Origin of the sequence: Stenotrophomonas rhizophila (genome assembly GCF_020857975.1) — a bacterium.
Taxonomy (GTDB): domain Bacteria; phylum Pseudomonadota; class Gammaproteobacteria; order Xanthomonadales; family Xanthomonadaceae; genus Stenotrophomonas; species Stenotrophomonas rhizophila_C.
Window position 1 is genome coordinate 168,652 of the sequence record NZ_JACWUO010000001.1, and the last position, 55,962, is coordinate 224,613.

51 protein-coding genes and 1 riboswitch (2 of these 52 cut by a window edge) are annotated in these 55,962 nt (G+C 68.5%); of the genes, 23 read left to right on the top strand and 28 right to left on the bottom strand.

The genetic code is table 11. The features are described 5' to 3' along the window. Positions 1-872, bottom strand: partial view of an acyl-CoA dehydrogenase family protein gene (locus tag IC535_RS00770; protein WP_228884658.1) — the 5' portion only. Its footprint begins 292 nt before the window's first position; only the first 872 of its 1,164 coding nucleotides appear in the window; it begins with the start codon at positions 870-872; the stop codon falls past the left edge of the window. Positions 873-1,214: 342 nt separating this feature from the next. Here IC535_RS00770 and IC535_RS00775 point away from each other — a divergent pair, with 342 nt between their 5' ends. Beyond that, the gene (locus tag IC535_RS00775) at positions 1,215-2,891 is read left to right on the top strand and encodes an electron transfer flavoprotein-ubiquinone oxidoreductase (RefSeq protein ID WP_228884659.1); all 1,677 of its coding nucleotides are present in this window, start codon (positions 1,215-1,217) and stop codon (positions 2,889-2,891) included. A gap of 100 nt (positions 2,892-2,991) precedes the next feature. After that, positions 2,992-3,411: a c-type cytochrome gene (locus tag IC535_RS00780; RefSeq protein WP_228884660.1), complete on the top strand. Its 420-nt coding sequence runs from the start codon at positions 2,992-2,994 to the stop codon at positions 3,409-3,411. On the opposite strand, the gene IC535_RS00785 is transcribed toward IC535_RS00780, so the two are convergent. Further along, positions 3,397-6,993, bottom strand: coding sequence for an ATP-binding protein (locus IC535_RS00785; RefSeq protein WP_228884661.1), 3,597 nt, complete (start codon positions 6,991-6,993; stop codon positions 3,397-3,399). The genes IC535_RS00780 and IC535_RS00785 overlap by 15 nt on opposite strands. A 78-nt stretch (positions 6,994-7,071) precedes the next feature. Here IC535_RS00785 and IC535_RS00790 point away from each other — a divergent pair, with 78 nt between their 5' ends. The 7 genes from IC535_RS00790 to pnuC all read left to right on the top strand — a co-directional run bounded on the left by IC535_RS00790 (position 7,072) and on the right by pnuC (position 16,673). Then, positions 7,072-7,710: a response regulator transcription factor gene (locus IC535_RS00790; protein ID WP_228884662.1), complete on the top strand. Its 639-nt coding sequence runs from the start codon at positions 7,072-7,074 to the stop codon at positions 7,708-7,710. Positions 7,711-8,055: 345 nt separating this feature from the next. Continuing rightward, a complete protein-coding gene (locus IC535_RS00795; RefSeq protein WP_228884663.1) occupies positions 8,056-8,826 on the top strand; it encodes a hypothetical protein in 771 nt (256 codons plus the stop codon). A gap of 102 nt (positions 8,827-8,928) precedes the next feature. After that, a complete protein-coding gene (locus tag IC535_RS00800; protein WP_228884664.1) occupies positions 8,929-10,980 on the top strand; it encodes a peptidoglycan-binding protein in 2,052 nt (683 codons plus the stop codon). 1,033 nt (positions 10,981-12,013) lie between these two features. Next, the gene (locus tag IC535_RS00805; protein ID WP_228884665.1) at positions 12,014-12,436 is read left to right on the top strand and encodes a glycine zipper 2TM domain-containing protein; all 423 of its coding nucleotides are present in this window, start codon (positions 12,014-12,016) and stop codon (positions 12,434-12,436) included. A gap of 140 nt (positions 12,437-12,576) precedes the next feature. Next, positions 12,577-13,713, top strand: coding sequence for a phosphotransferase enzyme family protein (locus IC535_RS00810; RefSeq protein WP_228884666.1), 1,137 nt, complete (start codon positions 12,577-12,579; stop codon positions 13,711-13,713). 39 nt (positions 13,714-13,752) lie between these two features. After that, a riboswitch (TPP riboswitch) is annotated at positions 13,753-13,847 on the top strand. A 64-nt stretch (positions 13,848-13,911) separates the two neighbouring features. Further along, a complete protein-coding gene (locus tag IC535_RS00815; protein ID WP_228884667.1) occupies positions 13,912-16,083 on the top strand; it encodes a TonB-dependent receptor in 2,172 nt (723 codons plus the stop codon). Further along, the gene (pnuC, locus tag IC535_RS00820) at positions 16,080-16,673 is read left to right on the top strand and encodes a nicotinamide riboside transporter PnuC (protein WP_228884668.1); all 594 of its coding nucleotides are present in this window, start codon (positions 16,080-16,082) and stop codon (positions 16,671-16,673) included. The genes IC535_RS00815 and pnuC overlap by 4 nt, the downstream gene beginning before the upstream one ends. A gap of 22 nt (positions 16,674-16,695) precedes the next feature. Here the strand turns inward: pnuC and IC535_RS00825 are convergent, their stop codons facing one another. Continuing rightward, on the bottom strand, positions 16,696-18,774 hold the full coding sequence (locus IC535_RS00825; RefSeq protein WP_228884891.1) for a phosphocholine-specific phospholipase C: 2,079 nt from the start codon (positions 18,772-18,774) through the stop codon (positions 16,696-16,698). Between the two features lie 56 nt (positions 18,775-18,830). Beyond that, positions 18,831-21,191, bottom strand: coding sequence for a TonB-dependent receptor (locus IC535_RS00830; protein WP_228884669.1), 2,361 nt, complete (start codon positions 21,189-21,191; stop codon positions 18,831-18,833). A 247-nt stretch (positions 21,192-21,438) separates the two neighbouring features. Between IC535_RS00830 and IC535_RS00835 the strand changes: the two genes are divergently transcribed. Both IC535_RS00835 and IC535_RS00840 read left to right on the top strand, forming a co-directional pair. Then, positions 21,439-21,903, top strand: coding sequence for a helix-turn-helix transcriptional regulator (locus IC535_RS00835; protein ID WP_228884670.1), 465 nt, complete (start codon positions 21,439-21,441; stop codon positions 21,901-21,903). Next, positions 21,900-22,316 carry a VOC family protein gene (locus IC535_RS00840; protein WP_228884671.1) on the top strand — a complete coding sequence of 139 codons (417 nt, stop codon included), beginning with the start codon at positions 21,900-21,902 and terminating at the stop codon, positions 22,314-22,316. The genes IC535_RS00835 and IC535_RS00840 overlap by 4 nt, the downstream gene beginning before the upstream one ends. A gap of 40 nt (positions 22,317-22,356) precedes the next feature. Here IC535_RS00840 and IC535_RS00845 read toward each other — a convergent pair whose 3' ends face one another. The 5 genes from IC535_RS00845 to IC535_RS00865 form a co-directional block, all read right to left on the bottom strand. After that, a complete protein-coding gene (locus IC535_RS00845; RefSeq protein WP_228884672.1) occupies positions 22,357-25,434 on the bottom strand; it encodes an efflux RND transporter permease subunit in 3,078 nt (1,025 codons plus the stop codon). After that, a complete protein-coding gene (locus IC535_RS00850; protein ID WP_228884673.1) occupies positions 25,431-26,531 on the bottom strand; it encodes an efflux RND transporter periplasmic adaptor subunit in 1,101 nt (366 codons plus the stop codon). The genes IC535_RS00845 and IC535_RS00850 overlap by 4 nt, the downstream gene beginning before the upstream one ends. 49 nt (positions 26,532-26,580) lie before the next feature. Then, positions 26,581-27,213, bottom strand: coding sequence for a TetR/AcrR family transcriptional regulator C-terminal domain-containing protein (locus IC535_RS00855; RefSeq protein WP_228884674.1), 633 nt, complete (start codon positions 27,211-27,213; stop codon positions 26,581-26,583). 269 nt (positions 27,214-27,482) lie between these two features. Then, a complete protein-coding gene (locus IC535_RS00860) occupies positions 27,483-28,163 on the bottom strand; it encodes a L,D-transpeptidase (RefSeq protein WP_228884675.1) in 681 nt (226 codons plus the stop codon). A 158-nt stretch (positions 28,164-28,321) separates the two neighbouring features. Then, the gene (locus IC535_RS00865) at positions 28,322-28,591 is read right to left on the bottom strand and encodes a hypothetical protein (RefSeq protein ID WP_228884676.1); all 270 of its coding nucleotides are present in this window, start codon (positions 28,589-28,591) and stop codon (positions 28,322-28,324) included. 390 nt (positions 28,592-28,981) lie between these two features. Between IC535_RS00865 and IC535_RS00870 the strand changes: the two genes are divergently transcribed. Then, positions 28,982-29,503, top strand: a complete 522-nt coding sequence (locus IC535_RS00870) for a DUF6622 family protein (protein ID WP_267472886.1) — start codon at positions 28,982-28,984, stop codon at positions 29,501-29,503. A 7-nt stretch (positions 29,504-29,510) separates the two neighbouring features. On the opposite strand, the gene IC535_RS00875 is transcribed toward IC535_RS00870, so the two are convergent. Continuing rightward, complete coding sequence (locus IC535_RS00875; protein ID WP_228884678.1) at positions 29,511-30,431, bottom strand: LysR family transcriptional regulator; 921 nt, start codon at positions 30,429-30,431, stop codon at positions 29,511-29,513. A 99-nt stretch (positions 30,432-30,530) separates the two neighbouring features. Here IC535_RS00875 and IC535_RS00880 point away from each other — a divergent pair, with 99 nt between their 5' ends. The 4 genes from IC535_RS00880 to IC535_RS00895 all read left to right on the top strand — a co-directional run bounded on the left by IC535_RS00880 (position 30,531) and on the right by IC535_RS00895 (position 33,471). Beyond that, positions 30,531-30,860: a nuclear transport factor 2 family protein gene (locus IC535_RS00880; RefSeq protein ID WP_228884679.1), complete on the top strand. Its 330-nt coding sequence runs from the start codon at positions 30,531-30,533 to the stop codon at positions 30,858-30,860. Then, positions 30,857-31,639, top strand: a complete 783-nt coding sequence (locus IC535_RS00885; protein WP_228884680.1) for an SDR family oxidoreductase — start codon at positions 30,857-30,859, stop codon at positions 31,637-31,639. The genes IC535_RS00880 and IC535_RS00885 overlap by 4 nt, the downstream gene beginning before the upstream one ends. A gap of 250 nt (positions 31,640-31,889) precedes the next feature. Beyond that, positions 31,890-32,657, top strand: coding sequence for an alpha/beta fold hydrolase (locus IC535_RS00890; protein WP_228884681.1), 768 nt, complete (start codon positions 31,890-31,892; stop codon positions 32,655-32,657). A 241-nt stretch (positions 32,658-32,898) separates the two neighbouring features. Next, positions 32,899-33,471 carry an Ax21 family protein gene (locus IC535_RS00895; protein ID WP_228884682.1) on the top strand — a complete coding sequence of 191 codons (573 nt, stop codon included), beginning with the start codon at positions 32,899-32,901 and terminating at the stop codon, positions 33,469-33,471. A 252-nt stretch (positions 33,472-33,723) separates the two neighbouring features. Here the strand turns inward: IC535_RS00895 and IC535_RS00900 are convergent, their stop codons facing one another. From IC535_RS00900 to IC535_RS00920, 5 genes are all read right to left on the bottom strand, one after another. Beyond that, positions 33,724-34,749: an NAD(P)H-dependent glycerol-3-phosphate dehydrogenase gene (locus IC535_RS00900; RefSeq protein ID WP_228884683.1), complete on the bottom strand. Its 1,026-nt coding sequence runs from the start codon at positions 34,747-34,749 to the stop codon at positions 33,724-33,726. Between the two features lie 20 nt (positions 34,750-34,769). Beyond that, the gene (secB, locus tag IC535_RS00905; protein WP_228884684.1) at positions 34,770-35,285 is read right to left on the bottom strand and encodes a protein-export chaperone SecB; all 516 of its coding nucleotides are present in this window, start codon (positions 35,283-35,285) and stop codon (positions 34,770-34,772) included. A 103-nt stretch (positions 35,286-35,388) separates the two neighbouring features. Next, positions 35,389-35,826 carry a rhodanese-like domain-containing protein gene (locus IC535_RS00910; RefSeq protein ID WP_228884685.1) on the bottom strand — a complete coding sequence of 146 codons (438 nt, stop codon included), beginning with the start codon at positions 35,824-35,826 and terminating at the stop codon, positions 35,389-35,391. An 81-nt stretch (positions 35,827-35,907) separates the two neighbouring features. Next, complete coding sequence (locus IC535_RS00915) at positions 35,908-36,342, bottom strand: hypothetical protein (protein ID WP_228884686.1); 435 nt, start codon at positions 36,340-36,342, stop codon at positions 35,908-35,910. 31 nt (positions 36,343-36,373) lie between these two features. Then, the gene (locus IC535_RS00920; protein ID WP_228884687.1) at positions 36,374-36,844 is read right to left on the bottom strand and encodes a YiiD C-terminal domain-containing protein; all 471 of its coding nucleotides are present in this window, start codon (positions 36,842-36,844) and stop codon (positions 36,374-36,376) included. 43 nt (positions 36,845-36,887) lie between these two features. Here IC535_RS00920 and IC535_RS00925 point away from each other — a divergent pair, with 43 nt between their 5' ends. From IC535_RS00925 to IC535_RS00935, 3 genes are all read left to right on the top strand, one after another. Further along, on the top strand, positions 36,888-37,664 hold the full coding sequence (locus IC535_RS00925; RefSeq protein WP_228884688.1) for a uroporphyrinogen-III synthase: 777 nt from the start codon (positions 36,888-36,890) through the stop codon (positions 37,662-37,664). A 108-nt stretch (positions 37,665-37,772) separates the two neighbouring features. Beyond that, positions 37,773-38,756, top strand: coding sequence for a uroporphyrinogen-III C-methyltransferase (locus IC535_RS00930; protein ID WP_228884689.1), 984 nt, complete (start codon positions 37,773-37,775; stop codon positions 38,754-38,756). Then, entirely contained in the window at positions 38,753-40,075 is a 1,323-nt protein-coding gene (locus tag IC535_RS00935) for a heme biosynthesis protein HemY (RefSeq protein ID WP_228884690.1), read from the top strand. Before IC535_RS00930 ends, IC535_RS00935 begins: the two co-directional genes overlap by 4 nt. A 149-nt stretch (positions 40,076-40,224) precedes the next feature. Here the strand turns inward: IC535_RS00935 and IC535_RS00940 are convergent, their stop codons facing one another. Continuing rightward, positions 40,225-41,520 (bottom strand): acetyl-CoA C-acetyltransferase, encoded by a 1,296-nt coding sequence (locus IC535_RS00940; protein ID WP_228884691.1) that lies wholly within the window; start codon positions 41,518-41,520, stop codon positions 40,225-40,227. Between the two features lie 92 nt (positions 41,521-41,612). On the opposite strand from IC535_RS00940, the gene IC535_RS00945 reads away from it, so the two are divergent. Beyond that, positions 41,613-42,500 carry a hypothetical protein gene (locus tag IC535_RS00945; protein ID WP_228884692.1) on the top strand — a complete coding sequence of 296 codons (888 nt, stop codon included), beginning with the start codon at positions 41,613-41,615 and terminating at the stop codon, positions 42,498-42,500. Between the two features lie 225 nt (positions 42,501-42,725). Here IC535_RS00945 and IC535_RS00950 read toward each other — a convergent pair whose 3' ends face one another. The 12 genes from IC535_RS00950 to glnA all read right to left on the bottom strand — a co-directional run bounded on the left by IC535_RS00950 (position 42,726) and on the right by glnA (position 53,547). Continuing rightward, positions 42,726-43,361 (bottom strand): superoxide dismutase family protein, encoded by a 636-nt coding sequence (locus IC535_RS00950; RefSeq protein ID WP_228884693.1) that lies wholly within the window; start codon positions 43,359-43,361, stop codon positions 42,726-42,728. A gap of 53 nt (positions 43,362-43,414) precedes the next feature. Further along, entirely contained in the window at positions 43,415-43,981 is a 567-nt protein-coding gene (locus tag IC535_RS00955; protein WP_228884694.1) for a superoxide dismutase family protein, read from the bottom strand. Positions 43,982-44,073: 92 nt separating this feature from the next. Beyond that, positions 44,074-45,522 carry a nitrogen regulation protein NR(I) gene (gene ntrC, locus IC535_RS00960; RefSeq protein ID WP_228884695.1) on the bottom strand — a complete coding sequence of 483 codons (1,449 nt, stop codon included), beginning with the start codon at positions 45,520-45,522 and terminating at the stop codon, positions 44,074-44,076. Next, complete coding sequence (locus IC535_RS00965; RefSeq protein WP_228884696.1) at positions 45,512-46,585, bottom strand: two-component system sensor histidine kinase NtrB; 1,074 nt, start codon at positions 46,583-46,585, stop codon at positions 45,512-45,514. Before IC535_RS00965 ends, ntrC begins: the two co-directional genes overlap by 11 nt. A gap of 83 nt (positions 46,586-46,668) precedes the next feature. After that, the gene (locus IC535_RS00970; protein ID WP_228884697.1) at positions 46,669-47,142 is read right to left on the bottom strand and encodes a hypothetical protein; all 474 of its coding nucleotides are present in this window, start codon (positions 47,140-47,142) and stop codon (positions 46,669-46,671) included. 14 nt (positions 47,143-47,156) lie between these two features. After that, a complete protein-coding gene (locus IC535_RS00975; RefSeq protein WP_228884698.1) occupies positions 47,157-47,507 on the bottom strand; it encodes a VOC family protein in 351 nt (116 codons plus the stop codon). 22 nt (positions 47,508-47,529) lie between these two features. Further along, entirely contained in the window at positions 47,530-47,829 is a 300-nt protein-coding gene (locus IC535_RS00980; protein WP_228884699.1) for an immunity 53 family protein, read from the bottom strand. Between the two features lie 5 nt (positions 47,830-47,834). Further along, positions 47,835-48,998, bottom strand: coding sequence for a murein transglycosylase A (mltA, locus tag IC535_RS00985; protein ID WP_228884700.1), 1,164 nt, complete (start codon positions 48,996-48,998; stop codon positions 47,835-47,837). Positions 48,999-49,122: 124 nt separating this feature from the next. Beyond that, positions 49,123-49,878: an N-acetylmuramoyl-L-alanine amidase gene (locus IC535_RS00990; protein ID WP_228884701.1), complete on the bottom strand. Its 756-nt coding sequence runs from the start codon at positions 49,876-49,878 to the stop codon at positions 49,123-49,125. Positions 49,879-50,013: 135 nt separating this feature from the next. Continuing rightward, positions 50,014-51,444, bottom strand: coding sequence for an ammonium transporter (locus tag IC535_RS00995; protein ID WP_228884702.1), 1,431 nt, complete (start codon positions 51,442-51,444; stop codon positions 50,014-50,016). Between the two features lie 18 nt (positions 51,445-51,462). Further along, the gene (locus tag IC535_RS01000; RefSeq protein ID WP_026070924.1) at positions 51,463-51,801 is read right to left on the bottom strand and encodes a P-II family nitrogen regulator; all 339 of its coding nucleotides are present in this window, start codon (positions 51,799-51,801) and stop codon (positions 51,463-51,465) included. 336 nt (positions 51,802-52,137) lie between these two features. Beyond that, a complete protein-coding gene (gene glnA, locus IC535_RS01005; RefSeq protein WP_228884703.1) occupies positions 52,138-53,547 on the bottom strand; it encodes a type I glutamate--ammonia ligase in 1,410 nt (469 codons plus the stop codon). 224 nt (positions 53,548-53,771) lie between these two features. Here glnA and IC535_RS01010 point away from each other — a divergent pair, with 224 nt between their 5' ends. From IC535_RS01010 to IC535_RS01020, 3 genes are all read left to right on the top strand, one after another. After that, entirely contained in the window at positions 53,772-54,566 is a 795-nt protein-coding gene (locus tag IC535_RS01010) for an undecaprenyl-diphosphate phosphatase (protein ID WP_228884704.1), read from the top strand. 71 nt (positions 54,567-54,637) lie between these two features. Continuing rightward, positions 54,638-55,480 carry an META and DUF4377 domain-containing protein gene (locus IC535_RS01015; protein WP_228884705.1) on the top strand — a complete coding sequence of 281 codons (843 nt, stop codon included), beginning with the start codon at positions 54,638-54,640 and terminating at the stop codon, positions 55,478-55,480. Positions 55,481-55,581: 101 nt separating this feature from the next. Then, a protein-coding gene (locus tag IC535_RS01020) for an META domain-containing protein (RefSeq protein ID WP_228884706.1) crosses the window boundary here: on the top strand, positions 55,582-55,962 show its beginning. The gene runs 384 nt beyond the window's last position; the window shows 381 of its 765 coding nt (coding positions 1-381); it begins with the start codon at positions 55,582-55,584; its stop codon lies beyond the right edge, outside the window.

Genomic DNA, 55,962 nt, shown 5'->3' on the forward strand with positions numbered 1-55,962 from the left:
TCGGCCAGCTTGATCTGCGCACTCTGCGTGGCCGCCACCGGGCGACCGAACAGCACGCGCTGCTTGGTGTAGTTCAAGGCCTCGTCCAGGCAGGCCACCGCCGCGCCGATCGGCCCCCAGCTGATGCCGTAACGGGCCTGGTTGAGGCAGCCTAACGGGCCCTTCAGGCCCTGTACGTTGGGCAGGCGGTTGCGCTCGGGCACGCGCACGTTGTCGAAGAACAGCGCACCGGTCAGCGACGCGCGCAGGCTCATCTTGTGCTTGATCTCCTGGGTGGTGAAGCCGGCCATGCCCTTCTCCAGCACGAAGCCCTGGATGCCGTCCTCGGTATGCGCCCAGACGATGGCGATGTCGGCCACCGGTCCGCTGGTGATCCACATCTTGCTGCCGTTGACCACCCAGTCGCCGCCGTCGCGCACCGCGCGCGTCTTCATCGCCGCCGGGTCCGAACCGCCGTGCGCCTCGGTCAGGCCGAAGCAGCCGATCACCGTGCCGGCGGCCATGTCCGGCAACCAGCGCAGCCGCTGTTCTTCGCTGCCATAGGCGAAGATCGGGTACATGCACAGCGAGCTCTGCACGGACACGAAGCTGCGCAGGCCCGAATCGCCGCGCTCCAGCTCCTGGCAGATCAGTCCGTAGCTGACCGCATTGAGCCCGCCGCCGCCGTACTGCTCTGGCAGGCTGCAGCCCAGCAGGCCCAGGGCGGCGATCTCGGGGATCAGTTCATCCGGGAAGCGCCCCTGGTCGAACGCATCGCCGATGATCGGCAGCACGCGCTGGTCGGTGAAGCGTGCCACCGTGGCCTGCACGGCGCGCTCCTCCTCGCTGAGCAGGGAGCGGACATCGAACAGGTCGTAGGGATTGAGTGACATGGCTACCGGGGCATCGTGGCGTAGAACAGGCGCCCATTGTGGTGCCTGCCGCCCCGGCGGGCCAAGGCGGGCCGCAACACGACCTACAATGCCAGCCTTCATTCCGCCCTGGAGCGATGCCATGCAGATGCGTAGCGGCCTGAGCCGGCCCTGCAGCAGCGCGCCGACTTCGATGACGCACTGCAACATGGGTTGCCGGCAACCTCGACGACCTAGGCGGAAACGCCGCGTCCCGTTACCCTGATGCCCTGATCCAGCCGTTGCGCCGTGTGTTTCGCGCGCGATTCCCAGGCAACCGCCGCGGCCTTGGCCGGCGGCACTACCCAAGAGTTACGCACCCCCATGAGCGAACAAACCACCGCCCTGCCCCCGCGTGAAGCCATGGAATTTGACGTGGTGATCGTCGGCGCCGGCCCGGCCGGGCTGGCCACGGCGATCCGGCTGCGCCAGCGCGCCGTCGAAGCCGGCCGCGAGCTGTCGGTATGCGTGCTGGAGAAGGGCTCCGAGCCCGGCGCGCACATCCTGTCCGGCGCGATCATGGACACCCGCGCGCTGACCGAACTGTTCCCGGACTGGGCCGAACGCGGTGCCCCGCTCAGGCAGCAGGTCACCCGCGACGAGTTCCTGTTCCTCAGCCCGGACGGCGCGCGCAGCACGCCCAAGGCATTGCTGCCGGAGTGCTTCCACAATGAAGGCAACTACATCATCAGCCTGGGCGAGGTGACCCGCTGGCTGGCCCAGCAGGCCGAAGCCCTGGAAGTGGCGATCTTCCCCGGCTTTGCCGCAGCCGAAGTGCTGTACGACGACAACGGCGCGGTGATGGGCGTGGCCACCGGCGACATGGGCATCCGCAAGGATGGCGCGCACGGCCCCAACTTCGAGCGCGGCATGGAGCTGCATGCCAAGTACACGATCTTCGCCGAAGGCTCGCGCGGCCACCTGGGCCGCCAGCTGATCGCGCGCTACCAGCTCGACGCCGGCAAGGACCCGCAGGCCTACGGCATCGGCATCAAGGAACTGTGGCAGATCGACCCGGCCAGGCATGAGCCGGGCCTGGTGGTGCATACCGCCGGCTGGCCGATGGACAGCGACACCTATGGCGGTTCGTTCCTGTACCACGCCGACGGTGGCAAGGTCGCCGTCGGCTTCGTGGTGGGGCTGGACTACCGCAACCCGTGGCTGAGCCCGTTCGAGGAGTTCCAGCGGTTCAAGACCCACCCGGCGATCCGCAAGCACCTGGAAGGCGGCAAGCGCATCGCCTACGGCGCGCGCGCGATCACCGCCGGCGGCCTGTTCTCTTTGCCCAAGACGGTGTTCCCCGGTGGCGCGCTGGTCGGCTGCGAGGCCGGTTATCTCAACGCCAGCCGGATCAAGGGCAGCCACGCGGCGATCAAGACCGGCATGCTCGCCGCCGATGCGGCGTTCGACGCGCTGGCCGCCGACCGCCAGCGCGACGAACTCAGCGCCTACCCGGCCGCGTTCGAGGCCAGCTGGCTGCACGACGAGCTCAAGCTGTCCAAGAACTTCAAGCAATGGTTCAAGAAGGGCCGCACCGTGGCCACGCTGATGACCGGCATCGAGCAATGGCTACTGCCCAAGCTGGGCGTGCGCAACCCGCCGTGGACCCTGCGCCACAGCAAGCCGGACCATGAGTGCCTGGAACCGGCCGCGCAGCACGCCAGGATCGACTACCCCAAGCCGGACAACGTGCTGACCTTCGACCGTCTCAGTTCGGTGTTCCTGAGCAGCACCAACCATGAAGAAGACCAGCCCAGCCACCTGACCCTGAAGGACGCCGGCGTGCCGGTGCGGGTCAACCTGGCCGAATACGCCGGCCCCGAAGCGCGCTACTGCCCGGCCGGGGTGTACGAGTTCGTCGGTGCCGATGGCCACGAACAGCTGCAGATCAACGCGCAGAACTGCGTGCACTGCAAGACCTGCGACATCAAGGATCCCACCCAGAACATCGTCTGGGTGACCCCGCAGGGCGGTGGCGGCCCGAACTACCCGGCGATGTGATGCGATCGGCCTGCGGCCATTGGTCGCAGGCCGCCGCCAGGCCCGGCAGGGCCGGGCTGGCTATCATCGGCCGCTGTTGCCTGCCTTGCGGTTGCCTGCCATGCATCTCCCCCGCCTGTTCTGCCTGACCGTGGCCAGCCTGTGCCTGGCCGCCTGCGCACGCACACCGCAGACACCCGAGCAGGCGCACCAGCAGGAACTGCAGCGCGCCTTTGCGATCTGCGCCGGGTGCCACACGGTCAACCCGGGCGGCGTGCATCGCTTCGGTCCCAACCTGTATGGGGTGATCGGGCGGCGTGCCGGCAGCCTGGCCGACTATCCCTATTCGCCGGCCATGCGCCAGGCCACCATCAGCTGGAACGAACAGACCCTGGACGCCTTCCTGCGCGCGCCGGCCAGCGTGGTGCCGGGCACGCGCATGGTCAATGCCACCGCCGACCCGCAGCGCCGACGGCAGGTGATCGAGTACCTGCAGCAGGCCCGCCAGGCCACCACGGACGCCGCATCAGGCCTGCAGTGAATCCAGGTAGGTGCGCAGCAGCCCTTCGAACGCCTCGATGTCGGCGCTGCACACCGCCACCCCGTGCCGATCGGCCTGCTGCATCAGCGCACGCGCCTGCTCGGCCAGCTCGCCGGCGCCCAGCGTGCCCAGACCGCCGACGATGCGATGCAGTACCTGCACGGCGGCCTCGTTGTCGCCCTGCTCGCGCGCGGCATGGCCACGCTGCAGGTCTTCTTCGGTGGCCGTGCGCATGCTGTCGATCAACACCGTGGCCACGTGTTCGGAGCCGAAGCGGCGCACGATCGCCGCGCGCGTGGGCGCACTGCCGAGCGGGGCCGTCTCCGGTGGCGGAGCCTCCACCGCCACCGGCCCGGCGCCCGGCTGCGGCAGCCAGCGCAGCATCGCCTGGCGCAGCGTGGCCAGTGCCACCGGCTTGGCCAGCAGGTCGTCCATGCCGGCCTCGCGGCAGCGTTGCACGTCCTGCGGCAGCGCGCTGGCGGTCAGGGCGATCACCGGCAACCGCGGAGTGCCGCGCTGGCCATTGCGTTCGCGTTCGCGGATATGCCGGGTGAGCGTGTAGCCGTCCATCACCGGCATCCGGCAGTCGGTGATCACCAGGTCGAAATGGCCGTGTTCGAGCAGGGCCAACGCGGCCTGGCCGTCCTCGGCCAGTTCGTGCGACAGGCCCAGCTGCTGCAGGCGCCAACGCATCAAGGCCTGGTTGGTGGGATGGTCTTCGACCACCAGCACCCGCCGCTGCAACAGCGACGCCGGCAACGGCGGCACCTCGGCGGCCGGCCGCGGCGTGCCGTCGTGCTGTTGCTCGCCCGGCACCACCGGCAGCGGTAGCCGCACCACCACCTCGGTGCCCTGGCCGGGCACGCTGTGCATGTCCAGCTCGCCGCGCATCAGCCCGACCAGGCGCTGGCAGATGCTCAGGCCCAGGCCGGTGCCGCCGTACTGGCGGGTGATCGATGCATCGGCCTGGGCGAACGGCTTGAACAGGCGGTCGTACTGGTCGGCGGAGATGCCGATGCCGGTATCGGTCACGCTCAGGCGCAGCCGCTGCGCGCCTTCCTCGTTGAGCTCCACCGCCAGGGCGATGCCGACCGTGCCGTGGTCGGTGAACTTGATCGCATTGCTGAGCAGGTTGAACACGATCTGGCGCAGGCGCAGGCCGTCGGCCAGGTGCATCGGCGCCACCGCCTCGTCCACCTGCAGGCCCAGCGCCAGCCCCTTGGCCGAGGCCTGCGGCGACAGCAGCTGCTGCACGTTGTCGAGCAGGCCGCGCAGCGATACCGGCTCAAGCTCCAGCGGCAGCGCACCGGCCTCGATCCGCGAATAGTCCAGGATGCCATCGAGGATATGCCGCAGCATCTGCGCCGAATCCTCGATCACCCCGATGATGCGCCGCTGCTCGAGGTCCAGCGTGGTGTGCGACAGCATCTCCACCATGCCCAGCACCCCGCTCATCGGGGTGCGGATTTCATGGCTCATGGTCGCCAGGAATTCGGACTTGGCCGCCGTGGCGCGCTCGGCGGCGGACTTGGCCGTGGCCAGGGCCTCGGCCTGCGCGCGCGCCTGGGTCACATCCACCCAATAGCCGCTCCACAGCACCGTGCCGTCTTCGGCCGCATACGGCAGCGCGCGCGAACGCACCCAGCGTTCCTCGCCACGCGGGCAGGTGCGGAACTCCATGTCCAGCGCGCCCAGATCACGCGCGGCCTGCTCCAGGGTCTGCCGCACGCGTTCGCGGTCGCGCGGATCGATCCTGTCCCTCAACCGCGCCTCGTCGGCCATCGCCTCGGCCGCGCTCAGGCCGAACAGGGCATCCATGTCGCCGGTGATGTAAGGGAAGGAAAACACCCCTTCGCTGTCGCGCCGCGCCTGGTAGACGATCGCCGGCAGGTTGTTGGTCGCCTCCTGCAGGCGCTGCTCCAGCCGCCGCCGCATCGCCACCTCGCGGCGCAGCCGCCAGTGCCCCCAGCCATGCACCGCCAGCGCGCTCAGCAGCACCAGCGCCAACGGTACCGCCCAGCGCGCCGGCGCACGCCAATCCATCGGGCTGCGGTACTCGGCCGACAACCAGTCGCCGCGGATCGCCTCGTGTTCGCGCGCGGTCAGGTTGATCAGCAGGCGGTCGAAGGTGGTGGCCAGCGGCGCATATTCGCGCTTGACCGCCAGCGACAGGCGGTCGTTGAAGCCGGCCGGGGCGCTGACCATCAACTGCGCGGGATACCGTTCGCGCACGATCCGGTCGACCAGCGCCAGATTGCCGATATAGGCATCGGCATCACCGTTGGCCAGCCGCGCCAGGGCCTGCTCGGCGCCCCGCGCCGGCACGATGCGTGCGTTCGGCGCGTGCTGCAGGATGTAACCGCGCAGGCGTTCGGGATCGGACAACAGGATGCTGCGGTGGTCCAGGTCGGCCAGGTCCAGCACCATCGGGCTGCCACGGCCCACCACGATGACGTTGGGCACGGTGATGAAGGGCTGGCTGAACACCCAGCCCTGGCCCAGGTAGGTCGAATCGTTGGGGATGCCCAGCACCGCATCGACCTGGCCGCGACGCACCTGCTCGCGCACCTCGAACCAGTCATGCGCCGGCGCCCGCTGCAGCTGGGCACCGGCCATGCGCAGCTGGCGCAGGTAGTCGCCGGCCACGCCGCTGGGCTGGCCATCCTTGTCGACGAACGACAGCGGCGCCGCGCCGGGCGCAAAGCCCAACCGCAGCGGCGTGGCCAGCACGCGCTTTTCGGCATTGCCCAGGATCAGCCGCGACTGCGTGGACCAGTGCAGCGGGCGCAACCAACGCTGCGCCACCGCATCGCGCTGCGCCGGGGCCAGCGCCGCCAACGCGCTGTCCAATGCCTCGGCCAGCGGCTGCTTGGCGTTGGGCACGCCGAAATGCAGGCGCTCGGGGGGCAGGTCGCTGGGCCGCAGCAGCGCCACCTGTTGCAGCGCATGCTGCTCGATCATGGCGTTGGCGACCTGGGCGTTGCCGATGTAAACATCGGCCTGGCCGCGCGCCACCATCGTCAGCGCGGCCAGGGTATTGGCCGCGACCACCCGGCGCGCGCCGGGAAAGCGCGCGCGGACCTGGTCGCTGGTGACGAAATCCTGTTCGGTGACCACGCCCAACCCGTGCAGGTCCGGGTCGGTGGAGGGACGGGTATCGTCGGGCCGGCCGACCAGCGCCAGCGGCGCATCCACGTAGGGGCGGGTATAGACCATGCAGCGGCTACGGTCGGCGGTCAGGGTGATGTTCATCACCACATCGACCTCGCCACGGCAGGCCGCGTCGAGCACCTCGCTCCAGCTGCGGTACGTGCGCACCTTGACCTGCACGCCGAGCTGCCGGGTCAGCGCGTCCAGGTAGTCGTAGCCCAGCCCGCGCGGCCGGCCATCGCGCATCGACTCGAACGGCGGCCAGCCGCTGTCGTACAAGCCCAGGATGATGGTAGGGTGCCGGCCAAGCCATTCGCTCTGGCGAGGTGAAAGCGACGGCGTAGTGGCGGCCGGGCCGGCAAGGCAGGCAGGTGCGGCCAGTGCCATCGCCAAGCCCCACAGAACCAGCCAGCGGACAACCAGGGTACGCATGCTGTCTGATCCCCGTAGAATGTTGTTTCCCCCACGGCACGGCCCGAACGGCGGCTGCCTCACAGGCAATACTAGTCCATGACCCTGCGCATTATCATCGCCGATGACCACCCGGTCGTCCGGATCGGCACCAAAGCGGTGATCGAGACCAGCGGTGTCGGCCTGGTGGTGGCCGAAGCCAGTAGCGCCGATGAGCTGCTCACGGCATTGACCTCCCATCCCTGCGATGTGCTGGTGACCGACTATTCGATGCCCGGCAGCCACCAGGCTGACGGCTTTGCCATGATCGGGATGATCCGGCGCCGCTACCCGGACTTGCCGGTGCTGATGCTGAGCGTGTCCAACAACCTGGCGATCCTGCGCATGGTGGTGGCCACCGGCGTGCTCGGCCTGGTCGACAAGACCTCCTCGATGGAAGAGCTGCCGCTGGCGATCCAGACCGTGCAGCGCGGCCTGCCCTATGTCAGCCGCACCCTGAAGGAACGCATCGACGCGATCGGCACCAAGAACGTCGACGATATCGGCACCAAGCCGTTGTCCCCGCGCGAGGTCGAGGTGCTGCGCCTGCTCGGCAGCGGCCTGACCGTGAAGGAGATCGCGCTGCAGCTGCACAAGAGCGTGAGCACCATCAGCCGGCAGAAGGGCGATGCGATGCTCAAGCTGGGCCTGAAGGGCGACGCCGAGCTGTTCGACTACCTGCGCGACGGCGAGATCTGACCCCGGCCTTGGCCGCCCCCCCCCCCTGTGACAGCGCCACCGGATGTGCCATGATGGCGGCCGATGAGTTCCATGTGCGAGGTCGAAGGAATCGGCCGGCTCATCACCGCGCTTCCCCGTCACGGGTCGGAGCGTCCCCATGCGTCGGCCTTCCTGTCCGATGCCCGCAGAACCATGGAGAGGTGCATGACAATCCTTCCGGAAACCCGCTTGGGCCCTGCCCGCCCGCGCCTGCGCGCGGCGTTGGCCGGCCTGCTCGTGTCGGTGTTGGCCAGCGCATGCAGCCCTTCGACTTCGACCGCGTCACCACAGGGCGCGCCCGCGCCACGACAGGATGTTGCCCCGATGCAGAGCTCCCCTACTCCCGCCGCCGTCGCCACGCCGCCCGATGCCGGCAGCGTGCTGTACTTCATCTACCAGGTCGACGGCGATGGTGCCACCTCGTATGAAGTGGCCAATGGCAGCGTCGCCACGTTCTGGTTCGGCCATGCCTTCGAGCTGGCGGGAACCCGCTATTACACCGGTCTGGCCTGGAACACGCCGAACAAGTACGGCAAGCCCGGCGAAGACGATGCCGGCCCGGAAACCCAGGTCACCCTCACCGAAGCCACCTTCACCCTGACCGGCACCAACCCGGCCCGGCCGTGGGTGTTCAAGGGCATGGAGCGCGACATCGGCCACATCGGTGCCTACGGCAACCCGCCGGCCATCGACAGCAAGCGCAAGCCGATCGAGCACCGCACCCCGGCCGGCAAGCTGCTGCTGGCGGTGCCCAGCACCAGCGTCGATGCCGGCAGCAGCATCGACGGTTACGAGATCCTGCTGTTCAACCCGGACTACGCGCAGGACAACGACGACCGCGTATGGGCCTACCTGGGCTCGGTCACCACCGGCGAGGACAATGCCGCCGCCTGCGACGACGGCCAGGTGACGCCGTGCATCAGCAGCACCGGCCAGCTGGGCTTCACCGCCGTCGCCGGCAGCGACCTGCCCGCGATCAGCGTCACCTACACCGGTACCACCTTCGCCGGCCCGGACGCGACCCGCCCGCTGGGCGCGCAGGACACCACGCAGTACGGCTACGACGCCGCCGCCAAGGCGTACGTAAAGAAGTAAGCAGCACGCAAGACCTGTTGACCGACATGTTGATGACTCATGGATGAGTCCGGTTGGCGTAGCGCGGCAAAGGCCGCTCAATCCACCCCAGAGGAAGACGTCATGGCACAACGTGACTACAGTAAAAAGGAAGTTCTCGACATCATCGAGCAGGTCGCACAGCGCAAGGGCATCCCGAGCGAGGATTTCCTGCGCTTTGCCCATATCGAAACCGGCGGCCGCTTCGACGAGCGCGCCCACAACGCGCGCACCGATGCCAAGGGCCTGTTCCAGTTCCTGCCGTCCTCGGCACGGCAGTACGGCCTGGCCGGCCATGAGTACGACCCGACCCGCAACACCGAAGCGGCCGCGGACATGTTCCAGCGCAACCTGACGGACATGGAGCGGCGGCACGAGCGTACCGGGCATCCTTACCTGTCCGGCGAAGACAAGCCGAGCGGGCTGGACCTGTACCTGGCCCACCAGCAGGGCGCGGCCGGCTACGGCTCCATCCAGACCGCGATCGCCACCGGCACCTTCGGCGTGGTGCGCGACGGCCATGGCGACCGGATCGACATGCGCCCGCGGATCATGGGCCAGATCGGCGATGACGTGCAGGCACTGACCGGCCACACCCGTGCGGAAATGCGCACGATGAACGACCGCGACCTGGCCAGCAGCTTCGCCCAGTACTACGACCGCAAGTACGACGCGATCAGCATTCCGGAAAAGAACATCGCCGCCCATACCGAGACCCAGGCCCGCCCGGCACCGGTGCAGGCCCCGGCCGCGCCGACCCAGACCGTGACCCCGCCGGCCGCCACCCCCGGCGCTGCCGCCGTGGCCGCAGGTGCGGCCACCGTAGCCGCTACCGCCACCGCGGCGGCCGGCCCGGACAAGCCCGGCATCAGCCTGGATGCGGCCTACAAGGCCGGCGTGCAGTACGACGACGTCAAGTACGCGATCAACATTCCGTCCAGCCAGTACTACCGCGGCAACGGGGTGACCGGCAAGAACGTCGACCAGGGCTACATCGACTGCTCCGGCTGGGTCGGCACGCTGCAGAACAAGACCCAGGACGAGATCAACCGCAAGGCCGGCCACGACGTGTTCAGCGCCGCCGACCAGATCAAGCTGGGCTACGCCGGCTCGGGCACCATCGTGCACAACGCCTACAAGGAATCGGGCGTGCTGCTCGACCGTGCCGGCATCATGAAGCCCGGCGCGCTGCAGGAAGGCATGGTCATCGGCCTGGACACCGCGCAGACCAAGCACGAGCACTGGAAGGGCATCGACCACATCGTGATGGTGGTGCGCGACCCGAACACCGACAAGCTGCTGATCAGCCAGTCTTCGGGCAGCAAGGGCGTGCACACCATGCCGGTGGAGGACTACCTCAAGCAGGTCGAGAACCACCCGAACTGGAAGATCTACGCCTCCGACCCGTTGTCCAAGGGCCGCCACCTGCTGGAAAGCCAGAGCCTGGAACGCACCCAGGACCAGTCCGCGCCGGCCCAGGATGCGGCGGGCAAGCGCGGCCATGCGCAGCCCGAACAGGCCCAGGGCGGCGTGCACAAGCTCGGCGCGGACAACGAGCAGGTTCGCAAGACCCAGGAAAACCTGGGCTGGCTGGGCTATGTCGGCGCCGACGGCAAGCCGTTGACCGAAGATGGCAAGCTGGGCAAGAACACCGAAGCGGCCGTGCGCCAGTTCCAGCGCGACAACGGCCTGGACAGCGACGGTGTGATCGGCCCGAAGACCGCCAGCGCGATGCAGCAGGCCCGCGAGCGCCCGCTGCTGAGCGATGAGCGCCACCCGCAGAACCCGATGTTCAACCAGGCGGTGAAGGGCATGGAAGGCCTGCCGGCGGGTACGTTCAAGGACCGCCACGCACTGGAAGCCGCCGCGGCGGCACTGACCCAAGATGCCAAGGCCGCCGGCCTGTCGCGCATCGACTCGGTCGTGCAGAGCACCAATGGCGAACGCGTGTTCGCCGTGCAGGGGCAGATGAACGACCCGGCCATGCAGCGCGCGGCGGTGGACATGAAGGACGCCACCGAACGCAGCATCGCCCAGAGCAGCGGCGCGGTGCAGGGCCAGCCCAATGTGCTGCACCAGGCGCAGGACCAGCAGCAGGAACAGGTGCGCCAGACCCAGAAGGCGATGGGGCACTGAGTGGAGCGGGCATGGAAGCCTGCGAAGGGCCGCGCATTGCGCGGCCTTTTTTTGTTTCGCCTATTTGCGCGAACTCACCTGCGAGCTACAGCCTCAGATCAACGGCAGTGACCGACGAATGCGCTGATTGGGCTGGCGCGGGTGGGTTGGCGGGACACGCCGTGAACCCCGCTCCGCGGGCCGGCCCAGCCGCTGGCGGCTGTGCGTTCGGGCGAATGCGAGGCAGTGCCTCGCAAGCGATCCGCCCTCACCCTTGGGGGCTTGGCGAAAACATCCATGTTTTCGACAGTCCCGCCAACCCACCCGCGCCAACCCTCCACACATGGCTGGTGCGCATGGGAAAGCGTAGATCCGAGCCACGCTCGGACAGCGCGATGCCGAGACGATGCGTGTCCGACCATGGGTCGGACCTACCTGTGACGAGGTTGCCAGGAACTGGAGCAACGTCAGACCGTGGTCAGACAGCTGTTGCTGTTGCCCGTGATTTTGATATTGATCTACCTCCCCCTTGGAGCGAGCCGAGCATCGCAATCCCATGCGTCCATCAACGGGCGCGTTGCGACGCGTTCTTCACTACGGAAATTCGTTGTTACGGAGGCGCGGGCGTGTTTTTTGGTTACTTTCTTGCACGAGCACCAGCGCCGCAGGAGCGGCGCGGAACAGCGTAGCTGGCCCGTAGGGTGGCGCACAGGGATGTGCGCCATCAGAAAGTGACTCGGGGCACGAAACGCTTTTGAGTTTGTCCGCGAAGCGGAAACAGCAACGCCAATGCATCCAGACAATGGCCGGCTGTAGTCCCGCACATAGGCGAAGAACCTTTTTTGTTTCTTCACCCCATGCCGGCCGTAGCGGCCGGCCTTCGACGCGCTTTCAGCGCCGCTTCATCCGTCCTGCCGCTAGATGAATACGCACGCTGGGCAGCGGTTGGCGGCAATGTTCCGACAATGTTGCAGCCCCAGCGTGGTAGCCAAGGCCGGTAGGCGCAATGCGCCGCTCCTGCCGACCGTGGTAACACCTGACAGGAGAACCGATCATGCTCACCCTTTCCAGCTTCAGCATCCGCGGCCTGGCCATGGCCCTGGCCCTTACCGCCGGCCTGGCCACCGTCGGCGACGCCAGCGCGATGTCGAAGAAGGACAAGCGCACCGTGATCGGTGCGGTGGTCGGTGGCGTGGCCGGCCACCTGATTTCCAACGGCGATACCGCCGCGACCGTGGGCGGCGCAGTGGCCGGTGGTGCGATCGGCAACCTGACCACCCGCGACAACCGCGACCACCGCTATGACCGTCGCTACGACCAGCGGTACAACCAGCGCTATGACCAGCGTTACGACCAGCGCTACGACCGCCGCTATGGCTACGAGCGCGGCTATGACCGTCGCGACGAGCGCCGCCGCTGGGAACGCGAACAGCGCGACCGCCGCGACTGGGACCGCCACCACGGGCGCGGCTGGTAACCCGGCCGGAAGCAACGGCTGAACACTGCTGCTGCGGGCGGGTCGATGACCCGCCCGTTTGCGTTGTGGGGGCAACCGCCGGCGGACGCGCTACGCTAGCGGCCCCCCGGCACCCGTGCGCACGCCCCGACCGCTTTCCGATGAACGACGACAACCACCTCGTGCAGGGCCTCAACAACGATGCGGTGGCCGCCGACTGGCCGCCGCTCACCGCTGCCGAGATCACCTGGCTGGGCGGCCGCTACCGGCAGCTGGACGGCCCCTGCCCGTTGCTGTGGCACAGCCCGCGGCCGCTGTCGGCCGCGGCCATCGTCGGCACCGCGACCGGGCCGGTGTTCATCAAGCGCCACCACGGCAGCGTGCGCAGCGCGGCGGTGCTGGGCGAAGAACACCGCTTCATCGCCCACCTGGCCGCACGTGGGATACCGGTGGTGCAGGTGCTGCACGCCGCCAACGGCGACAGCGCGGTCGAACACGACGGCTGGACCTATGAGCTGCACAGCCTGGGACGCGGCCAGGACCTGTACCGCGACGCGCCCTCGTGGACGCCATTGGCCGACCTGGGCCAGGCGCGCCAGGCCGGGCGCATGCTGGCCCGGCTGCACCAGGCCGCCGCCGACCATCACGCGCCCCAGCGCAGCACCCACCTGCTGGTGGCGCGCGACGACCTGATCCGCGCCGACGATCCGCTGGCGCTGCTGCGCGCCGGCCTGGCGCAGCGGCCCGGCCTGGCCGCCTACCTGGCCGGCCAGGACTGGGAGCGCGACCTGCAGCGCGCGGTGCTGCCCTGGCACGCGCGCCTGGCCGGCCGGCTGCAGGACGAACCGCGGCTGTGGACGCACAACGACTGGCATGTCTCCAACCTGCTGTGGTCCCCGGCCGGCGCCGGGCAAACGATCGAGACCGTGCTCGACTTCGGTCTGGCCGCACCGACCAGCGCCCTGTTCGACCTGGCCACGGCGATCGAGCGCAATGCGATCGCCTGGCTGGAAGTGGACGCTGCAGCGCCGGCCGCGCGCGTGGACATCGCCCTGGCCCTGCTCGAGGGCTACCGCCAGGTGCTGCCGCTGTCGGCCGCGCGGGTGCGGCTGCTGGCCGACCTGCTGCCGATCGTGCACCTGGACTTTGCACTGTCCGAAGTAGAGTACTTCCAGGCCATCACCGGCTCGCCGGCCAATGCCGACGTGGCCTACCACACCTTCCTGCTCGGCCATGCCCGCTGGTTCAACGGCGCCCAGGGCCAGGCCCTGCTGGCGGCGCTGCAGGCGGCCGCCTGAGCCGGCGCGGGCAGAGCCGCGCCGATTGTGGTGAAATAGCCCCTGAAGCGGGGGTGCCTGGATGACCAGGCTGAGAGAGTCCCTTGGAACCTGATCCGGTTTGCACCGGCGTAGGGAGCTTTGTGCAGTGGGTGCAACGACCGGATGGGTCGGCGTGCGCGCGCCGTCGCTTCGTCTCTTTGGCTGATGACGAATCGAATGAACCGCTGCTACCGACCCGCGCTGTTGACCGTCGCCCTGTGCACTGCCCTGCCGCTGTACGCCAGCGACACTGCCGCCGACGCCCCCGAACGCTCCCCGACCGAACTGGCCGCCGTCCGCGTGCAGGCCCGGCAAGCGGCTGTCGCCGCGCCCCAGTCCAACAGCTTCGGCAGCGGCGACTGGAAGGACACACCGGCCTCGATGACCGTGCTCGACCGCAGCCTGCTGGACCGCCGCCAGGTGCGCACGCTGTCCGAGCTGGCCAGCAACGACGCCTCGCTGGGCGACAGCTACGCCCCGGTCGGCTATTACCAGAACATCGCCATCCGCGGCTTCCCGCTGGATACCGCCACCGGCTACCGCTTCAACGGCCTGGGCATCGCCGGCGAGCAGCGCCTGGCGCTGGAGAACGTGCAGCAGGTGGAGATCCTCAAGGGCGAGGCCGGGCTGGCCGCCGGGGTGATGGCGCCGGGCGGCATCATCAACTACGTCGGCAAGCGCCCGGACGAGGTGCGCAACCTCACCCTGGCCACCGACGCCGAAGGCTCGCGCTATGCCGCGGTGGATGTCGGCCATTGGCTGACCCCGCGTTTCGGGGTGCGCTTCAATGCCGCCTGGGACGACGGCGCCTCCTACATCGACCACGCCGACGGCCGCCGCAATTTCTATGCGCTGGCCACCGACTGGTTGATCAGCGCGCGCAGCAAACTGGAAGTGGATGCCAGCTACCAGACCAGCGCGCAGCGCTCGGCCTCGGGCTACCAGCTGCTGGGCGCCAGCGCCCTGCCGCGTGGCGTGGACCGCAGCCACATGCTCGGCTACCAGCCCTGGCAGGAGCCGGTGGGCATCGACAGCACCAACCTCAGCGCGCTGCACACCTACGACTTCAACGCCGACTGGCAGTCGCGTGTGTCGGCCGGCTACAGCCGCTCGGTGATCGACGACAACGTGGCCTTCGCCTACGGCTGCTACTACGCCGCCGCCTGCGCCGACGGCAGCGTGCCGGGCAACTACTTCGCGCCCAACGGCGACTACGACATCTACGATTACCGCAGCCCCGACGATACCCGCCGCAACCTGGAAGCACGCGCCGAACTGCGCGGCCGCTTCCAGGCCGGGCGCGTGGGCCATGAACTCAGCATCGGTGCCGATCGTTTCGAGCGCACCGTCGACAAGCGCCGTAACGTCAACGAGTACGTGGGCACGGCCAATATCCACGATGCGCAGGTGCCGGTGTTCGACCCCTCGCCGCTGCAGCCGGGGCCGTCGTTGCGCCGCCTGGACAGCACGCAGACCGCGCTGTTCGCCATGGACCGCATGCAGTTCGGCGATCACTGGCAGTGGTTGGCCGGTGGGCGCTTGGTGCGTCTGGACGAGCGCGCCTTCGACAAGCGCGGCAATGCCGAACGGCACAGCACGTTGTCGCGGTTCCTGCCGCAGACCGCGCTGGTCTGGAAGGCCACCGATGCGGTGAATGTATACGCCAGCTACGTGCGCGGCATTTCGCTGGGCCAGGAAGCCCCGTTCTGGACCTCCAACGAAGGGGCGTTCCTGGCCCCGGTGCTGTCGCGCCAGGCCGAAGTGGGCGTCAAGTACGCCCGCTCCGATGCGCTGACCCTGGGCGCGGCCGTGTTCCGCACCTCGCAGCCGTTCCAGTACGCCAAGCCCGACGGCAGCGACGCCGGGTACACGTTCGTTGCCGAAGGCCAGCAGACCCACACCGGCCTGGAGCTGACCGCCAACGGCCGCATCGCCCAGGGCCTGGTGCTCAACGCCAGCGTCAGTGCGCTGCAGGCACGCGGGCGCGGCACCGGGACCGCGCTCTACGAGGGCCACCAGCTGGTCAACGTGCCCAAGCTGCGTGCCAGCGTGCAGGCCGACTACACGCTGCCGTTCGCCACCGGCCTGGCGCTCACCGGCGGCTGGCGCTACGCGTCGGCCAACGCCGCCACGGTGGACGGCAGCGCGCGCGCGCCGGCCTATCACGTGGTCGACCTGGGCCTGCGCCTGAAGCACACGCTGCGCGCGCGCCCGGTAACCTGGAACCTGTCGGTGGACAATGTGTTCGACCGCTTCTACTGGCGCGATACCGGCAGCACCGCCGGCGACTACTACCTGTTTGCCGGGGCGCCGCGCCAGGCACGGCTGTCGGTGACGTTCGGGCTATGAATCCGGCGATCCTGGAATGGTCGGCGGTGGCTTTCAGCGCGCTCGGGGTGTGGCTGATGGCACGCCGCTGGATGCTGGCCTGGCCGGTCGGGCTGGTGTCGGTGGCGCTGTATGCGCTGGTGTTCGCCGAAGCCAGGCTGTATTCGGACACCTTGCTGCAGGTCGTGTTCGGCGGCTTCCTGCTGTACGGCTGGATCAGCTGGCGGCGGCAGGCGCAGCAGGACGGTGCGATCGTGATCGTCGCGTTGCCGCGGCGGCAGCTGCTGCGCGACCTGGGCGTCGGCGTGGCGTTCGGGATCGCGCTGGGGGCGCTGATGCACCACTTCACCGACGCCGCGCTGCCGTGGCTGGATGCGATGCTGGCCGCACTGAGCCTGGTGGCGCAGTGGTGGCAGGCACGCCGGCACAGCGCCAGCTGGTGGCTGTGGATCGTCGTGGACGTGGTCTACGTCGGCATGTACCTGGTCAAATCGCTGCACCTCACCGCCGCGCTGTACGTGGTGTTCGTGGCGCTGGCGGTGATGGGGCTGCGGGCGTGGACCGCGGCGGGCCGGCGTACCGCGCTGCCGGCCGTGGTCGGGCAGCGCTAGCGGCAACGGCCTGCTGGCCGCTTCAGTCGGCCAACAGCCGCAACGGTGCGGCGCCCATCGCCGGGTCGGTGGTGCCCGGCCGGCCATCTTCGGCACGGCCGGCCAGGCGCTGCCAGACGCCGGCTTGCTGCAACTGCAGGTCGTACCAGCCGGCAGTGGGCGCGGCATCCCAGACGATCTGCGTACGTTCATCGGGCTGCAACTGCAGCTGGCGTGCGGGCATCTGCGCGGCGTAGGCACCGGCGGAAATGCCGACCGCCTGCGCGGTCGGGCCGGGATTGTGCAGCTGCAGGCGCAGTCCCGCCGCAGTGCGCTCGACCGCAGCAAGCACCGGCGCGGCCGCCGTGGCCGCGCCGCGGTAACGGCGGTGGAAACCGTTGGGGCCCAGCAGCCACAGGTCGTAGCCGCTGCCCTCGTGCAGCGCCCAGCGGCCCTGCAACGGCATGCCCGGGGCGAGCGTATAGCGGCGCGGTATCGCCTCCAGCTGCAGCATGTCGTAGACGTGCAGCACCGCCGGTGCGCCCTCGCAGGCCAGCTGCAGGGTGACCACCGCCGCATCCACGGCAATGCCCACCTGCGGGCGGTACGGCAGCGCGCGGGCCGGGCGCATGCCCGGTTCCTGCTGCGCCGGTGGCAGGCTTTCGGGCAAGGCCGGCACCGTGCGCCCCGGCAGGGCGGCCGCGCGCGCGGCAAGGGCGGCGGTGGCCGGCAGCGAGGCGAGGAAGGGCCGCGTATCGCGATGGGCGAAATCGAAGGCGCCGGTGAGGTCGCCGCAGACCGCGCGGCGCCACGGCGACAGCGCCGGCGCGGCTACGCCGAAACGGCGCTCGATCAGGCGGATCACCGAGGTGTGGTCGTACACCTGCGAATCGACCCAGCCGCCGCGGCTCCACGGCGAAATCGCATACAGCGGCACGCGCGGGCCAAGCCCGTACGGGCGGCCACGCAGGTCCAGCGGATCGGCCTGCTCGTTGCCGGGCGAGGCGTGCTGGTGGTACTCGCCGTCGGTGGCCACCGCCGAGGCACCCGCCCAGCCGCCGGCCACCGAAGCATCGGGCGATGGCGGTGCCGGCGGTGGCATGTGGTCGAAGAAGCCGTCGTTCTCGTCGAACATCAGCAGCAGCACGGTGCGGCTCCATACCTGCGGGTCGGCGGTGAGCGCATCGAGTACGCGCGCGGTATACGCCGCGCCCTGGGCCGGGCTGGACGGGCCGGGATGCTCGCTGCCGGCGGCGTCGGCAATGATGAAACTGACCTGCGGCAGCTGGCCCTTCAGCACGTCCTGGCGCAGCTGGGCCAGCCCGCGCGTGCTCACCCCACGTTCGCGCAGGGCCGCATCGTGGCCGGGCGCCGCACGCCAGGCCTGGCGGAAGCGCTCGAAGCCGGCCAGCGGGTTGTCGGTGAAGTTGTCGGCCATGTCCTGGTAGATCTGCCAGTCCACGCCGGCACGCTGCAGGCACTCGACATAGCTGGTCCAGGTATACGAATCGGGGTGGCCGCCCAGTTCGGGAAAGTTGTCGTGCGAGTTGGCCACCGCCGGGCCACCGCCACGTGCATGCGGATCGTTGTGCCCGGTCCACAGGAACAGGCGGTTGGGATTGGTGCCGGCCTGCATCGCGCAGTGGTAGGCATCGCAGACGGTGAACGCCTCGGCCAGGGCGAACTGGAACGGCAGGTCGGCGCGCCGGTAGTAGCCCATCGCATGGTCCTGCTTGGCCGCCGGCCACTGCCCCATGCGCCCGTGGTCCCAGGCGCGCTGCGCGTCGGGCCAGGTGTGCGGAGTGCCTTCCACGCGCATGACCCCGAACTGCGCGGCGGTATCCAGCGCGAACGGAGCGATGGCACCGGTACCGGCGGCGTTGGGCTGCAGCCACAGCGTGCGCGGCGGCTGGCCCGGCTGCAACGGCGCGGCCGGGGCGACGAAGCGGTCGCCGAAGCCGCGCACCCCGGGCAGGGTGCCGAAGTAATGGTCGAACGCGCGGTTTTCCTGCATCAGCACCACGATGTGCTGCACGTCCTCCAGGCTGCGGCTGCGCGCGTCCGGGGCGATCGCTGCTGCCCGCGCGATGCTGGGCAGCAGCGCGCCGACTCCGGCCGCCATCCCGCCCTGCAGCAGGCGGCGGCGGGCGGGGTCGGCGACCGGCGGACGCGCTGGGCTCACAGGTCGACCCGTACCGAGAAACCGACCGTGCGCGGCGCGCCGATGAAGGCCGAGTCGCTGCCGTCCACGCCGGCCAGGTACTTGCGGTCGGTCAGGTTGCTGACCACCAGGCTGGCGCCGACGCCCTTGAGCTTGGGCGACAGGCTCTGCAGGTCCACACCGATGTTGGCGTTGAACACCGTGGCCGACGGCAGGCGGTTGGCGTTGGACGCATCCAGGTAACGCTCGCCCAGGTAGCGCCCGGACAGGCCGAAGTTCCAGGTCTCGCCCTGCCAGTCGGCCGAGACCACCAGGGTGTGCTTGGGCTGGCCGATCACCTGCGCGCCATCGACGATGCCCAGTTCGGTGTCGCGCGCCAGGTTGCCGCTGCCCAGGTACTTGGAGCGGTTGTAGGTGTAGGCGCCGTTGAGCCGCCAGCCGTTGTCCCAGCCATAGCCGAGCGCCGCTTCCAGGCCGGTGCTTTCCACCCCGCCGAAGTTCTCGTAGACGCCGTCGGTTTCATCCAGGTAGTCGATGCCGTTGGCCAGGCGTGCCGGCAGGTAGACGATGCGGTTGTCGAACTTGATGTTGTACAGCGTCAGCGAACCGGTCAGCGGCCAGCGGCTCACGCGCAGGCCCAGTTCGATGTTGTCGGCGGTCTCCGGCTCCACCCGCGCGAACCGCTGTGCATCGGTCTCGCCGAGCACGCCGGACGGGATGGCGGCGAAGTTCTGCGAATAGCCGCCGAACAGCTCCAGGCCCTCGACCGGCAGCGTCCAGGTGCCGCCGGCGGACAGCAGCGGATCGGATTTGGAATCGGAGCGCACGTTCTCGGCATTGCCGATCACCCGGCTGCGCTTCTGGTCGACGAAGAACTGCTTGACGCCCACGCGCGCGCTGAACGGGCCGAAGCGCGCCACGTCTTCGACGTAGTACATCTGCTCGCTGGTCTTGTAGCGGTCCTCGAACTGCACCCAGTACGGCTGGTGGTCGAAGCTGATGTCGGTGCCGACATTGAGCAGGCGGTGCCAGTCGCGGCGCACGCTGCGGTCGTACTGCTCCACCCACACGCCGGCGCGCACGGTGTTGTCGACCGTGCCCAGGGTCTGCTTCCATTCCACGTCGGCGGTGGCGCCGGCACGGTCGTTGTCGTAGTGCGAGTGGCGGTAGGACTGCACGCCCTGCACGCCGGCGGCATAGCAGTTGGGATCGTACTCGGCGGTGAAGCCCGGGCGCGGCACGCAGCCGGCCCGCACCTGCGCGGCGCTGCCGTCGGGATTGACGAAGTAGAACTGGCCCAGGGCGCTGCCCCCGTAGACGGTACTGCCGCCAAGGTACTCCGATTCCGGGCGGCCGGCGCCATCATTGCGCGCCTGCACCAGGTACGGCGGCAGCCAGTCGCCACGGCCTTCCATCTTGTGCGCGTAGCCGGTCAACGTGGCCTTGAAACCGTTGCCGCTGTCGAAGGCCCCGCGCAGGTAGCCGAAGGTGTTCTCGCGCAGCGCGCGCGATCCGGAGCGGTAGTTCTGGTCCAGGTTGGGAATGCCGGTGAGGTTGCCGGTCAGGCCGTCGCGGTCGGGGTTGGTGGCGTACGCGGCCGGGGTGACGCTGGTGTACTCCGGCTCGTCGGCATCGTTGTAGGAGGCGTAGCCGCTCAGCGTCCAGCGGTCCAGCTCGGTGACGAACTTGGCGGCCAGGTTGTCGTTGCTGGCCTTGCCGGTGCCGTCGATCCAGTCGCTGACCCGCGCCGAGGACGCGCTCACCCATGCACGGGTGTGGCCGCCGAGCAGGCCGGTGTCGTAGCGCACGTAATACTTGCGGGCGTCGTGGTCGCCGCCGCCGACCACCATGCGCAGGCGCTGTTCGGCCAGCGGGTCGCTGGTGAGGAAGTTCAGCGTGCCGCCCAGTGCCTCGTTGGAGCGCGAGGAGATGTCGGCCGTGCCCTGGCTGACTTCTACCGTTTCCAGGTCGAGCGTGTCGATGTAGCGGTTGGCCAGCGAGCCGCCACCGTAGCCGGAGCCGCCGTTGGGCAGGCCGTCGATGGTGGTGCCGATCTGCTGGGTATCGCGGTTGGTCACAAAGCCACGCATGCTGATCTGCGTACCCCACACCGACGAACCGGTGGCATCGGCCTCGCTGACCACCACGCCGGGCAGTTCGTTGAGCGCATTGTTGACGCTGCTGAGGATCTGCTGGCGGTTGAGCGTTTCCTGGCTGACCGTGGTCTTGGCATAGCTGGTGGCCTGGCCGATGACCTGCACCTGGTCCAGCGTGCGGGCATCGTCGGCGGGCGCCGGTTCGGCGGCCATCGCCTGTACGGTGGCGCCGAGCAGCACGGCGAGCAGGGAAACGCGGGGGTATCGGCCGTTGGCGTGCATCGGTCAGGTGGGTAGTGGAAGACCGGCGGAGTATTCGCAGCGCCGGTGACCTGCCCATGACATTGGGCTTGCAGTTGCCTGCGCGCAGCCGGAAGCGTGACCCAAGCCAGCCATTGCAGCCCGGCCGTGCCGCGTTGCGCACCCTGCTTGCCGCCCGTCCTCGGCAAACCTACCATCGGCAGACGATCCGACGCGTGCCGTGGCTGTGGCCGGCGCCGTAGCCCAGCCCACCAGGCGAACCGAGACGATGCCCCAGAGCCCCGAACTACTGCGACGCCTGCTGCGGGCCAAGGACCGGATGGACCGCGCCCCGCACGAAGCATGGCCGGTGCAACGGCTGGCGCAGGTCAGCGCGGTGTCGGCGGCCTACTTCGCACGGCAGTTCCGCCAGGCCTTCGGCCTGCCGCCGCACCGCTACCTGCTGACCCGGCGCATCGAGCGCGCCGTGGCGCTGTGCCGCGATACCCAGCTGCCGATCACCGAGATCGCCTACCAGACCGGCTGGAACAGCCTGGGTACCTTCGGGCGCATCTTCCATGACATCACCGGGCACAGCCCCGGCCAGGTGCGTGCCGGCGGCCCGCTGCCGGCACAGGCGCCGGAGTGCATCGCACGCGCGGCACGGCGGCCGGACCTGGACAGCGCAGTTTCGGAGAAGCGGCGCGGCAGGGCAGCCGGTACAACAGAGCCCTCAACAACGGAGGTTCCATGAATCAGGGTATCGGTGTGGTCGGGCTGTATGTGCGCGACCAGGATGAAGCATTGGCGTTCTACGTCGGCAAGCTGGGATTCGGCGTGCATACCGACGTGGGCAATGGCGACTACCGCTGGCTGACGGTGCAGCACCCGGCGCAGCCGTCGTTCCAGCTGGGCCTGTTCCGGCCGGGCCCGCCGGTGCATGACGCGGCCACCGCGCAGGCACTGCAGGCCCTGGTCGCCAAGGGCGCGATGCCACCGCTGGTGCTGCACGTGGACGACTGCCGCGCAACCTATGCACGGCTCAGCGCGGAGGGGGTCGAATTCAACCAGGAGCCGGTGGAACGCTACGGCACCGTGGATGCCGGCTTCCGCGACCCGTCCGGCAACGGCTGGAAGATGATCCAGGCCGCGGCCGGCAAGAACTGACGCAGGCCGCCGCTGCCTGCGCCAGGGCGTCGTTCCACGCTCAGTCGGCGGCGTGGCCGGCCGAATGCGAGGAGCGGTGGCGGAATCTGCGCGACAGCCAGTCGCCCAGGTCGTCGACCACGGTAAAAGCGGCCGGGATCACGATCAGGCTCAACAGCGTGGAGGTGATCAGGCCGCCGATCACGGCGATCGCCATCGGCGCGCGGAAGCTGGAATCGCCGGCGAAACCCAGCGCGATCGGCATCATGCCCGCGCCCATCGCCAGGGTGGTCATGATGATCGGCTGGGCGCGCTTGCGGCAGGCATCGATCAGCGCATCGTGCTGGCTCATGCCGTGCTCGTCCTCGGCCATCACCGCATAGTCCACCAGCAGGATGGAATTCTTGGTGGCGATGCCGATCAGCATCAGCAGGCCGATCAGCGCCGGCAGCGACAACATGTTCTGGGTGATCAGCAGCGCCCCGAACGCGCCGCCGGCGCACAGCGGCACCGCCGCCAGGATGGTGATCGGCATCAGCGCATGGTTGAACAGCAGCAACAGCACCATGTAGATGCAGATCAGGCCGGCGGCCATGGCCAGCAGGAAGCCGACGAACAGTTCGACGAATACTTCGGCATCGCCGGTATTGAGGAAGGTTACCCCCGGCGGCAGCTGCTTGACCCCGGGCAAGGCCTGCACTTCGGCCATCACCTCGCCCAGCGGGCGCCCGTTGAGCTCGGCGGTGAGGGTGACGTTGCGCTGGCGCTGGTAGCGCGAGATCTGCGACGGGCCGCTGCCCTGCTGGATATCGGCGACGGCGGCCAGCGGTACCGGGCCGTAGCGGCCGGGCACGCGCAGCTGGCCGATCAGCGCCGGGTTGGCCAGCGTGGCCTCGGCGAAACCGACCCGGATCGGCACTTGGCGGTCGGGCAGGTTGAGCTTGGCCAGCCGTTGTTCGTAGTCGCCGGCGGTGGCGATGCGCGCCGCTTCGGCGATATCGGCGGTGGCCACGCCCAGGTCGGCCGCACGCGCGGCATCGGGCACGATCTGGATTTCCGGGCGCAGCAGCGAGGCGGTGGAGGTGACGCTGCCCAGGCCCTGGATGCCGCGCAGATCGCGCTCCAGCGCGGTGGAGGCATCCTGCAGGCGCTGCGGGTCGTCGCCGGACAGCACCAGCTGCAGCAGGTTACCCGGCTCGGAGCTGACATAGCTCACCCGCACCCCGGGCAGGTTGGCCAGGCGCTGGCGTGCCTCGCGTTCGAGCACGCGCTGGTCGCGGTCGCGGGTATCGGCGGTGCCCCAGTCCAGTACCAGGGTCGCCTTGCGCGGTTCGCCCACGCCGGTGGCGCCGGGGTCGCCCAGGTCGAGCACGCTGCCGACCGCGGTATAGACCTGCTTGAGTTCGGGCATGTCCTTGAGCAGGGCGCGCGCGCGTTCGGCCACCGCCACGGTTTCCTGCAGGCGGGTGCCCGGCGGCAGTTCCAGGTTGAGGTTGCTGCGGCCCAGGTCGGACTGCGGGATGAAGGTGGCCGGGATGAACGGCACCAGCGCCAGCGAGGCCACGAACAGCCCGGTGGCCAGCCACAGGGTGCGGCCACGGTGGCGCAGCGCGGCGTCCACCCAGCCCAGGTACCAGGTCATCAGCCGCGACTCGGGTGGCTCCTGCCCGTGTGGCTTGAGCAGGTAGGCGGCCATCATCGGGGTGAGCAGGCGCGCCACCAGCAGCGAGAACAGCACCGCAGTGGCCGCGGTCCAGCCGAACTCGCGGAAGAACTTGCCGGCGATGCCGGGCATGAACGCCACCGGCACGAACACCGCCGCCAGCGTCAGCGAGGTGGCGATCACCGCATTGCCGATCTCGCCGGCCGCCTCGCGTGCGGCCTCCAGCGGCGGCTTGCCCATGCGCAGGTGGCGCACGATGTTTTCGATTTCGACGATGGCATCGTCGACCAGGATGCCGACCACCACCGACAACGCCAGCAACGTGATCATGTTCAGGGTGAAACCGAACAGGTGCATCACCGCGAAGGTGGGAATGATCGACAGCGGCAACGCCAGCGCCGACACCCAGGTCGCGCGCCAGTCGCGCAGGAACAGCCAGACCACCAGCAGGGCCAGCAGCGCGCCTTCCCAGAGCATGGTCATGGAGGAGTCGTAGGACCGGTGGGTCTCATCGATCGCGGTGGTGACCAGGCGGAAGTCGATGCCCGGATGCTCGGCCTTGATCGCATCGAGCGCGGCATGCACGCCCTTTTCCACCTTGACCTCGCTGGAGCCACGCGTGCGCGACATCGAGAGCGCCACCACTTCGCCGCCGTCCAGCAGCGCCGCTTCGGTGGGGTCGGCGGCCGCATCGGTGATCGTGGCCAGGGTCGACAGCCGCACCGCGCGCCCGTCCGGCAGCGCGATGGAATAGTCGCGCAACGCCTGCGCATTGCCGACCGTGCCCAGCGTGCGGATGGTCTGCTGGGCGCCTTCGATCTCGGCCTTGCCGCCGGCGCGCTCGACCTGGATGCGGGCCAGCTGCCCGGACACATCGCCGGCGGTGATGCCCATCGCCATCAGCGCATTGGGGTCCAGGTCCACCCGCACCTGGCGCTGCACGCCACCGACCCGGGTGACCCGGGCCACGCCGGGCACGCCGTACATCGCGCGCGAGACGTCGCGGTCGACGAACCAGCTGGCCTCGTCGGCGGTCATGTGCGGGGCGACCAGTGCATAGGTCATCAGCGAGCCGCCGATATCGACCTTGGAGATCACCGGTTCCTGGATGTCCTGCGGCAGGTCGGTGCGGATGCGGGTGATCGCATCGCGGGTATCGTCCAGCGCGGTGGCCAGGTCGGCTTCGAGCTGGAACTCGATGGTGGTGGTGCTCACCCCTTCGCTGACCGAGGAGATCACCCGCTTGACGTTGTTGACCGTGGCCACCGAGTCCTCGACCTTGCGGGTGACCTCGGCTTCAAGCTGGCTCGGCGATGCGCCCGGCTGGGTCACCGTCACCGTGGTCATCGGGAAGGCGATGTCCGGGAAGCGCGCCACCGGCAGCTGGTAGAACCCCCACAGGCCGGCCACGCACAGCACGAAGAACACCAGCAACGCTGGCAGCGGGCGCTTGATCGCCCAGGCCGAAATATTCATCGGGCGGCCGCCTTGGCAGCGGCCACCACGCGCACGCGGTCGCCCTCACCGAGGAAGCCGGCGCCGTCCACCACCACCTTGTCGCCGGCCTTGAGCCCGGCCAGGATCGCGGTGCGGCCCTGTACCGCCTGGCCGGTGCTGACCCGGTGGCGGGTAGCCTGCTGCTTGTCGTTGACGCTGAATACATAGCTGTGGCCATCGCGCTGCACGATCGCCGCGCTGGGAATGGTCAAGGCCTGACCATCGCCGGTGACGATGCGGCCTTCGACATAGATGCCCGGCTTGAGCGGGCCGGGTGCGGGCAGATCGGCATACAGGGTGCCGGTGCGGGTCTGCGCATCCACGCCCGGGGTGACCGCGCGGATGCGGCCGGCGATCACCTGGCCGCCGTACGGCAGCTGCACCGTATTGCCCACCGCGACATCGGCCAACTGGTTTTCCGGCAGTTCGGCGCGCCATTCCAGGCGGCCATCGCGGATCAGGCGCAGCAGTTCGGTGCCGGCCGAGACCACCTGGCCGGGCTGCACCAGGCGCTTGGAGATCAGCCCGTCGGCCGGCGCGCGCAGGTCGGCGAAATCGCGGCGCAGCTTGGCCGCATCGCGCGCGGCGCGCGCGGTGGCGGTCTGCGCCTCGGCATTGATCCGCGCCGCGCGCAGCTCGTCCAGGCTGCTGGCACTGATCAGCTGCTGGGCGGCCAGCTTCTCGCTGCGCTGGTAGTTCAGCCGCGCCAGTTCCTGCGAGGCCTGCGCCTGGCGCAGCGACGCGTCGGCCTGGGCCAGTTCGCTGTCCAGGGTGCGGTGGTCCAGTTGCAGCAGCAGCTGCCCCTGCTTGACCCACTGGCCAACCTCCACCGGCAACGCGGTCACCCGCTGGCCGCTGATCTCCACGCCCAGCTGCATTTCCTCGAACGCGGTGACCGGGCCCGAGACCAGCACCGTGCGCGCCATCGGCTGCTGTTGCGCGGTGGCCAGCGAGACCGGCAAGGCCGAACTGGTGGCGGCCGCTGCGGTGGCGGCGGCGTCGTCCTTGCCGCCACAGGCCGACAGCAGCACGGCGATCAGGAGCAGGAAGGAACTGCGGGGGAGGCGTGCGCGCATCGGTGGGCTTTCCGGGTCGGAACAGCGGTAACGGGAGGGAAGGACGGGATCAGGCGGGGCCGGGCAGGCGCAGGGCGATGCCATCGAGCATCAGCCCCAGGCCCTGTTCGAAACGGGCATCGAAATCGATCTCGCCCCAGACCTCGCGGGCCTGCCAGCAATGCGGGAAGCGTTCCTCGGCCAGGGCCATGAACACCTCGCCGAGGGCTTCCATGCTGCCGTCGCCGGGCCAGGACTGTTCTTCGATGACAAAGCCCATCGTGTAGTACACCAAGTCCATCGCGGTGGTCGCGGCAAAACGCGCCGGCATGCCGGCACCGATCATTGCCGCCAGGCTGGCTTCGGCCACGCGCAGCACGTTCTCGGTGGCCAGGAAGGTACCGGCGTAGACCCGCGCGCCATCGCGGCGCGCCTTGAAGGCCGTCCGGAACTCCCGCGCGATCTGCAGCAGGGTCTGCCGCCACGGCTGGCCGGCCGGGATGGTGCGGGCGACATCGACGATCATGGCGTCGGCCATGGCATCGATCAGCGCCTGCTTGCTCTTGAAGTGCCAGTACAGCGACGGCGCACGGATGCCCAGCGAACAGGCCACCTTGCGCAGGGTGATGCCTTCCAGCCCGGCCTCGTCGAGGATCCGGAAGGCGGCCTCGACGATGTTTTCCCGCGCGATCGGTTGGCGCACCTGATGCCCTGGCCTAACGGTGTTAGGTGGCGAATCTAACAGTGTTAGGTTGGAGGACGCAAGCAGCGCCGGCCGAGCCGGCGGCCAAGGCCGGCGGGGCCTGGATCAGGACATGGGTATCGGCGACGCTGGCCGCGCCGGGGCTGGCAAACCACGTGCCGGTCGGTGGAAGCGGCAGGATCGCCGTTGGCCGCCGCGCTACCGCGCTTTACGGCATCGTTGGAAGGACGCCTGGCCCGCAGGCCGAAGACAACACGGCGTCGCGCCGTTCACTTGCTGGCGGAACGTTTGCGCTTTCCATCGTCGTGTTGCGCATTCGCGCGGCTTTGCGCGAACTCCGGGAAGGTCTCGGCCATCGGGTCGGCATCGGGCAGGATGTAGAACACCCCGCCGCGCTCGAACGTGGAACGGACGATCTGCTCGTAGAATTCGGGCGAGACGTTGATGCAGCCATGGGTGACGCGGTTGTCGTCCGGCGAGGGCGATGCCAGGCGTTCTACGCGCTTCTCGGCCGGGACCCCGGTAGCGGTGGGATGGATGGAGACGGCGGACTCGTAGTCCACCCACAGCACGCGGCCGGCGTCGATCGACGGGCCGAAGCCGCCGACAAAGCGGCCAGCGGGCGTGGTGCGATCCCGCCCTGGAATTTCGCGAAGCGCCAGGCCGGCGACGCCGGGCGCCGTATGATCGCCGGTCGCCGAGCCAAACAACCCCGGCGCAGCGCCGCGCAGCTTGCCGTCGCTGCCGAACACCAGGATCTGTGCGGCGGCCTTGTCCATGATCGCGAACGGATAGCCATGGCTGTCCTTGGTAGCGACAACCCAGCCGGCCAGTTCAATCACGGTGTCGGACACCTCCTGGCCTGGCGGAAGCTCATCGACGGCGGCTACCGGTTGGGCGGCGGCATCCTCGGCGTGGGCCACGCCGGTACCCGCCAACGCCAGCGCCATTGCCAGCGCGGCACCGACGGCCCGGATTGCAGGATATGAGTGCGTACGGATGGGAGGGTTCCTTGGAATGAAAGACTGCATCACCAGAGGAAACCGATGGCCTGCAAAGGCCACCGGTCCTGGTTCAAACGTTCCTCACACAATCGTGGCGGAACGATTTAACCACGCGGTGTCCGGCGGGGCGCCCTCTCCAGCTGCTGGACGCGGCCTTCGATTTGATCCAGACGCTGGTTGGCCTGCTGTGCGGATTGATTGGCCGATTCGGCACTTTGCGCCGCGCCCTGCACCTTCACGTCGAGCTGGTCGAGGCGTGAGTTGATCGTTGCGAAATCGTCTTTGTAGGTGGCGCAGGCGCTGAGGCCAACGGTGGCGACGATCGCCACGGCGAGCGTACGTGCGGTGGTCAGATGTTGTTTGGTCAGAATCATTGCACTCCCTCCTTCGTCTGGGAGACTGGAATATAGCGGGCTTTTCGCTGACGTCACCGACCCGCTTTCAGCTGCAGTTGCAAGACGTGGACGGGGTGTGAAGGTATGGCGACCCTCAAAAGGTTCGGCCTGAAACCATCGCCGCGGGGATCGCCGCATCTGATCGGCTATCACGCCGGACATCGACATCCATCATCACGCAGCCACCACAACACCCGCCTTCGGCTCTGAACTGGTGTTGCCATCCTGCCGCGTTGTCAGCTCGCGCAATGTACTTCCCGATGCCTGACACCTGTCACTTGTGATGGGGTGGCGCAAAGCGAGAATGAACCCACTCCCGCACGGCGTTACATGGCCGGCACCCGCCCACCTCAAGGACTTCCTGTGATCATGCTGCAGCAACTGGTGTCGAATACTCCTGTCTGGGTCTGGGCGCTTCTGGTCTTCCTGATCACGCGCGGCATCGCTGCCATGAAACCGGGTGAAATTTCGCTGACGAAGCTGGCCATCGTGCCGGCCCTTTTCACCGCCTGGGGCCTGTGGTCGATAAGCCACCGTTTCGGCAGTTCCTGGCAAGCGTGGGGCGAGTGGCTGGTTGGCATCGGCGCGGGCATGGGCCTTGGCTGGGTGCTGCTGCGGCGGGCAACGCTCACCCTGAATGCATCAACGGGGAAGCTGTGGCGCAGCGCGGACTACAGCCTGCTGCCGCTGCTGCTGATCACCTTTGCAGTGAAATATGGCTTCGAATCCGCGCTTGCCGTATCCCCGGCGCTGGGCGCAGATGACAGTTTCCGCGCGGCCTACCTGCTGCTGTCGGGTGGGTTCACAGGCATCTTCATTGGAAAGTACGGGCGCTACCTGCGTGCGTCGCATCTGGCAACGCCGCGCGGGAAACTGGAAGCGGCGGGTTGAGTTCAAGTCAGCCAGGGCCGATGCGACGGTCGACATCGCGATCAAGCAGGCAGTCGATGAAGGCGCGCAGCGCCGGCAGCATGTACCGCCGGCTCGAGTAGTAGAGAAACAGGCCGGGCACGACGGGCGACCAGTCGGCGAGGACGCGCTTGAGCCGCCCGTCCCGCAACGCCTCGGCGATGCCGTCGTCATTGTAGGCATACAGGATGCCCAGCCCTTGGAGCGCTGCCGGCACGATGATGTCCTGATGGTTGGCGATCACCGTCCCCTCGCCAAAGAACTCGACGCTCTTTCCCTTTTTCCTGAACTCCCACCCTGCGACCTTGGCGCTTCCCGGAAAGCGCCAGTTTATGCAGGCGTGATGGCCGAGGTCGGCAGGCGTCACCGGTTCGCCGTGTTCAGCGAGATAGTCCGGTGAGGCCACCGCCAGCAACTCGATGTCGGGCGTAAGCCGTACCGCAACCATGTCCTTCTGCAGACGGCCGCCCACGCGTATCCCGGCGTCGAATCCTTCGCCCACGATATCGCTCAGCCCATCATCGATCACGATGTCGAGAACGACATCGGGATGCGCCTTGGCGAAACGTCCCAATCTCGGTGCAATGACTTTCTTCGCCGCCATGCTGAGCGTGTTGATCCGCAGGGTGCCCGCCATGCGGGCACTGGTTTCCACCGCCTGCGCAACGGCCTGGTCCATATCGCGAAGCATCGGCGCAATGCGCTCATGCAGTCGACGTCCCGGTTCGGTAGGCGAGACGCTTCGCGTCGTGCGGTTCAACAGGCGAACGCGCAGTCGCGATTCCAACTGGCGAATGATCTGGCTGAGGGCGGACCGGGACAATCCCAGGTGATCGGCGGCCCTGGCGAAGCTGGCGCGGTCGACAACCGCCACGAAAGCCTTGAGTTCTGCGAATTCAGAGCCGCGCATTGTGATCTGATCTCTACATAGCCTGATCCGATAATAGGTGATTCTCTAATCTATGAGAACGGATCAACCTTGCTCCATGGACCACACCGGAGCACTGCCATGAAAGACCTGAAGCTGCCAGAGCCTATCGCTGCCTACTTTGAAGCGGACACCCAAAACGCCCAAGCCGTCGCCCGCTGCTTCACCCGGGACGGGCTTGTCCTGGACGAGGGCAGGACGCACTCGGGCCTGAGCGCGATCGAGGCCTGGAAGACCGACTCGTCCGCCAAATACACCTACACCGCCAAGCCGCACACGCTCGAGAATCAGGGGCGCAAGTACATCGTGACGGCACGTGTCACCGGCAACTTCCCCGGCAGCCCGGTCGACTTGCGGTACAGCTTCACCCTGGAGCGCAGCAGGATCGCCACGCTGGAGATCGCGCCATGAGCTTGGATCTCCAACTGGCGGGCAAGCGCGTCCTGGTGACCGGCGGCACCCGCGGCGTGGGCGGCGCCGTCGTCGGACTGTTGTCCGGCTTCAACGCGCGAATCGCGGCAACGGCACGCTCGCGGCCCGATCGACCCATCGATGGTGTGCACTACATTGCAACCGACCTGGCAACGGCAGAAGGCGCCCGGCAGGCGGTGGAGGCGGCCCTGCGGCATCTCGGCGGCGTCGACATCCTGATCAACGTGGTGGGCGGATCATCGGCACCGGCGGGCGGATTTGCGGCTTTGGACGACCACGAGTGGGCGACGGCTCTCGACCTCAACCTGATGTCGGCGGTAAGGCTGGATCGGGCGTTGCTTCCCCTGATGCTCGCGCAGGGATCCGGCGTGATCCTGCACGTCACCTCCATCCAGCGCACCCTTCCGTTGCCGGATGCCACGATCGCCTATGCCGCTGCCAAAGCGGCGTTGTCGACCTACAGCAAGGCACTGTCCAAGGAAGTCACGCCCAAAGGCGTGCGTGTTGCCCGCGTATCGCCAGGCTGGATCGAGACGGAGGCCGCCGTCGCGCTGGTGGAGCGGGTCGCGACCCATGCGGGAACGGACTACGAAGGGGGCAAGCAGCTGATCATGCGGGAGCTGGGAGGCATCCCCTTGGGACGTCCGGCCAGGCCGGGGGAGGTTGCAGACCTCATCGCGTTTCTGGTCTCCCCGCGGGCCGCCTCCATTTCAGGGACGGAATACACCATCGACGGCGGAACCGTGCCCACCGTGTAGCGGCGCGATGGGTTGCATCGCGGCAGACGCGCGGCCGCTTTTCAACGGGAGCTCGTTTTCTCGATAAAGCGCCTTGGATGGGCGGCGCGCTTGTCCGCGTCGCATAAAGACGAATGGTCAAGTTTTCAGGACTCCAGGTAACCAATAGTCCAGCCTGGTCGCGCAAAGTAGCCCTGCCGGCCAACGCCGCACATCGGAAGTCCCAACATCTCCGCCCGAGGATACGACCATGTTCAAGCTCCTTCCTGCAATGCTCGCCGCCGCCGTGGCGGCCAGCTTCACCCCCTCAGTGCAGGCCGCCGATGCGGTGGCCCGCGACGCCGGCCAGATCAAGAATGTCGTCCTGGTGCACGGCGCATTCGCCGACGGTTCGGGCTGGCGCCCGGTCTACAATGACCTGACCGCCCGCGGATATCGCGTGTCGATCGTGCAGAATCCGTTGACCTCGCTCGCCGATGACGTGCGCGCGACCCAGCGCGTGCTCGACCGTCAGGATGGCCCGGCCATCCTGGTTGGACACTCCTGGGGCGGCACCGTGATCACCCAGGCCGGCGTGCACGACAACGTGGCAGGCCTGGTCTACGTGTCGGCGCTCGCGCCGGACGCCGGCGAAACCACTGCAAAGCAATACGAAGGCTTCGCACCCACTCCCGAATTCGTCATCGAGACCGCAAGCGATGGCTTCGGCATCATCAGCCCGGCCAGGTTCAAGGCCGGCTTTGCCCACGACACCACCGATGCCGACGCGGCCTTCCTGCGTGACTCGCAGGTGCCCATCAACATGTCGGCATTCGGCACGACGGTGACCCAGGCCGCCTGGCGCACCAAGCCCAGCTGGGCGGTGATCGCCACCGAAGACAAGGCATTCGACCAGGCCATGCTCATCCACATGGCCGAACGCATCCACGCGCGCATCACCAAGGTCCCGGCGAGCCATGCCGTCTTCATGACCCAGCCCAAGGTGGTGGCCGACACGATCGACCAGGCGGCCAGGGAAGCGATCCGGTCGACCAAGTAGCACCCACCCCAAGCCGGACGCTGATACGCCGGTCGCGTCCGGCTTTACTCCATGGTTACGCGACCAATGGGGTAGCGCTGCGAGTTCCCTGAACCCCCGGTTTATTCACGCACTGGTCAGTTCAATATTCAGGGGCGATTGTGACGCCTAACGGATAATTCACACCTGTCGACCGCCCCTTCTCTCCCCCTCCCAAGGGGGCGGTCGGCAAAACCAAAAATAATTAAAGGTGTGTCCCGATATGAAGACTTCTTTGCTTGCCCTGGGTCTGCTGGCTGCCCTGCCGTTCGCCGCTTCGGCAACCGACGGCCTGTCGTACAACTTCGTTGAAGGCGGCTACGTGAAGACCGACGCCAAGGGTGGCGATGCGGATGGTTGGGCGGTGAAGGGCTCGGTCGCCGTGGCGCCGAACTTCCACGTCTTCGGTGACTACAACGCGCAGGAAACCAAGCGCGGCAGCAACGACGTCGACCAGTGGAAGGTTGGTGTGGGCTACAACTACGGCATCGCCCCGACCACCGACCTGGTGGCACGCGTGGCGTACCAGAAGTTCGATCCCAAGCACGGCCTGGACTTCAACGGCTACTCGACCGAAGTGGGCGTGCGCAGCGCGTTCACCCCGAACTTCGAGGGCTACGTGATGGCCGGCTACGAGGACTACAGCAAGAAGCACGGCATCAACCCGGACGGCGAGTTCTACGGCCGCGTCGGCGCCCAGGCCAAGCTCAACCAGAACTGGGGCCTGGCCGGCGAAGTGAAGCTGGCCAAGGGCGGCGACAAGGAATGGTTCGTCGGCCCGCGCTTCACCTGGTAATACGCGATAGGCAAGATGGTGTTGGATGGCGCGTGACCTCTCTCCCACGCGTCATGAAGCCCGGCCTGGCCGGGCTTCACTTACATGGCCGCAACCTCGTCGGTGCGCCACGAAAAAACCCGGCCTTGTGCCGGGTTTTTTCGTTGTGGCAGAGCAGAGCATCCACACATGGCGCGGATCTACCTCCGGCGGTTGCCGTTGCCGTTGATGGCACCAACCAAAACCCCGGCGCTGGGCCGGGGTTCTGGTGGATCATTTGAACAGCGTGTCCGGATACTCCGGCTTCTGCTCGCGTGCCAGCAACGCACGCAATCCCTCTCCGGGGGTCTGCTCGCCATGCAACACGGCACGGACCCGGTCGGAGATCGGCAGGTCGATACCGTGCCGGCGCGCCTGGCGCATGACTTCATCGGCGGTCTGCACCGACTCTACCACTTGGCCGATCTCGCGCACGGCGTCCTGCAGGGTCTGGCCACGCCCCAGCGCCAGGCCCAGGCGACGGTTGCGCGACAGATCGCCGGTGCAGGTCAGCACCAGGTCGCCCAGGCCGGCCAGGCCCATCAGGGTCTCCGGCTTGGCGCCGATCGCCGCGGCCAGCCGCAGCATCTCGTTGAGCCCGCGGGTGATCAGGCCGGCACGGGCGTTCAAGCCCAGCTGCATGCCATCGGCCACGCCGGTGGCGACCGCCAGCACGTTCTTCATCGCCCCGCCCAGCTCGGCACCGACCATGTCGTCGCCGGTATAGGCGCGGAAGGCCGGGCCATGCATCGCATCGGCCACCTGCTGGGCGAACTCCGGCGCGTCGCCGTGCACGGTGATCGCCGTCGGCAGGCCCAGGGTGACTTCCTTGGCGAACGACGGGCCGGTCACCACCGCCAGCGGCACGTCCGGCCCGAGGACCTCGCGCGCTACTTCGTGCAGGAAACGGCCCGAGCCCGGCTCGAAGCCCTTGGTCGCCCAGGCCACGCCGGCGTTGGCCGGGCGCAACGGCGCCAGCGCACGCACGGTTTCACCGAAGGCGTGCGAGGGCACCACCACCAGGATCCAGGTGGCATCGCTGACCGCGGCGGCCAGGTCGGTGGTGGCGCGCAGCGATTCGGGCAACGGAATGCCCGGCAGGTACCGGGTGTTCTCGTGGCGCTGGTCGATGGCCTCGACCATTGCCGCATCCCGCCCCCACAACACGGCGCGGTGACCGTGCCGCGCAAGCAGGCTGGCCAGCGCCGTGCCCCAGGAGCCGGCGCCGAGTACCGCGATCTTGTCTGCGTGGATGCTCATCGGAACGACAGCAGCGCCGATCAGGCGTTGCCGGCCGGCTCGGAATCAGCCAGCGAGGTCTCGCCCTGTTCCTGGCGCTGGCGCAGGGTTTCGGCGTACAGACCTTCGAAGTTGATCGGCTGCAGGAAGAACGGCGGGAAGCCGCCGGCCTGGATCAGCTCGCTGACCAGCGAACGCACGTACGGGAACAGGATGTTCGGGCACTGGGTGCCGAGCAGCACGTCGATCGCCTGCGGCTCCAGGCCGATCAGGCCGAACACGCCAGCCTGCTGCACTTCGGCCACATAGGCGGTCTTGTCGCCGGCCTTGCAGGTCAGGGTGACAGCCAGCACCACTTCGAAGGCGTTCTCGCCCAGGCGCTGCACGCGCTGGTTGAGGTTGAGCTGCAACTCCGGCTGCACCGCTTCGTTGAACACGGCCGGGGCGTTGGGCGATTCGAAGGAAACGTCCTTGACGTAGATCTTCTCAACGGTGAACGAAGGGCCGGTGGCGGCGTCGACCGGCGCAACGGCGCCGTTGGTGGTTTCGTCGGACATTTCGTGTAGCTCCAAAATGAATGCTGAAAAGTGGATTGTTACATGCCCTGCGATGGGGGCGCCGCGCGCCACGTACAAGGCGCGCCGTGCGATCCGGGCAGAATCAGTTGCGGCCCTTGACCAGCGGCAACTCGGCCTGCTGCCAGGACGGAATGCCGCCATCGAGCACGCTGACCTGTTCGAAGCCGGCCTTCTTCAACGCCTTGGCGGCGGTTTCCGAGGCGGTGCCGTTGCGGCATACCAGCACCACCGGGCTCTGCCTGGCGTTGGCCACCAGCTTGTGCTCCGGGCCGAACTGGCTGGGCTGCACGTTGCGGCTGCCGGCGATATGGCCCTTCTCGAAATCGCTGCCCGAGGACAGGTCGACCACGATGGCGCCACCGGCATTGATCAGGTGGGTCAGTTCGGCCGGCTTGAGCGACTTGAAGCCACGCAGCAGGCGGCGGACTTCGGTGACGATGATGGCCACGGTCAGGCCGACCAGGGCCATCGACAACATCGGGTTTCGGCCGGCAAAGGCCAGCAACTCTTCGTAATTCACTCAGATCACGGGTCGTTAAGCGGGCGCCGATTGTCGCACATGCGGATCAACCGGCGTCCAGCCCCGGCCAAGGGGCCGGATTCAGGATTCCTGCCAGAGGTCCGGCAGCCCGTTGGCCTGCAGCCAACGCTTGCCCTGCGCGTCCCAGCGCCAGATTTCCTTGACCCTGACCAAGCGCTCGGCCTGGGTGTTGTTGTTGATCACCCGCACCTCGGCATTGCGCCCCACCCGGCCATCGGGCATCGGCACGTTGTCCCCGGCGCGGTAGCTGGAGATCTTGACCTGCTCGAAACGGCGCAGCTCCAGGTCGGTCAGCGGGTGGATCTTGGTGTATTCCGGGTCCAGGTACGGCAACGCGTCCTCGACGGTGCCCCAGCGCAGGGTGGAGTCGTACTTGACCTGGGTTTCTTCCAGTTCCCGGCGCTGCTTCTTGGTGATTTTCTGGTCGGCGGCCAAGGCCGCCACGCTGCTGAGCGCAAACAAGGCCAGCAGCAGGATCTGAAGCGTACGGCGCATGCGCATTCCCCCAATCGGCAAGGCGCCCATCCTACCGCCTTGCGAAGGCCACGAAACGCCCGGTCAGCTCGGCGGCCGGCTTGCCATCGGTGCCCGGCTGCCGGGCCACCAGCCCGATCCGGGCCTTGCCGCGCTGGGCGAAGGTGGTCAGGAAGCCGTCCCAATCGGCGTCATCGGCGGCCTGCGCCTGGGCGTGCAGATCCTGATAGACCGGCGCCAGGTAGCGCACGTGGCTGTCGGCCACATACACATCGGCGTCGAAACCGGCCAGCCGCAGGCGCAGGGTGACCAGGGCCCAGCCGGACAGGGTCAGTGCCGAGGCCAGGCTGCCGCCGAAGGCGTTGCCCTTGTCGTTGACGTTGGCCGCCAGCGGCGCGCGCAGGCACAGTACGCCATCGGCATAGGCCTCCACGCGGATCTGCATGGCCGCCACCGGCGGCATGCGGTCGAGTACGTGCTGCAGCGCGGCCAGCTGCGCAGACAGGGATTCAGGATTGGACATCGGCACCACAACGCCACGGCAAAGGGCTCGCATAATGCCCGCAATGAACCGCCAAGCACAGATGCCGGACTGGACCCTGATTTCGCTGCGCCCGCGCGGCCAGCACGCGCCGCTGCGCCGCGCCGCGCATGCCGCCGGCGCGCAGCTGGTGGCGCTGTCGCCGTGGCGGCTGCGCGCGCGCGGCGACGCCACCACCGCTGCCGATCTGGCGCGCGCGCTGGACGCCGACCGGGTGGTGTTCAGCAGCCCGGCGGCGGTGCATGCCGCCGCGCGGTTGCAGGCACTGGACGCCGCACCCGCCGGAACCTGGCTGGCGGTCGGGGCCGGCACCGCCGCGGCCCTGCACCGGCACGGCGCGCGGCAGGTGCTGGCACCGGCGCGGATGGACAGCGAGGGCCTGCTGGCCCTGCCCGCCCTGGCCGACCTGCACGGCCTGCGCGCTGGCCTGGTCACCGCCCCCGGCGGCCGCGGCATCATCGCCAGCACCCTGGTCGCGCGCGGTGCGCAGCTGCAGCGCGCCAATGTGTATGCGCGGCAGCCGCTGCCGCTGCCGGCGCGCACCCTGCAGCGGCTGCGCGCCAGCCCGCGCCCGTGGGCGCTGGCGCTGAGCAGCGGCGAGGCGCTGGCGCTGCTGCTGGCGCAGTTGCCGGGCGATCTGCAGGCACCGCTGCGCCGGGCCTGGGTAGTGGTCGCCAGCGCGCGCTTGGCCGAGCAGGCCAGCCAGGCCGGATTCCTCCGGGTATGCCTGGCCGAGGGGCCCTTACCACGCCAGCTGGTCCAGGCTGCACACACTGCGATCATCACTTCCGCATCTACCTGAACAGGCGCCGCGTCTGGCCTTGCGGGCCGCGCAGGCCACGGGTGATGCTGTGCAGCACGTCGCTCGCCAGCCTGCGGATGTCCCGGCGCGACCGACAAGGATGCCCGTATGAATGATGCCGCTTCGCCTGCTGCTGCCCCCACCCCCCTGCGCTGGATCGTGCCGTTGGCGCTCCTGGCCGTGGTGGCCGGCGGCGTGGCCTGGGGCTGGACCCGCTGGCAGGCCGAGCAGGCCCGCAGCGACCAGCGCCAGGCCGAAGCCAGCCTGCAGCTGCAGGGTCTGGTGGACAGCGTGGACGCGCTGCGCCGCGACCAGCGTTCGACCGCGCAGCGGTTGCAGGATGCGGCCGCCACCAACCGCGTGCTGCGCGATGAAATGCTTGGCCTGAGCCAGCGCAGCGCGCTGCTCGAAGACAACCTGGCCAAGCTGGCCGACAGTACCCGCCATGGCGCCCAGGCGCTGCAGCTGGAAGAGGCCGAGCTGCTGCTGGCCCAGGCCGCACAGCGGCTGGCCTACGCCGATGACGTGGACGGCGCCAAACGCCTGTACGCGCTGGCCGCCAGCGCCCTGGACGATGTGCAGGGCAACGACTACCTGAACCTGCGTCAGGCGCTGATGCAGGAACGCAATGCGGTGGACAGCCTGGGCCCTGGCGTGCGCGCCACCACCCAGCAGCAGCTGGGCGCGTTCGCCAAGGCGCTGCAGCAGTTGCCCGATACGGTGGTCGACAGCCAGGCCGACGGCACCGCCACACCGTGGTGGCAGCAGATACTGGCGCCGTTCGTGACCATCACCCCCACCCGCACCCAGGGCCCGTTGACCGATGCCGAACGCATGGCTGCCTGGGATGGCCTGCAACTGGAACTGACCCTGGCGCGCGCAGCCACCGAACGCGGCGACCAGCCCGGCTATACCCAGGCGCTGGACCGGGTCGCGCTGTGGCTGCCGCGGCTGTGGCCGGATTCACCCGCCCTGCGCGCGCGACGTGTTGAACTGCAGCAGCTGCGCACCCGTGTGCTGCACCCCGCGTTGCCCGAGCTTGGCAGCACCCTGCAGCAACTGCGCTCGATGCGCGATGGAGATACCCGATGAAACCATTCCAATCCCTGGTGGTGCTGTTGCTGGCGGTCGCCCTTGGCGTGATCGCCTCGCAGTTCCTGGGTACCGAACACCTGCGCCAGTTCGGCGAAGTGATCTACCGCTATGGCGGCAACGACTACCGTTCCACCGTGCCGCAGGTGGCGCTGATGGTGCTGGTCGGCCTGCTGGTGCTGTGGCTGCTGTGGAGCCTGTTGGCCTCGCCGTTCCGCGCCTGGGGCCGCTACCGCCGCAACCAGGGCCGCGCCCGCCTGATCGAAGGCATCCAGGCGCATGAACAAGGCCAATGGCAGCGCGCCGAAAAGCTGCTGGCCAACGCGGCCGAAGACAAGGACGTGAGCGCGGTGGCGATGGTGACCGCGGTGCGCAGCGCCCAGGCGCGCGACGACCAGGCCGCGGTCAACCAGTACCTGCAACGGCTGGGTGGCGAAGACCCCACCCTGCATGCGCTGCTGCAGGCCGAGCGCCTGCTGGCGCAGGAACGGCCGGTGGATGCGATCAACCTGCTGGACACCGCCACGATCCAGCCGCTGCCCCCGCGCGGGCTGTGGCTGCGCACCGAAGCCCTGGCGCGTGCCGAGCGCGCGCACGAGGCATACGGCCAGCTGGGCGCGCTGCGCAAGCAGAAGGTGCTGCCCGATGAGGCGGTGATCGAGCTGGAATCCCGCCTGGCCGCGCAGTCGCTGCTGGAAGCGGGCGATGTCAACGCGCTGGCCGCGCAGTGGGAAGCCACCCCCAAGCCGCTGCGCAGTGATGCCGACGTGGTCTCGGCCTATGCCCTGCGCGCGGTCGCGCTGGACTGGGACGAACCGGCCCTGCTCACCCTGGAACAGGCGCTGGATACGCGCTGGGACGAATCGCTGGTGACGCTGTACGGGCAGATGCCGGTGGACAAACTGGCCACCCGCCAGGCCAACCTGCAACGCTGGCTGGCCAACCAGCCGTCCAGCCCGGCGCTGTTGCTGGCCCTGGGCCGGATCGCCACGCGCCAGCGCCAGCACGTGCAGGCCGAGGATTACCTGCACCGCGCGATCGCCGCCGGCGCCGGCCCGGATGCGTGGGAGGCCCTGGGCCAGCTGTTCATCGAGCGCGGCGAACCCGCCCTGGCCGCGCAGTGCCTGGCCAATGCGCTGCGCCAGCAGCGCGGCGACGACAGCATCGCGCTGGCCCGCGCCGCCACGGTAGCGCCGGCCGCCGCGGTGGTGCCCGAACGCGCCACCGTGGAAGAGCAGTCGCTGATGAGCAACGCCCCGCCGGTGCAGGACAGCCTGCGCGATGACCGCGACGACTACGGCAACCCGCGTTTGCCGTGATGCCGGGCCGGGCAACCGCGTGGTGCCGGCCGCTGGCCGGCTCCAGCGGCCCCCTCCGAAGGTCATGAAGAGCCGGCCAGCGGCCGGCACTACCAATGAAAAGGCCGCCCCGTTGCCGGGGCGGCCTTTTCATTGCATCGCGCCGACGATCAGCGTTCGACGATGGCCACCACGCCCATGCCGCCGGCGGTGCAGATCGAGACCAGCGCGCGGCCACCGCCGCGTTCGGCCAACTGCTTGGCGGCGGTGGCGATCACCCGCGCACCGGTGGCGGCAAACGGGTGGCCGGTGGCCAGCGACGAACCCAGCGGGTTGATCTTGGCCGGGTCGATCCTGCCCAGCGGCGCATCCAGGCCCAGCCGGTTGCGGCAGTAGTCTTCGCTTTCCCACGCGCGCAGCGTGCACAGCACCTGCGCGGCGAAGGCTTCGTGGATTTCGTAGATGTCGAAATCCTGCAGGGTCAGGCCGTTGCGCTTGAGCATTTCCGGCACCGCGATGGTGGGGGCCATCAGCAGGCCTTCGCCGTGCACGAAATCCACCGCGGCCACCTGCGAGTCGCGCAGGTAGGCCAGCGGCGCATGGCCGTGCGCACGCGCCCACTCCTCGCTGGCCAGCAGCACCGCCGAGGCGCCGTCGGTGAGCGGGGTGGAGTTGGCGGCGGTCAGCGTGCCGCGGCCGGAGACCTTGTCGAAAGCCGGCTTGAGCGTGGCCAGTTTCTCCAGCGAGGTGTCCGCGCGCAGGATGTTGTCGCGCTCCACGCCACGGAACGGGGCGATCAGGTCGGTGAAGAAGCCGCGCTCATAGGCGGCGGCCAGCTTCTTGTGCGACGACACCGCCCATTCGTCCTGCGAATCGCGCGAAATGTTCCATTCCTTGGCCATGTCCTCGCAGTGGTCGCCCATGCTCTTGCCGGTGCGCGGTTCGGCCACGCCGGGGAACTCGGGCTTGAGTTCGCTGAACTTGAAGCCACGGGTCAGCGCCTTGAGCTTGTCGCCGGTGGTCTTGGCCCGGTTGGCCGCCAGCAGTCGCGCGCGCAGCTTCTTGCCGTACACGATCGGCACATCGGAGGTGGTATCCGAACCGCCACCGATGCCCGACTCGATCTGGCCCAGCGCGATCTTGTTGGCCACCGCGATGATGGTGTCCAGCGAAGTGCCGCAGGCGCGCTGCATGGTGATGCCCGGGGTCAGCGCGGACAGCCCGGAGGACAGCGTGGCTTCGCGGCCCAGGTTCCAGTCGCTGGAATGCTTGATCACCGCGCCCATCGCCACTTCGCCCAGCTGCTGGCCGTGCAGGCCGAAGCGTTCGACCAGCGCCCCGAGGGTGCGCACCGACATGCCGAGGTTGCCGACGTCCGAATAGGCGGTGTTCTGCCGGCAGAACGGGATGCGGACGCCACCGAGGATGGCGACGGGACGGGCGTTGGGCATGGAGATACCTGGCATGGAAGGGGTGTCTGCAACATGGCCTGCACGAAGGAGCAGGCATAATGGCGGCAAGTGTAGCTGCCGCCCTGTGATGGGCCAACCGTGAAACCATGAGCAAACCCGACCACGGCATGAACGCCCTTGGTGTATTGGCATTGGAACTGGCCGGCGGCGACGCCCCGCGCCACGCCGCCCTGTCCAGCGAACAGGCCGGTGAACTGGCCGAACGCGTCGGCCGCGACCTGGCCAAGCTGGTCCCGGGGGTCAGCGGACTGGACTTCGTGTTCGCCGGTGCGCATTTCGATCCGGCCGAAGTCCTGCGCCCGGGCTGGCCGATCCACCGGCGCCTGGAAGAACTGCAGATGCGCGCGCCCGGCCGCAGCCAGGGCCCGCGCCTGCTGGCATTCGGCGCCGGTGCCGACGGCGATGTGCCGCTGCCGTTCCAGGCCGATGCCGGGCTGACCGGCGGTGGCCTGCGGGTGGTGCCGTTCCTGCTGACCGGCACCGACGTGGCGCAGACCCAGGCGGTGGCCGAAGCGCTGGAAGAGGTGCTGCTGGCCCAGGGCATGGCCCAGGCCGATACCGCGTTGCAGGCGCAGAACGCGTTTGGCGCGCAGATCGAACACGCGCGCTACTTCACCCTGAACGACCTGGCCGCGATGATGTCGATGCAGTACGACAACCAGGGCCTGGCCGTGCTGTGGCCGTTGATCGAAACCGCCCTGATGGCGCCGCAGGCCGAGCAATGGCTGGACGCGGCACCGGAACCGCTGCTTCGATACGCTGACAGCGAAGTGCGTATGGCGCTGTTCGATCCAGCCGGCTGGTGCGCGTTCTACAACCACGGCAGCGGCGACTGCGACCGCCTGCAAGGCATCTACGAGCAGTACCTGATGCGCCAGCGGCAGATGGCCGCCGTGCTGGAGGCCCATGGCCTGCCGGTGCTGTTCGTGCACTGCGAGGCCGGACAGGACGCGCGCGAGCTGCTGACCCGGTAACGGTAGTGCCGGCCGCTGGCCGGCTCCTCGGGGCATCGATCCGGTAGCAGTAGTGCCGGCCGCTGGCCGGCTCCCCGGGGCATCGATCCGGTAGCAGTAGTGCCGGCCGCTGGCCGGCTCCCCGGGACATCGATATGGCCCATTGCAGCCACGCATGGCGTGGCTCTACCAACGCTCAGAAAAACGCCGGCATCCGCCGGCGTTTTTCGTCCTGCATCGCGTCGGTTACGGCGCGGGCTTGATCACCGCACAGGCCAGGCGCGCGCCGGCGTTGCCGGTCGGCTGGGTCTTGTAGTCGTCCGGGTCGGCGTGGACGATCAGGCCGCGGCCGATGATGTCGAAGTCATCGCCCTTGCCGATGTTGACGTTGGTGGACACATCTGCATCGACCACCGCATTGCCCTGGGCGTCGGCCTTGAGGTTGGGAATGTCGCCACCGTGGTGCGGGGTGGTCGCCACGTTGCCATGGTCTTCCTTGGACGGATTGAAGTGGCCGCCGGCGCTGGCGCCGTCCGGCGCGCTGCAGTCGCCCTTCTCGTGGATGTGGAAGCCGTGTTCGCTGTTGGGCTTCAGGCCGCTGACCTGGCCTTTCACGTGGACCTTGCCGTCGACCAGGCTGAAGGTGACGTTGCCTTTGACTGCATTGCCCTGGGTGGCGGCCAGTTCGGCCACCGCGCTGGTGTTGGCGTGGGCATCGCTGCTCATCATCGCCGGCGGCGCATCGGCGGCCGGGGCGGTGTCGGCAACCGGCGCGGTATCGGCGGCCGGAGTGGCCGGCGCGGTGGTGTCGGCCGGCTTGTTGCAGGCGCTCAGGCCAAGCGCGGCCATGGCGGCAAACAATGTGGTGTGGATCAGACGCATGTGGATCTCCTTGCGGGTAGCGATGGAAGTAACGGCGTCGGCACGGCACGCGCTCAGCGCGTGACCCGGATGACGCCGCAGGCGATACGGGCGCCGGCGTTGCCGGCCGGTTGGCTGCGGTAGTCGTCGGCGTTGGCATGCACCACCAGGGCGCGCCCGGCGATATCGGTGACTGCGCCGCCGCCCAGGGTAACCCCTGGCAGCCGCACATCGACATTGACCCGGCCCTGCGCATCGGCACGCAGGTTGTCCATGTCGCCGGCATGGTGCGCGCCGGCGCTGTTGCGGCCATGCGGCTGCGCGCCGGGATTGAAGTGCGCACCGGCGCTGCTGGCATCCACCGCGCCGCAGTCGCCGCGCTCATGCACGTGGAAGGCGGCGGTCTGCAGCGGCTGCAGGCCACCGATCATTCCGGTGATATGCACCCCGCGCGCATCGGGCACCAGCGCCAGGCGGCCGCTGACGATGCTGGCCGAGGCCGAGGCCAGATTGGCTTCGGCCAGCTTGGCGGTGCTCACCAGGGCGACCACCGGGGTGGCAGGCCGCGGCGGCGGCGTGGCGCCACAGGCCGCCAGGGCAAGTGCCGCGGTAGCGGCCAGGACGATATGGGAACTGCGCATGCAAAACTCCTTGGTTGCAAACTAGCGGTGCGGCCGTCCACAGGCCATGAAAGCGGCGCGGACAAGGCACACACGCGGTGTGGACGCGCGCTTCATCCGCCGCGACGGCGCCCGGCGCCGAGCTTGCGGGTCAATGTGTTGCGGCCCATGCCCAGCCGTGCGGCGGCTTCGGCGCGGCGGCCATGGGTGATCTGCAGCGCCGCTTCGAGCAGGGCCTGGTCGACCCGGTCGCGCACCTGCGCATGCAGGCCTTCGGCGCCCTCGGCCAGGCGCTGCCTGGCCCAGGCCGACAGCAGGGTTTCCCATTGGCCCGGGTCGCCGGCCGCGCGCGTGCGCGGACCACCGCCGCGGTGCAGCGCGCTGTCGACATCGGCCACGCCGATGGTGTCCGCGGCGGCCAGCGCGGCGATGCGCCAGCACACGTTTTCCAGCTCACGCACATTGCCCGGCCAGTCGTGTTCGCGCAGCGCCTGCAGGGCCGAGGCGGTCAGCCGCTTGGGCGGCGTATCCAGCTTGCGCGCTGCGGCGGCCAGGAAGGTCTCGGCCAGCTGGGCGATGTCGTCGCGGCGTTCGCGCAGCGGCGGCAGGCGCAGCCGCACCACGTCCAGCCGGTGCAGCAGATCGGCACGGAAGCGGCCTTGGGCCACCAGCGATTCCAGGTCCTGGTGGGTGGCGGCGATCACCCGCACATCGACCCGGATCAGCTCGCGCCCACCAACCCGGAAGAACTCGCCTTCGGCCAGCACGCGCAGCAGGCGGGTCTGCAGCGGCAACGGCATGTCGCCGATTTCATCGAGGAACAAGGTACCGCCATGGGCCTGCTCGAAGCGGCCGACGTGGCGGCGCTGGGCGCCGGTGAACGCGCCGGCCTCATGGCCGAACAGCTCGCTTTCCAGCAATTCGGATGGAATGGCGGCCGTGTTGAGCGCCACGAACGGGCCCTGCACGCGCGGCGATTCATGGTGCAGCGCATGCGCCACCAGTTCCTTGCCGGTACCGGTTTCGCCATTGATCAGCACCGACAGCGGCGCCTGCGCCAGCCGCCCGATGGCGCGGAACAACGCACGCATCGCCGGGGTGTCGCCCACCAGCTGCGGGCGCTGGTCCAGGCCGGGTTCGGCGGCCACCGGGGCCGGTGCGCCGGCCAACGCATCGGCGGCGGGCAGTACCCGCTGCGCCAGGGCCACCGCATCGTCCAGGTCGAACGGCTTGGACAGGAATTCCTGCGCACCGCCGCGGAACGCCCCGGCGGTGCTGGCCACATCGGTGTAGGCCGACATCACGATCACCGGCAACTGCGGGTGCGCGGCCTTGAGCTTGTCCAGCAGCACCAGGCCATCGTCGCCGGGCATGCGCACATCGGTGAACAGCAGGTCCGGCGGCGCCTGTTCGGCCAGCATCGCCAGTGCCGCCGCGGCCCCGTCGAAACCCTCCACGCGGTAGCCGGCATCGCGTAGCGCGGTGCACAGCACAAAGCGCACCGCACGGTCATCATCGACCACCCAGACGCGCTGGGCGCCGCGCTCGCTGTCAGCGTGCATGGGCGGTCTCCTCGGCAGGCGTGCTGTGGCCGATCGGCACCAGCACCGTGAACACGGTATGCCCCGGGCGCGAACGGTAGGTGAGCGTGCCACGGTGTTCGCGCGCCACCTGCTGGGCCAGCGCCAGGCCCAGCCCGGTGCCTTCGGCGCGGCCGCTGACCAGCGGCAGGAACAGGTGCTCGGCCAGTTCCTCGGGCACGCCGCGGCCGTCGTCGGCGATTTCCAGGCGCAGCGCCAGCGGATGCAGCGCATCGCCAATGCGCACGCCGTGCTCCACCCGGGTGCGCAGGGTGACCATGCCGGCGCCGGCCTGGATCGCATTGCGCACCAGGTTCCACACCGCCTGGGTAAGCCGGTCGGCATCGCCATCGAATTCGGGAATGCTGGGATCGTAATCGCGCTGCAGCCGCACCGCCCAGCCGCCTTCGCTCTCGGCCAGGCGCAGCACGCGCTCCAGCGAGGCGTGGATGTTCAGCGGCGCGTGCGGGGCGGCCGGCGCCGGCGACAGCAGTTGTTCGAGCAGGCCATTGAGGCGTTCGATCTCCGAGCCGATCAGTTCGATCAGCTCATGTTCGTCCGGATCGCGCGCCTCCGGCTCCCGCTGCGCGCTGCGCCGGGCCAGCAGCTGGGCCGCGCCCTTGAGCCCGGCCAGCGGATTGCGCAGCTCATGGGCCAGGCCCTTGAGCGCGGCACTGAGCGCGCTGGGCAGGGCCTGGGTCGGGTCCAGCCCGGGGAATTCGTCGACCGGATGCGCCTCCAGCAGCCAACCGCCGTCGTCCCAGCGGCTCAGCCAGCCCTCGGCGAAGCGCGGCGCTTCGCCCGGCAGCGCCAGCGCCAGCCGGTGCAGGCGCAGGGTGTCGCGTTCGTCGCGGGCCAGGAAGTGAGCCAACGCGTCGCCCTGTGCCTCCAGCGAGGCCAGCGGCTGGCCCAGCAGGCGGCGCACGCTCACGCCCAACCAGCGGGCGAAAGCGGGATTGCAGCCCACCATACGGCCGCTGGCGTCGGCCCAAGCGACCGGGGTGCCGAGGGCGTCGAGGGCGGGGGTCGGGGGTACGGCGGTCATTGCACCAATGTAGTGCAAAACGGGGATGGGTTGAGCGTGGGAACACGGTGAACGGAGGCCATCGCCGAAAGACCCGGGTCCGATCAAACGGTGCTGGAGTGCTGCTTCAGCGCGTCCACCAGTGCCGCCTCCATCCCGGCAACTGTTCCGTAGATCCCATTGGCCAAGAGCACAAACTCGTCATCGAGGCCATCGAACGCGTAGTAGACGTCCTCCGGGAGCTGTGTGGCACGCGCCACCTGCATGGCAGAGCGGGTCGTGTCCAGCGCCGAGCGTTGACCGGACTGGAACTGCGCCAGTAACTCCTCCAGAAGCCAGCGGCCGGCGGCTTGCCAATCCGCATGGGCCGTGACGGCCTGCAGTGCTTCCAGAGCTGCATTGCGGTCACGCGCGGTGGCGATCTCGATGACCTCGATGGCCGGCGTATCGCGCGCTTCGATCCTGGCGTACGCCCACTCCCTGCTGGCGTCCTCTCGCAGCACGCCCACCGCCAGTCCGACCCAGAAAAAAGCGCAGGCCGTTGCGTCGTCTGCGACATCCAGGGATGTTGTGTGCATGGTGACCTCTGTACCTAAACGTGCTGCAGGATGTTAACCATCCGCCCCAAGGGATCGCGGACATAGAACCGCCGCACGCCCCATGGTTCGCTGGCTGGGCCATACGCGATCGGCAAGTTGGCCGCCTGCACCCGTCGGAGCGCCTCGTCCAGATCGTCGACCTCGATGGAGAGATGGGGCACCTCGGTGCCGGACCCACCTTCGGCCGCGACACTCACCTGGACGTTCATTTCGGCTGACCCGGCGTACGTACGGATCCAGCCGTGATCCATGACCAGCTCCAGGCCCAGGATGTCCCGGTAGAAGCTGTCCGCGGAGGCAGGATCGGGCGCGGCGATGTTGGCGATGATGCGTTTGACTTTCATGAGTCCTCCCGGCAATCGATCGCTATTGCCGACCTTCAGCCCAGTTGAGAGATATGCCCAACAACTCGGTCAAGTTCCCGGCACCACCGCACGCTACAAACTGCGACTGCTCAAGCTTGCAGTTGATCCAATCCTCATCGTCTTCCGAGTGCCCACGGCTGACCGGTGCAAAAGGCCTGTGCTCAAGCTCGGTCTCGATGAGATCGATGCTGACGTGCCAGCCGGGGTTATCAAGGGTCTCGATAGTGATCCCAAACGTATGCTCCCAGTCCTCGTTGCACTGCATTCGATACCACTGCTGGAGTCGCTGAAGTTCACCCATCGGTGTCACTCACTCTTGTCAGGCGCCTTCGGCAACGCCACGCCCTTGGGCCACAGCATCCAGATGTTGCCCTTCTGCTTCATGTCCCCGGCCAGCTTGCCGGCGGCATCGCCGGTGCCCCAGAACAGGTCGGCGCGCACTTCGCCGGCGATGGCGCCGCCGGTGTCCTGCGCGGCGACCGGACGCACCACCGGGGTGCCGTCGGGGCGCGTGGTGGACAACCACAGCAGGCTGCCCAGCGGTACCACGGTGCGGTCCACTGCGACGCTGTAGCCGGCGGTGAGCGGCACGTTCAAGGAACCGCGCGGGCCTTCGTCGCCGTCCGGGCCCTTGGCGAAGAACACATAGCTGGGGTTGCTGGCCAGCAACTCGGGGATGCGCGCCGGATGCGCGTTGGCCCAGGCGCGGATGGCGTCCATGGTGACGTCTTCCTTCTTCAACTCGCCCTGCGCCACCAGCCAGCGCCCGATCGGGCGGTAGGGGTGGCCGTTCTGGTCGGCATAGGCGATGCGCAGGTGGCGGCCATCGGCCAGCGCGATGCGGCCCGAGCCCTGGATCTGCAGGAACTGCAGGTCCATCGGGTGGGTCAGCCAGGCCAGGACGGGCGCTTTGACGCCGCGGGCGGCAATGGTGGCGGCATCGTCGTAGGGCCTGAGCACGCGGCCGTCGACGCGACCGCGCAGGCGCTTGCCCTTGAGTTCGGGATACAGGCTGTCCAGCTGCACGCTGACCATGTCGCCGGGCACGCCGTACACCGGCACGGTTGCCTTGGCGGTGCGGGTCAGGCTGCCGGGGTAGATGGGTTCGTAGTAGCCGGTGATCAGGCCGTCGGCACGGTTGCCGCCGGCGCGCAGGGCATAGACGTCGAGGCTGTTCTGCAGGAACTGCCGGATCGCGTCGGGTGTGGTGGCGACATTGGCCGCGGCACTGCAGGTGGGCGCCCAGTTGGGGTCGGTCTTCAGGCGCGGGCAGGCGCTGCGCCAGGCGGCGAAGCCGGCCTGCAGGTCGGCGTCGGTAACGGCCGGGAGTGCCTTCCAGTCGGCTTTGAGGTAGGGGTTGGCCGGCGCATCAGGGCGGTGGTTCTGCACGGCGCAGCCGCTGAGCAGGGCCAGTGCCAGCAAGACCAGGGCGGAGCGTTTGCATACGACGGTGGGGCGCGTGGCCTTCATGGGCGGCATTCTTCATGGTTGCAGCAGACTCGATTGTAGCGCCGGGCTCTGCCCGGCCGTCCTGCGCGCGGGCATCGCGGCAGGTGATGCGCAGCCGGGCAGAGCCCGGCTCTACCGGGCTGGATCAGCGTGCCTGCCGCAGCAACGAATGCAGGATGCGCGCGTCTTCGGCGTCCAGCGTGGCCGGCAGGTCGTCGCGGCCGCGGAAGCGGCGGTGGAACGCGCCAGCGGCGGCATCGCGGTCGTCCAGCGGGTAGCCGAAGGCCTGCAATGCCAGCCAGGCATCGAAGCCGGCCGGCGGGGAGCCGTCGCTGTCGCGCGGCCACACGCCGAAACCGGCCTGGGCCAACTGCTGCCACGGGAAGAAGCGGCTGGGGTCCTGCTTGCGGGTGGGCGCCAGGTCGGCATGGCCGATGATCTGGCTGCGCGGAATGCCCAGGCGGCTGCACAGGTCCTCGAGCAGGCCGATCAGGGCATCGATCTGTGCCGGTGCGAACGGCGTGTCGCCGTCGTTGTCGATCTCGATGCCGATCGAGGCCGAGTTGAGGTCGGTGATGCGGCCCCAGCGGCCGGGGCCGGCATGCCAGGCGCGGCGGTCGTCACCGACCAGCTGGTAGATGTGGCCGTCGGCGCCGACCAGGTAGTGCGAGCTGACCTTGCCGCCGCTGTTGGCGCTGCGCAGGGTGTCCAGGCTCTGTTGTACCGAATGCTGGTCGGTGTGGTGCAGCACGATGATCACCGGGCCGCGCGCGTTGTGGTTGGGTGAGGGCACCCAGGTGGCCAGCGGGCTGCGGATCGTGGTGCTGGCGCAGGCGGCGAGCATGAGGACGGCAAACAGCAGGGGCAGGCGGAAGAGGCGCATGCCGGGATTGTGCTTCATCGCGGTGGCCGGCGCGATGGCAGCAAAAAGGCCGGCGGCCCTTTCAAGGCCGCCGGCCAAGCGTGTTGCGCTCTCTCTCTCGTTTCTTGTCTCTGTCGTTGCCGGGCCACGCCCGGCGCTACGCGGTTGCGGTGGTCAGGCCTCGTATGCCGATTCGCCATGCGAGGTGACGTCCAGCCCGGTGCGTTCGGCCTCTTCGGTCACCCGCAGGCCGAACACCAGGCGCACCACCAGCAGGATCGCCACGGTGACCACGGCGCACCAGACGATGGTGAAGCCGACGCTGACCAGCTGCACCCAGACCTGGTGGCCGATGTCCAGATCGGCCTTGGTGCCGCCCAGCGACTGGGCACTGAACACGCCGGTGAGGATGGCGCCGACGATGCCACCGATGCCGTGCACGCCGAACACGTCGGCGGTGTCGTCCACCCGCAGCAGGCGCTTGAGCCCGGTGACGCCCCACACGCAGACCGCGCCGGCGACCAGGCCGATCACGATCGCGCCCAGCGGGCCCACCGTGCCGCAGGCCGGGGTGATGCCGACCAGGCCGGCCACCGCGCCGGAAGCGGCACCGAGTGCGGACGGCTTGCCCTTGCTGACCGCTTCGACCAGGGTCCAGCCCAGCACCGCGGCGGCGGTGGCCAGCAGGGTGTTGATGAAGGCCAGCGAGGCGACGGTGTCGGCAGCGGCGGCCGAGCCGGCGTTGAAGCCGAACCAGCCCACCCACAGCAGCATCGCGCCGATATAGGTGAACGGTACGTTGTGCGGCTTCAGTGCGGTCTGGCCGTAACCGATGCGCTTGCCGACGAAGTAGGCGCCGACCAGGCCGGCCACGCCGGCATTGATATGCACCACGGTGCCGCCGGCGAAATCGATCGCACCGAGCTTGCCGAGGTAGCCGCCGCCCCAGACGATGTGCGCCATCGGGATGTAGCTCAGGGTGAACCACAGCGCCGAGAACAGCAGCACCGCCTTGAACTTGATGCGCTCGGCGAACGCGCCGACGATCAGCGCGGTGGTGATGCCGGCGAAGGTGGACTGGAACGCCACGAACAGGTAGTCGGGCAGGCCGGCGATCGGGGTGTTGCCGACCGAGTCGGGCGCAAAGCCCTTGAGGAAGGCGAACTGGGTGAACGAACCGAAGAACGCATTGCCCTCACTGAACACCGCGCTGTAGCCGTAGGCCACCCACAGCACCAGGACCAGCGAGAACACCACCAGGATCTGGCTGAGGATGGACAGCACGTTCTTGGAGCGCACCAGGCCGCCGTAGAACAGGGCCAGGCCGGGTACCACCATCAACAGCACCAGCAGGGTGGAGGTGAGCATCCAGGCCACGTCGCCATGGTCGAAGCTGGGCGCGGCAGCGGCCGCGGCTTCGGCGACCGGTGCAGCCGCCGGTGCCGGCAGCGGTTCGACCGCGACCGTTTCCGAGCCTACCGGGGTGACCTGGGCCTGCGCCCGGGCCGTGTTGGAAAACGCACCGACGGCCAGCGCACTGAACAGCATCAACAGGCACACGGCATGGAACCGGGCTTGCCACCCGGTGAACAAAGAGGTCTTCATGGTGGGCTCCGAGTGGGGTTAGAGCGCGTCGGCGCCGATTTCGCCGGTGCGGATGCGGACGACCTGCTCGACCGCGGTGACGAAGATCTTGCCGTCGCCGATCTTGCCGGTGCCGGCCGCGTTCTGGATGGCTTCGACCACCGCGTCCAGGCGGTCGTCGGTGACCACGGTTTCGATCTTGATCTTGGGCAGGAAATCCACGACGTACTCCGCGCCGCGATACAGCTCGGTATGGCCCTTCTGGCGGCCGAAGCCTTTCACTTCGGTCACGGTGATGCCCGACACGCCCGCATCGGAGAGGGCCTCGCGGACCTCGTCGAGCTTGAACGGCCGGATGATGGCGGAGATCAATTTCATGCGCATGTCCCGATGGTGGATGGAACCGGCTCGTGCATGCTGGCCGGTGTCAGGTCAGTACGCGGCCACTTGCACATGGCCGCGCACTGGTGCGCCGAACGTTGCATGGGCCTCGCCATTACCGTGGCCTTGCGGGCAACGGCAGTGGTGACGCGGGAGGGAGGAAGGGCCCATGGCACGCGTCCGGTCTCTCTTGCCCCTGGTGATGCAGGTGTTGCCTTGTCGCATGCTTCGCGCCACCCCGGACGCGAAGCACTTCTGCTACAGGTTCATCAGCTCATGGGCGCGTGGCGACGCGTTCGTCACTCCCACGATTCAATGCTACCGATGCGCTGCTCAGTTGGCGTAGTACATCTGGTACTCGAGCGGATGGGTGGCGGCGCGGAAGCGGGTCACTTCCTGCATCTTCAGCGCGATGTAGCCGTCGATGAAGTCGTCGGTCATCACGCCACCGGCCTTGAGGAACTCGCGGTCCTTGTCCAGCGCTTCCAGCGCCTGGTCCAGCGAGGAGCAGACCTGCGGGATCAGCTTCTCTTCTTCCGGCGGCAGGTCGTACAGGTCCTTGTCGCTCGGCGCGCCCGGGTCGATCTGGTTCTTGATGCCGTCCAGGCCGGCCATCATCAGCACGGTGAAGGTCAGGTAGCCGGACTGGATCGGGTCGGGGAAGCGCATTTCGATGCGGCGCGCCTTGGGGTTGGACACCCACGGAATGCGGCACGAGGCCGAGCGGTTGCGCGCCGAATAGGCCAGCATCACCGGCGCTTCGAAGCCCGGGACCAGGCGCTTGTAGCTGTTGGTGCCGGAGTTGGCGAAGGCGTTGATCGCCTTGGCGTGCTTGAAGATGCCGCCGATGTACCACAGCGCCATCTGGCTCAGGCCGCCGTAGCCGTCGCCGGAGAACAGGTTGACCCCGCCCTTGGACAGCGACTGGTGCACGTGCATGCCGCTGCCGTTGTCGCCGACGATCGGCTTGGGCATGAAGGTGGCGGTCTTGCCGTTGCGGTGGGCGACGTTCTTGATCACATGCTTCATGCGCAGCAGTTCATCGGCCTTCTGCACCAGGGTGCTGAACTTGGTGCCGATCTCGCACTGGCCGGCGGTGGCCACTTCGTGGTGCTGCACTTCCACTTCGATGCCGACCTGTTCCAGGGTCTTGCACATTTCCGCGCGCAGGTCGTGCAGCGAATCGGTCGGCGGGACCGGGAAGTAGCCGCCCTTGACCGCCGGACGGTAGCCGCTGTTGGCGCCCTCGTACTTGTCGCCGGTGCTCCAGGCCGCCTCTTCCGAATCGATCTTGAAGAAGGTGTGGCCCATGTCGTTGGAGAAGCGCACCGAATCGAAGATGAAGAACTCCGGCTCCGGGCCGAAGAACGCCTGCTCGGCGATGCCGGAGGACTTCAGGTAGGCCTCGGCGCGCTTGGCGATGCCGCGCGGGCAGCGGCCGTAGGGCTGCATGGTGGCCGGGTCGAGGATGTCGCAGCTGATCACCAGGGTCGGGTCGGCGTAGAACGGGTCGACGTAGGCGCTGGCCGGGTCGGGAAGCAGCACCATGTCCGATTCGTTGATGCCCTTCCAGCCGGCGATCGAGCTGCCATCGAACATCTTGCCTTCTTCGAACAGGGCCGGCTCGATGATGCTCGCCGGGAAGGTGACGTGCTGTTCGATACCGCGCATGTCGACGAAACGCAGGTCGATGAACTCGATCTGGTTGTCCTTGATCAGCTTCTCAACGTTTTCCACGGACATCGGTGAAACCCTCGGATGGAATGATTGCGTGGGTAGATAGAGCAATCCCCGTGCCAACCTTGCGGACTTCACAAGTCCTTGATTCCACTGACCGTGCACCCGACTGGACGCTGAACCATGCGCACCAAAGCGGTGCATCGGCCGCACCATGCACACATTTGGTGCGGCCTTTGATGTTTTATGCTTGACCCGCGTTCACCCTCCTGCCGAGCCCCGATTCCCCGATGTCCGACCTGCTCTCCGCCCTCCTGCTGGGCATCCTCGAAGGCCTCACCGAATTCCTCCCGATCTCCAGCACCGGCCACCTGCTGATCGCCCAGCACTGGCTGGGCGCGCGCTCGGACTTCTTCAACATCGTGATCCAGGCCGGCGCGATCCTGGCCATCACTCTGGTGTTCCGGCAGCGGCTGTGGACGCTGGCCACCGGCCTGCACGAGCGCGCCAACCGCGACTACGTGCTCAAGCTGGGCACGGCCTTCCTGGTCACCGCGGTGGTCGGCCTGCCGGTGCGGATGGCCGGCTGGGAACTGCCCGAAACGGTCACGCCGGTAGCCTGGGCGCTGATCATCGGCGGTATCTGGATGATCCTGGTGGAGGCCTACAGCGCGCGCCTGCCCGACCGCGACGAGGTGACCTGGAAGGTGGCCATCCTGGTCGGCCTGGCGCAGGTGGTGGCCGGGGTGTTCCCGGGCACCTCGCGCTCGGCGGCGGCGATCTTCATCGCCATGCTGTTCGGCCTGAGCCGGCGCGCGGCGGCTACCGAGTTCGTGTTCCTGGTCGGCATCCCGACCATGTTCGCCGCCAGCGGCTATGCCTTCCTGGAGCTGGCCAAGGACGGCCGGCTGGCCAGCGAGAACTGGACCGACGTGGCCGTGGCCTTCGTTGCCGCGGTCATCACCGGCTTCGTCGTAGTGAAGTGGCTGCTGGGCTATATCAAGGCGCATAAGTTCACCGCGTTCGCGTTCTACCGGATCGCGCTGGGCGCGGCACTGCTGCTGTGGTTGCCGGCCGGCAACTGAAGCGCGCTGCCGCGCATCAACCCCGTTTGCGCCGCTCAGGCGTTTTTCCCCCGGTTCCCAAGGAGATGTGCATGAACCGTTCCCGCAATCTGATGCTGATCCTGCCGCTGGCCCTGCTGACCGCGTGCAGCAACCCCACCACCAGCACGGCCCCGGCCGGCACCGGCACCGATGAGCTGGCCCCCGCCGCGACGGCCGCGGCCGACCAGAAGGCCGTCGCGCAGCTCGACCTGCTGCGCCTGCAGGGCCACCACTGGCTGCTGGATACGGCCACCGATGCGGCCGGCAAGCGCGTGGATGCGCTGTTCGCCCGCGCCGACAAGCCGGTCACGCTGGACTTCAAGGACGGCCGGCTGTCGGTGGGCAATACCTGCAACCGCATGGGCGGCAGCTACACGCTCGACGCCGGCACGCTGACCGTCTCGCCGATGGCCTCGACCATGATGGCCTGCACCGACAAGGCGCTGATGGCGCTGGACCAGGCGGTGGGCGCGCGCCTGGAAGGCGCGCTCAAGGCCGAACTGGCCGACCAGGGCCCGCTGACCCTGCGCACCGCCGCCGGCGATGTGCTGGTGTTCAAGCCCGAGCCGACCGCCGAAACCCGCTACGGCGGCGAAGGCGAGACGGTGTTCATCGAAGTGGCCGCGCAGACCAAGCCGTGCTCGCACCCGCTGATCCCGAACATGCAGTGCCTGCAGACCCGCGAAGTGAAGTACGACGACAAGGGCCTCAAGCAGGGCACGCCGGGCGCGTTCGAGAACTTCTACGGCAGCATCGAGGGCTACACCCACGAAGCGGGCGTGCGCAACGTGGTGCGCGTGAAGCGCTACAAGATCGCCAACCCGCCGGCCGATGCGCCGTCCAGCGCCTACGTGCTGGACATGGTGGTGGAATCGGCGGTGGAGAAGAAATAGCCCGCAGCAGGGCGGCCAATGGCCGCCCTGCTTCATTTGCGTAGGTACCCGCCGTTGGCGGGTACGCAACCCGCACGGATTCCAACGCCAGGGAGATCGGCATGAAGATTGTGCGCATTGCTTCGTTGTTGTTGGGCCTGGCCATCGCCCTGCCGGGCCCGGCGCGGGCCGGTGCAACCCCCGATCCAACCCGGCTGGAAGCCTCGTTCTGGCACCTGGCCAAGGCCACCGACGGACACGGCAGGCGCATCGATGCACTGTTCCTGCCGGGCCGGCCACCGCTGCGCCTGCACTTCGCGCAGGGCTATATGAACATGTCCAATCTGTGCAATGTCTCCAGTGGCCGCTACCGCCTGCAGGGCGACCAGCTGATCATCGAAGACGGTATACAGACCGCCATGGGCTGCCGGGAGGCGCTGCTCGACCAGGAGTCGCGAGCCCACGCCGCCATTGCCAGCAGGACCACACTGACCCAGGCCGAC

Coding starts and splice junctions, on each gene's coding strand:
- IC535_RS00775 (WP_228884659.1), top strand. CDS start 1,215: ATGAGCGAACAAACCACCGCCCTGCCCCCGCGTGAAGCCATGGAATTT.
- IC535_RS00780 (WP_228884660.1), top strand. CDS start 2,992: ATGCATCTCCCCCGCCTGTTCTGCCTGACCGTGGCCAGCCTGTGCCTG.
- IC535_RS00785 (WP_228884661.1), bottom strand. CDS start 6,993: ATGCGTACCCTGGTTGTCCGCTGGCTGGTTCTGTGGGGCTTGGCGATG.
- IC535_RS00790 (WP_228884662.1), top strand. CDS start 7,072: ATGACCCTGCGCATTATCATCGCCGATGACCACCCGGTCGTCCGGATC.
- IC535_RS00795 (WP_228884663.1), top strand. CDS start 8,056: ATGCAGAGCTCCCCTACTCCCGCCGCCGTCGCCACGCCGCCCGATGCC.
- IC535_RS00800 (WP_228884664.1), top strand. CDS start 8,929: ATGGCACAACGTGACTACAGTAAAAAGGAAGTTCTCGACATCATCGAG.
- IC535_RS00805 (WP_228884665.1), top strand. CDS start 12,014: ATGCTCACCCTTTCCAGCTTCAGCATCCGCGGCCTGGCCATGGCCCTG.
- IC535_RS00810 (WP_228884666.1), top strand. CDS start 12,577: ATGAACGACGACAACCACCTCGTGCAGGGCCTCAACAACGATGCGGTG.
- IC535_RS00815 (WP_228884667.1), top strand. CDS start 13,912: ATGAACCGCTGCTACCGACCCGCGCTGTTGACCGTCGCCCTGTGCACT.
- pnuC (WP_228884668.1), top strand. CDS start 16,080: ATGAATCCGGCGATCCTGGAATGGTCGGCGGTGGCTTTCAGCGCGCTC.
- IC535_RS00825 (WP_228884891.1), bottom strand. CDS start 18,774: ATGGCGGCCGGAGTCGGCGCGCTGCTGCCCAGCATCGCGCGGGCAGCA.
- IC535_RS00830 (WP_228884669.1), bottom strand. CDS start 21,191: ATGCACGCCAACGGCCGATACCCCCGCGTTTCCCTGCTCGCCGTGCTG.
- IC535_RS00835 (WP_228884670.1), top strand. CDS start 21,439: ATGCCCCAGAGCCCCGAACTACTGCGACGCCTGCTGCGGGCCAAGGAC.
- IC535_RS00840 (WP_228884671.1), top strand. CDS start 21,900: ATGAATCAGGGTATCGGTGTGGTCGGGCTGTATGTGCGCGACCAGGAT.
- IC535_RS00845 (WP_228884672.1), bottom strand. CDS start 25,434: ATGAATATTTCGGCCTGGGCGATCAAGCGCCCGCTGCCAGCGTTGCTG.
- IC535_RS00850 (WP_228884673.1), bottom strand. CDS start 26,531: ATGCGCGCACGCCTCCCCCGCAGTTCCTTCCTGCTCCTGATCGCCGTG.
- IC535_RS00860 (WP_228884675.1), bottom strand. CDS start 28,163: ATGGCGCTGGCGTTGGCGGGTACCGGCGTGGCCCACGCCGAGGATGCC.
- IC535_RS00865 (WP_228884676.1), bottom strand. CDS start 28,591: ATGATTCTGACCAAACAACATCTGACCACCGCACGTACGCTCGCCGTG.
- IC535_RS00870 (WP_267472886.1), top strand. CDS start 28,982: ATGCTGCAGCAACTGGTGTCGAATACTCCTGTCTGGGTCTGGGCGCTT.
- IC535_RS00875 (WP_228884678.1), bottom strand. CDS start 30,431: ATGCGCGGCTCTGAATTCGCAGAACTCAAGGCTTTCGTGGCGGTTGTC.
- IC535_RS00880 (WP_228884679.1), top strand. CDS start 30,531: ATGAAAGACCTGAAGCTGCCAGAGCCTATCGCTGCCTACTTTGAAGCG.
- IC535_RS00885 (WP_228884680.1), top strand. CDS start 30,857: ATGAGCTTGGATCTCCAACTGGCGGGCAAGCGCGTCCTGGTGACCGGC.
- IC535_RS00890 (WP_228884681.1), top strand. CDS start 31,890: ATGCTCGCCGCCGCCGTGGCGGCCAGCTTCACCCCCTCAGTGCAGGCC.
- IC535_RS00895 (WP_228884682.1), top strand. CDS start 32,899: ATGAAGACTTCTTTGCTTGCCCTGGGTCTGCTGGCTGCCCTGCCGTTC.
- IC535_RS00900 (WP_228884683.1), bottom strand. CDS start 34,749: ATGAGCATCCACGCAGACAAGATCGCGGTACTCGGCGCCGGCTCCTGG.
- secB (WP_228884684.1), bottom strand. CDS start 35,285: ATGTCCGACGAAACCACCAACGGCGCCGTTGCGCCGGTCGACGCCGCC.
- IC535_RS00915 (WP_228884686.1), bottom strand. CDS start 36,342: ATGCGCCGTACGCTTCAGATCCTGCTGCTGGCCTTGTTTGCGCTCAGC.
- IC535_RS00920 (WP_228884687.1), bottom strand. CDS start 36,844: ATGTCCAATCCTGAATCCCTGTCTGCGCAGCTGGCCGCGCTGCAGCAC.
- IC535_RS00925 (WP_228884688.1), top strand. CDS start 36,888: ATGAACCGCCAAGCACAGATGCCGGACTGGACCCTGATTTCGCTGCGC.
- IC535_RS00930 (WP_228884689.1), top strand. CDS start 37,773: ATGAATGATGCCGCTTCGCCTGCTGCTGCCCCCACCCCCCTGCGCTGG.
- IC535_RS00935 (WP_228884690.1), top strand. CDS start 38,753: ATGAAACCATTCCAATCCCTGGTGGTGCTGTTGCTGGCGGTCGCCCTT.
- IC535_RS00940 (WP_228884691.1), bottom strand. CDS start 41,520: ATGCCAGGTATCTCCATGCCCAACGCCCGTCCCGTCGCCATCCTCGGT.
- IC535_RS00945 (WP_228884692.1), top strand. CDS start 41,613: ATGAGCAAACCCGACCACGGCATGAACGCCCTTGGTGTATTGGCATTG.
- IC535_RS00950 (WP_228884693.1), bottom strand. CDS start 43,361: ATGCGTCTGATCCACACCACATTGTTTGCCGCCATGGCCGCGCTTGGC.
- IC535_RS00955 (WP_228884694.1), bottom strand. CDS start 43,981: ATGCGCAGTTCCCATATCGTCCTGGCCGCTACCGCGGCACTTGCCCTG.
- ntrC (WP_228884695.1), bottom strand. CDS start 45,522: ATGCACGCTGACAGCGAGCGCGGCGCCCAGCGCGTCTGGGTGGTCGAT.
- IC535_RS00965 (WP_228884696.1), bottom strand. CDS start 46,585: ATGACCGCCGTACCCCCGACCCCCGCCCTCGACGCCCTCGGCACCCCG.
- IC535_RS00970 (WP_228884697.1), bottom strand. CDS start 47,142: ATGCACACAACATCCCTGGATGTCGCAGACGACGCAACGGCCTGCGCT.
- IC535_RS00975 (WP_228884698.1), bottom strand. CDS start 47,507: ATGAAAGTCAAACGCATCATCGCCAACATCGCCGCGCCCGATCCTGCC.
- IC535_RS00980 (WP_228884699.1), bottom strand. CDS start 47,829: ATGGGTGAACTTCAGCGACTCCAGCAGTGGTATCGAATGCAGTGCAAC.
- mltA (WP_228884700.1), bottom strand. CDS start 48,998: ATGAAGGCCACGCGCCCCACCGTCGTATGCAAACGCTCCGCCCTGGTC.
- IC535_RS00990 (WP_228884701.1), bottom strand. CDS start 49,878: ATGAAGCACAATCCCGGCATGCGCCTCTTCCGCCTGCCCCTGCTGTTT.
- IC535_RS00995 (WP_228884702.1), bottom strand. CDS start 51,444: ATGAAGACCTCTTTGTTCACCGGGTGGCAAGCCCGGTTCCATGCCGTG.
- IC535_RS01000 (WP_026070924.1), bottom strand. CDS start 51,801: ATGAAATTGATCTCCGCCATCATCCGGCCGTTCAAGCTCGACGAGGTC.
- glnA (WP_228884703.1), bottom strand. CDS start 53,547: ATGTCCGTGGAAAACGTTGAGAAGCTGATCAAGGACAACCAGATCGAG.
- IC535_RS01010 (WP_228884704.1), top strand. CDS start 53,772: ATGTCCGACCTGCTCTCCGCCCTCCTGCTGGGCATCCTCGAAGGCCTC.
- IC535_RS01015 (WP_228884705.1), top strand. CDS start 54,638: ATGAACCGTTCCCGCAATCTGATGCTGATCCTGCCGCTGGCCCTGCTG.